The sequence below is a fragment of the Streptomyces sp. NPDC126497 genome (assembly GCF_040302425.1).
In the GTDB taxonomy this organism is placed as follows: Bacteria; Actinomycetota; Actinomycetes; order Streptomycetales; family Streptomycetaceae; genus Streptomyces.
The window spans coordinates 1-56,608 of record NZ_JBEORT010000025.1; the positions used below are offsets into that span (position 1 = coordinate 1).

The window sequence follows — 56,608 nt, forward strand, 5'->3', positions numbered from 1 at the left end:
TGGTCTCGAACGCGGCGGCGGCGGCGTCCACGGCGGCCGAGGCCTCCGCCTCGCCACCGTCGTAGAACGAGCCGACCACCGTGCCGTCGGCCGGGTTGACCGATTCCAGAACCGAGCCGGAGCCGGTCCACCGTCCGTTGATCCAGTGCTGCGCGATGGTGTTCATGGTCCGCTCCTCGTGGTCTCGCCCGGGTACCGGGCGGATTCGATGTCTCCACGAGAATCGCTCGGCCACCGTGCCGACAGCCTCCGTCAGCTGACTGACATCCGGCCGACGGCTCGCCTACGTCAGTACCGGGGCAGTGCTGAGACCCGACCGGTGGCTTTCAGTGGGCGTCAGGTCCGCTTCTGGTAGCGGCCTCGTCCGGGTCGAGTGAGGAAGCCTCGGGGTGAGGCGTCCGAGGCGGCTGCGGGTGATGCTGACGGATGCCTCGTCGGTGGGCGTGCCGAGGCGTTCGTGCAGTTCACGCGCTCGGAACTCTTGATCGGGGTGCTGGTTGAAGGTGTTCACGACGGCCTGGTGGGCGGTGTTCGTCCCGGGCGGTGCGGGTTGGCCTGAAGCCGGTGCGAGGTCGGCGACGACCTTCGGGCCGAGGCGCTCGACCAGTCCTCTGCGGCTGCAGCCGTGGGCATCGCCCCGGCCGCGCACCACCGGACAGGGCCTTCCCCTGACGCGCGGGGCGCCGAAGAAGAAACAGCGTCGGTGCGGCGGCTGATGTGACCGCGTGGCACCGGTGACCACCGTGGCCGTGTCATCGAAGCGGCGGACCGGGCCCGCTGCCGCTTCGGTCCGGTAGCCGCACCGCACGGGCCGGGTGTCATCGCCGCGGACAGGCTCCGGCAAGCCCCGTGGTCACGGGGTCGCCGGGTTTCGCGGCGACCGGGGCAGCAATGCGATCAGTGCCGTACTCAGCACGATGACCACTCCGGATCCGAAGAACGCACTCGCATACCCCGAGGTCAGCGCCTCCAGACCGGTCCCGGCCCGGTCGGTGCGGCTCGCGGCGAGGGACGACAGGACCGACAGCCCGAGTGCGCCACCCATGGTGCGCGAGGTGTTGACGAGACCTGCCACCACTCCCTCCTGTTGCGGGGGCACGCCCGTGGTGGCGAAGACGGACTGGAGGGTCATCATCACACCCGCGCCGAAGGAGAACGCGACGCCGGGACCGAGCAGGGTGATCAGGAAGGTGCCGTCGGCCTTCATGGCCGCCTGCCAGAAGAAGCCCGCCGCAGTCAGCACACCGGCGAGCGTGAGGAGCGCGCGTCCGCCGATCCAGCGCGTCATCCGGGGTGCGAGCTGGGCGGAGAGGACGACGGCGAGGGTGTGGGGCAACAGGGCGAGCCCGGTTTCCACAGCCGAGTACTTCAGCACGTTCTGCATGTACAGCGACAGGAAGAACCACATCGCGTAGAAGGCCATGCCGCTGACCATGGTGATGATGTTGGCCACGGATACCGATCGCACGCGGAAGACCCCGAGGGGGATGAGCGGTTCGGCCGCACGGCGCTCCACGGCGATGAACGCCCCCAGCGCCACGACGCCGAGGAGCAGGAATCCCAGGGCCGGTGCAGAGCCCCAGCCGTGCGACTCCGTCCGGGAGATGCCGTACGCCAGGCAGCCCGCGCCGAGCGTCGCCAGGACGGCTCCGGGAAGGTCGAGCTGGTGCCGGCCCGTCTGCCTGGTCCTGCCCTCGGCGAGCCACACCGCCGACGCCGCGATCACGATCAGCCCCAGCGGAACGTTGATCAGCAGGACCCAGCGCCAGGACAGATAGTCGGTGAGCACCCCGCCGATGACCCCGCCGGCCGCGCCGCCTCCCGTTCCCACGGCCGTCCACATCGCAATGGCACGGACGCGTCCGGTGCCTTCCGGGAAGGTCGTGGTGAGAATCGTGAGGGTGGCGGGCGACAGCACGGCCGCCCCGAGACCTTGCAGGGCGCGGGCCACGATCAGCATCCACGGCGAGGTCGCCAGCCCGCCCAGCAGACTGGCCATGGTGAAGACGCCGAGTCCGAAGACGAACACGGCCTTGCGCCCGAACAGGTCGGACGCCCGGCCGCCCAGCAACAGGAACCCGGCGAAGGCGATCACATAGGCGTTGACCACCCACTGCAGGCTTCCGGCACCGACGTCGAGACCCTCGCGGATGGACGGCAACGCGACGTTGATCACCGAGATGTCGAGGACGACGACGAACTGTCCCACGCAGGCGGCGAACACGGCGATCCACGTGGTTGTGCCGTCACGCCGCTCGCCCCGGGCGGAATCCGGTTCGGAAATCATGTGTGACATGACCCGCCATCCTGCCAGTGCCTCCGGGGCCGACGGCTGCATCCCGCCATCTCAGCGAACGGGCCGCACAGCCACGACGAGCAGATGACCGAACTCCTCGACGTCGGTCATGTCGGCCGGGTTGAACTGCTCGACCAGCTCGCCCCCGTAGTCGGCGGCCAGTCGCTGCGCGGAGCTGCTGATCCGCGCGGACAGCTCGATGAAGGTACGGCGCAGGGTGGGCTCACTGATGTCGGTCAGCTCCTCGAACCACAGCCCGGCCTGGCGCAGCAGGGGCGGGTAGTCCTCCGCCTGGACCATCGTCATCATGAACTCGCGCAGATACCGCTCGACGGCGGGCCGCCCCGCGTCGGGGATCGGCGCGCGTTCGAAGAAGTCGGTGAGCACCAGCCGCCCGCCCGGCCGCAGCACCCGGCCCACCTGGCGCAGGACGTGGGCGCGGTCGGGCATGTGGATGATGGACTCCAGGGCGATGACCGCGTCGAAGGAGTCTTCGCCGAAGGGCAGGTCCATCGCGTCGGCCCGTTCGAAACGGACCCGGTCCGCCAAGCCGCGGTCGGCGGCCAGCGCCGTGGCCCGCTCGACCTGTTTGTGGCTGATGGAGATGCCGGTGACGTCCGCCCCGGTGCGGTCGGCGATCCGCAGGGCGGGGCGTCCCGTGCCGCAGCCGAGGTCCAGCACCCGGGCGCCGGGGCGGATGCGCAGACGGTCCGTCATCAGGTCGGTCAGCCGGTCGGTCGCCTCCTCCAGCGGGACGGGACTGTCCGGGGTGTCCCAGTATCCGAAGTGCAGATTCTCGCCCAGCGTGGCACTGCCGAGGCCGGTATAGCGGTCGTAGAGACGGCCGACCTCGTCGGGGACGGGAAGGGTGGGCGGGGCGGGCTGCTGTGCCATCGGACGCCTTTCTGGGGTGCGAGAAGCCCGGGCTGTTGACGGGTTCCCGTGGTGTCAGGTGAGTTTGAGGTCCTGGTAGACGGCGTCGGCGATCCGCAGGATGCGTTCGCGGTGCCGCTCGTGCTCCACCTTGCCGTTGAGGTGGACGGCCACGGTGAGGCGGGCCTCCGGGTCGGCGAAGACGACGGCGGTCCACAGTCCGTCGTGGCCGAAGGCGCGCGGGGAGGCATGACGCGAGAAGCTTGTGTACTCAGGGCCGATCGAGCGGGATTCGAGACGGAGACCGAATCCCCAGTCGGCGTTTCCGTACCGGTCCGTCAGTCCGGTGCGATGACGGGCGGTGAGAGCAGCAACGGTCGTCGGCGCCAGGACGCGTCCGCCGGGGGCGTCCCCGGCGTCCAGCAGCATCTCGAACAGGCGGCCGAGGTCGCTGAGGGGACCTCGGGTGTTCACCCCGGGGACGCAGCGGGTGGTGGCGCCGCGCGTCGACCAGAAGTAGGTCGGTTGCGGTACGTCACCCAGGTTGGACACATGGATGAGCGGGAGCCGGTCGCCGAACTCACCATGCTCCTGGGGGGTCAGACACACCCGGGTGCGCTCCATGCCGCAGGGGCGCAGGATCTGCTGTTCGACGTAGGGGACGTAGTCGCGGCCGTCGATGGCGGGCAGCAGGCGGGCCAGCACGAACCAGGCCCACCACTGGCTGTAGTTGATGCCCGGCCGGTTCTCGGGGGACCTGAGCGGGACCTGCACGTCGAGGGCGCGCCGCAGCCGTTCCGCGTCCGGGCCCGTCACCACCCCGTGCAGCGGGTCCAGGCCCGTGGGCACCGGCCCGGTGTGGCAGAGCAACTCCATCGAGGTGATGCGGGACTTGCCCCTGGTGCCGAACTCGGGCAGGTAGTGGGCGACCGGGCGGTAGGGGTCGAAGTCCCCGGCCTCCCACAGCCGGCCGAGCGCGACCGACAGCAGCGGCTTGGCGCAGCAGTACCACAGGGGTGCGGACTGCGCGGTCATGGCGACGCCGGGCCGGGCCAGGCCGAGCCCGACGTCGGCCAGGACCCTGCCGTCCTGGGAGGCGTAGAACTGTGCTCCCGGGGTGGAGGTGCCCACCTCGCGGCGCAGCTCCCGCAGGGTGCCGGGCAAGGTGTCGGCGGCCCGGGCGAGGGCCTCACGGTCGGTCCGGGATGTGCCGGTCCCCCCCTCCTCGGTCTTCGGTTCGTCCCACGGTACGTGCCCCGGGGGTACGGCGGTGCCGGCGCGCAGGGCGGCGACATGGCCGCTGCGGTCGCGTTGCAGCGCCGCGTCGATGAAGAACAGCAGGCTGAAGTTGCCGGTGATCGTGACGTCGCCGCGTTCCAGCAGCTCCGCGCGTGGCCGCGCGGCGCCGAGCAGAAGGGTGTAGGCGGCGGTGTACGGGAGGGTGATCAGCAGCCCGGGTGGCTCTCCGGCCGCCGGGGTGACCGCGAGCCGGCCGGCCTCCAGGTCGACGCGCACGTCGACCGTGGCGTGGACGCCGGGGGGCGGGTCGGTGACCGTCAGGCGAAGGGCGACGGTGCTGCGCCGGCCGAGGTCGGGTGCGGGGCGCAGCCCGGCGGCCAGGGACAGCCAGGCGTCCGACAGATAGCCGGTGGTCGCGGTGGGCGCCGGCACGTCTACGCCTCCTCGATGTCCGTGCCGTGGGCCGACGTCGGCAGCCGCGGTGCGACTTCCTCGGCGAACCGGCGCAGGCTCTCGGTCTCCGGATAGTCGCGGAACCACAGGACGAACTCCGTCACCCCGGCGGCGGCATAGAGCCCGGCGCGTTCGAGGATCTGCTCGACCGTCCCGTACAGACTGCGCCGGGCCAGCAGGTCGGGGTGGTGGCTCCAGAACGCCACCACGTGCGGGGTGGCGAGCCAGCGGTCCCGGCTCACCCGGTCCTCGAAGACCCGGCACTCGGCCAGCAACGCATGCTGTGTCCGGGCCGGGTCCAGGCCGAGCTTCTCCCGTCGCAGCCCGAACTCCGTGACGGCGCGCGCCACTTCACCGGGCTCGCCCTGCCACTGCACCGCGGCGCACTCGCGGACCGCCGCCTCCGGCAGCAGGCCGGTGGCGTCGGGGCGGGCCGCGTCCACCCGGATCACCAGGGGCAACCGGGGCTGGACCGGGACGGGCACCGCGTGGGCGCCGGCGAGCGCGAACGTCTCACCGGTGACGCTGGTGCGGGTGCCGGACCACAGGGCCCGCAGTGCCTCGATCGTCTCGGTGAGGGCGGGCCCGGTCCCGGCCCCGTGGCGGGCGGTGCCCGCGGCGACGTGTTCCGGCAGATGCGGGGATGTCGGCAGTCCCAGGGTGAAGCGGCCGCCGGAGATGATGTCGACGCCTGCCGCCTGCTTGGCGAGCAGGAGGGCGTTGCGGTGCGGCGGAGCCGCGCTGAGCAGGCCAAGACCGAGGTCCGGGACGGTCGCCGCGAGGGCGCCGAGCGCGGTCCAGCACTCGGTCACCGGCTGCAGTTCCCGGCGCGGCAGGGTGTCCGTGCGGTCCTCAAGCCACAGCGTGTCGTATCCGCAGGTGCGGGCCAGCGCCGCGGTGTCGGCCAGGGTGCGCCAGGCGGCGGCTCCGTCGAGCCCGGCCAGTTCGAGGTTGGTGCCCTGCGGGGCGACGACGGCGAGGCGCGGACGCGGGGCTTCGATGCTCATCGGGCCGCCCCGCCGGGGACGAGCTCCAGCAGGTCCGCGGGACGCTCCAGGACGAAGTCGGGGCGCTCCGCCCGCAGGGGATCCGGTGCGGTCTCCCCCCACAGCGCCGCCGCGGTGGCCGTCCCGGCGGCCCGGCCGCTCTGGATGTCGATGACGGCGTCCCCCACCATCACGGCGTCATCGGGGCCGGCGCCGAGCCGGCGCAACACCTCGCGGACGATGTCGGGCGCGGGCTTGGGTCGCGGGACCTCGTCGCTGCCGACGACCGTGTCCAGCAGCGGAAGCAGACCCACCACCTCGAGGACGCTGCGCGCCCGTGCCCCGGACTTCCCGGTGGCGATGCCGGTGCGGATGTCGCACTCCCGCAGCCGTTTCAGCAGCAGGGGGACGTCCGAGTACACCTCGACCTCGGCGATGAGCCGGTGGCTGGCCTCGACGAAGGGCCGCTCCATCTGCGGGGGCAGGCCCATCAGGCGCATGATGTCCGGAAAGTAACGCCCTTGGTGGGTGCGGTACTCCTCGAACGGCGGCTCTCCCTCGCCCACGACCTCCCGGTAGGCGATGGCGAACGCCTGGCGCATGACCGCGAAGCTGTCGATGAGCACCCCGTCCAGATCGAAGACCACCGTGCCGAACTCACGCTGAGCCGTCATCTGCTCCCCGTTCCGTGATAGGCCTGACAGAAGCGTTCCCAGGTGCGCGGCGGATCGGGCCGCCGCGCCTCAGGTGCGGGCCACGACCTCGGCGAACACCTCGGCGAGCCGGTCCACGGTCGCGGCGTCGGCGAGCAGCACCCGGTGGTGCAGCCACACGCAGTCGCCGCCGATCTCCTCGGCCACCGGGCAGCGCTTGCCGATCTCGTCGGCGTCGCCGGAGTACGGGCCCTGCCAGTAGCCGGAGGTGCGGTAGACCGGGGGGAAGCCGACGAACGCGGGGATGCCGTGCGCGTTCAGCGCGTCCACCACGGCGGTGCGGCGCTCGGGCGTCACCCCGGGGAGCCGCACCATGGCCATGTAGTGCGACTTCACGTCACACCGGTCGTCCCGGCCCTGCGGCACCACACCGGGAATCCGTGCGAGCGCCGCCGTCAGTTGGCGCGAGCGCTGCTCGCGTACGGCGATCTGTGCCTCCAGACGTGTCAGTTGCGCCCGCAGGACAGCCGCCGAGAACTCGTTCATGCGGTAGTTGGAGCCCTGGGTGAGGTGGGCGTAGACCCGGTCGCCCGGCGGACGTCCGCAGCCGTGCCGCAGATAAGCCTGCCGGTGGCTCTCCTCGTCCGGCAGCAGCAGGGCGCCGCCCTCGCCGGCCGTCATCAGCTTGCCGTTCTGGAAGCTGAACGCCGCCATCCAGCCGAACTCGCCCATGCGGCGGCCGTGCCAGCGGGCCGCGTGCGCGTGCGCCGCGTCCTGGAGCACGGCGACTCCGGTCGCCTCGGCGAGTTTCGCCAGTGCGTCGAGATCCGCGACCTGGCCCGCCATGTGCACCGGCATGACGGCCTTGGTGCGCGGGGTGATGAGCCGTGCCGTGGCCTCGATGTCGAGGCAGTAGGTGTCCGGATGGACGTCGGCGGGCACCGGGACCGCCCCGAGCCGCTGGACGGCGAGCGAGGAGGCGATGAACGTGAAGGCGGGCACGACGACCTCGTCACCGGGGCCCACGCCGAGGACGGACAGCGCGAGTTCGAGGGCGTGCGTGCCGTTGGTGGTGGCGACGGCGTGCGGTGCCCCGTGCAGCTCGGCGAACTCGCGCTCGAAACCGTCCACTTCGCTGCCACCGTTGCGCCACCAGCCCTCCTGGTTCAGGGCGCGCAACAAACCCTCGCGTTCCTCGGCGCCGGCTTGCGGCCACGCGGGGAACGTCAGGGTGGGCTGGGCCGGATCGGATGACATAGGCGTGCCTCTCGTCGTCTCGGTCGGTGTGCGGCGCGCGGTACGGCGACGACTCCACGGGCGGCGTCCGGTCCGGCGGTGGACACGAGTCCCGGGCCGGGGGCGAGCCCGTCGTTCGCGGCGCTGAGGCGGAGCCTCTCGTGGCGTCGCGCTGACGAAGGAGTCCGGGCCGATACGACCCGGTCGAGCTGCGCTGACGGAAACGGGCAGACGGTGGAGGGGCGATCGGGGTCGCCCGGCGGTCCAAATCCTGCAAGCTCCGCCGAACGGCGTCAACACCGCGACGGAAGGGGCGAGTCCGCCACGGTCCGCACGGTAGTTTTTCTGCCACCCCCACGGCCGCCGGACCCCGGCCGGGACACCGCTGCGCACCGCACCGGGGCCGGTGTTCTCGGCCGTCGTGCCCGCGCCGGAGGAATGGCCAAATTGCATGCCTGAACCGAAATGCAAATCCCCCTATCGTGGTGCCCGCCGGGAAAGCCGACGATGCCCCGGGCACATTTCCATGCCGCCCGTTCGCGGTTCCTCCCGGGCCAGCGACTGTTCTGGACCGGCCGACAGCTCGCACCGAGGACGGTGCCCGCGCGGGCACCCCAGCCGCTCCCCTTCTGCCCGCCTTCCCTTTGCACTCCGCTCGTCCGGTTCGCGTTTCCCCGAAAGGACGCTCCGCCGTGGAAGAGATAAAGGCTCGGTTGCGCAAGGTGCTCGTGGACTCCCTGGAACTGTCCGTCGAGCCGTCCGGCATCCCCGACCACGGGCTCGTGCAGGCGCTGGGACTGGACTCGGTCAACACGATCGAGTTCCTGATCTGGGTCGAGAGCGAATTCGGGGTGGAGATCGCCGACGAGGACCTCTCGATCAAGCTGATCGACGACCTCGACCTGCTCGCCGCCTACGTCAACGACCGCATGGACCGCAGCGGCACGCCCGCCGTCTGACGAACGGAGACAGCAGACATGGCCGAGCGCGCCCTGATCATCGGGCTCGACGGAATGCCGCGCACCCTGCTGACCGAGCTCGCGGCGGAGGGGACCCTGCCCCGCATCGGCGAGCTGCTGGGCGAGGGGTACTGTGCCGAGCTGCGGGCTCCGGTGCCGGAGATCAGCTCCACCTCCTGGGCCACCTTCCTCACCGGGACCAACCCCGGCCGGCACGGCATCTTCGGCTTCACCGACCTCGTGCCCGACGGGGACTACCGGGTGCACTTCTCGAATCTGCTGCAGCTGCGCCAGCCCCCGCTGTGGGCGCTGACCGCCGCGGCGGGCGGCCGTACGGTGTGCCTCAACGTGCCAGGCACCTACCCCGCGCCGGTCGCCGACTGCGTCGTGGTCTCCGGCTTCGTGGCGCCCCGGATGGAGAACGCGGTCACCCCGGCCCGGCTGCTTCCGGTGCTGCGCGGCTTCGGCTACGAGCTGGACGTCGAGGTCGGTGATGTGGCCGAGGACCCCGAAGGGTTCCTCGGCCGGGCGGTACGGGCGCTGCGGGCCCGCACCGACGCCATGGAGCACCTGCTCACCCACGAGCCGTGGGACCTGGGGGTGGCGGTCGTCACCGAGACCGACCGGGTGCACCACTTCCTGTGGCGGGCGGTGGCCGACCCCGCCGACCCGCTGCACGGAGCCGTACGGGACTTCTACCGGCTGGTCGACTCCTGCGTCGGCCGGCTCGTCGACCTGTGCCGGGACGAGGACGAGCTGTTCCTCGTCAGCGACCACGGCTTCGGCCCCGTCGACCGGCAGTTCTACGTCAACTCCTGGCTGCGGGAGGCCGGTCATCTGGCTCCGCGGAGCGCCGCGCCCAAGCTCGCCGCCGGACTCGACGCGCGCACCGGGGCCTTCGCCCTCGACCCCGCGCGGATCTACCTGCACCGCAAGAGGAGGTTCCCGGGCGGCGGGCTCACCGACTCGGAGGCGGAGGAACTGGCCGAGGAGATCGCCGCCGAACTCACCGCCCTGCGCTTCGACGGGGAACGGGTCGGTGCCGATGTGGACGGACCCCTGCTGGTCTCCGCGGTGTACCGGTCGGAGGAGCTGTACCACGGTCCGCTGATCGGCCACGCCCCGGATCTGCTGGCGCTGCCCGCGCCGGGCGTGCAGCTGCGCGGCGGCTGGGAGGGCACGGCCCAGGTGCGCTCCGACACGCTGACCGGCACCCACACCCGCGAGAACGCGGTGTTCTACCGGCGTGGCGCCCGTGCCCCGCGGACGGCCGCCGGTGTGCCGCAGAAGCCGTTCGACATGGTGGACGTGGCGCCGACCGTGCTCGCCTCGATCGGCATCCGGCCGCTGGGGCTCGACGGCGCGGTCGTCCTCGGTGCCGGTGAGGAGGAACGGAAATGAGCCATGTGCTGTTGCTCAACGGCCCCAACCTCGGCACGCTCGGCACCCGCCAACCGGAGATCTACGGCACCACCACGCTGGCCCGGATCGAGGCCGAGGTGGCCAAGGAGATCTCCACACGCAACTGGGAGCTGGTCGCCGAACAGCGCAACAGCGAAGGGGAGTTGATCGACCTGCTCCAGCAGCACGGCGACGCGGTGGGCGCCCTGGTCAACCCCGGGGCGCTGATGATCGCCGGCTGGAGTCTGCGGGATGCGCTGGCCGACTTCGCGCCTCCTTGGATCGAGGTGCACCTGTCCAACGTCTGGGCGCGCGAGAGCTTCCGCCACATGTCCGTCACCGCCCCGCTCGCCGCGGGCGTGGTCATGGGCATGGGCGCACTCGGCTACCGCGTCGCCGCTCAGGCCCTCACCCAGCTGGTGTCCTCGGCGGGCGAGCCGGACTGACCCGCTGCGCCCCACCCCGACCCCCGTCCCCCAGAGAGGGAGGAATCGATGCCCCAGCCCGGCAGGGTGGCCGTGATCGGACTCGACTCGGCGACGCCGCAGCTCGTGTTCGACAGGTTCGCCGAGGACATGCCCGTCCTCAGTGCCTTGCGACAGCGCTCGCTGTGGGGCCCGATGCGCAGCGTCGACCCGCCCATCACCATGCCGGCCTGGTCGTGCATGATGTCCGGCCGCACGCCGGGAGAACTCGGGGTGTACGGCTTCCGCGACCGCGCCGCCCACGACTACGGGCCGCTCGCCTTCGCCACCTCGCACAGCATCAGGGCGCCACGGATCTGGGACGAGATGACGGCCGCGGGCCGGGACAGCGTGGTGCTGGGCGTGCCCGGCACCTACCCGCCGGCCCCGATCCGCGGCGCGATGGTCTCCTGCTTCCTGGCTCCCTCGACCCGCGCCGAATACACCTCGCCGCCCGATCTGCGTGACGAGTTGGAGAAGCTGACCGGCGGCTACGCGCTCGACGTGGAGAACTTCCGCTCGCCCGAGCTGGAACGGGTCTCCCAGCAGATCTTCGACATGAGCGAGCAGCGCTTCCGGGTGGCCCGGCATCTGGCCACCCGCCAGGACTGGGAGTTCCTGTCCTTCGTCGACATGGGCCCGGACCGGCTGCACCACGGCTTCTGGAAGTACTGCGACCCGGAGCACCCCCGCCACGAGCCGGGCAACCCCTACGAGAACCTGTTCCGCGACTACTACCGTGCGCTTGACCGGCACATCGGCGACTTCCTGGAGTGCCTGCCGGAGAACACCGCCGTCCTGGTGGTCTCCGATCACGGGGCGCAGCCCATGGTCGGCGGGCTGTTCATCAACGAGTGGCTGCGGCGCGAGGGGCTGCTCGTCCTGGCGAAGGAACCGGACGGGCCGACGCCGATGGCCAAGGCGCACGTCGACTGGAAACGGACCACGGCGTGGGCGGAGGGCGGTTACTACGGCCGGATCTTCCTCAACGTGGAGGGCCGCGAGCCCGAGGGCGTGGTTCCGGCGCGGGAGTACGACGACACCCTGGACCGCATCGCGAGCGCGCTGGAGCGGCTGCCCGACGACCAGGGCAACCCCATGGGCACCCGTGCCCTGCGCCCCCAGCAGCTCTACCCGGAGGTCAACGGCATCGCCCCCGACCTGCTGGTCTACGTGGGCAACCTGCGCTGGCGCGCGCTGGCCACCCTCGGCCTGGGCGAGGGGCTGTACACCACCGAGAACGACACCGGCCCCGACCACGCCAACCACGGCGACACCGGCATCTTCCTCCTCGACTCACCCGGCGTCACCCCGGGCCGGGCGGACGGGCTGTCGCTGTACGACGTGGCTCCCGCGCTACGGGAGCTGCTGGGCCTGCCGGGAGGCGGACGGCTGCCCGGGTGAGGCGGAAGGGCTCGGGCCCGTCAGGCCCGGCCCGCACGGGAGCCGGCCGGCTGCGCCACCCCTCCGGTGCGGGCCAGCAGTACGGCTCCGTGCAGGGAGGCGTCGGCGCCGTGGGCGGCGCGGCGGATCACGGGAGGGGCGACGCCGGGGCGGGTCAGCCGCCGGGTCTCCGCACGGATGCGACCGAGCAGGCCCGGTGTGCCGTGGCCGAAGCCGCCGCCTATGCGGATCTGGCGGCACTGGAGGAGTTCGCCGAGGTTGACGGCGGCGACCGCCAGCGCCGCCGCCGTCTGCCGCAGCGGGTCGGTGGCCCAGGGGCGGTCCTCGGCGAGCCCGGTGCGGAAGGCCGCCGCGTCCACCGGGGCGCCGCGCAGGGCGGCGGCTCGGGCGAGGGTCGCGGTGCCGGAGGCCACGGCCTGCAGGCAGCCGGCCCGCCCGCAGACGCAGACGGCGCCGCCGGGATCGATCACCATGTGGCCGATCTCGGCGGCGCCGCCGAACGGGCCGGTGTGCAACCGTCCGTCGAGGACGATGCCGCCGCCCACTCCGGTGCCCAGGCCCAGGTAGGCCAGGTCGGGCACGCCGGTGCGGGCGGCCTCCGCGAGGGCGGCCAGGTTTCCGTCGTCCTCGTGGAGCACGGGGATCCCCGGCAGCACCCGCCCCAGCAGCGCGTCGAGGCGCAGCCCGGCCCAGCTCGGCCGGGAGGGCCAGACGGTGATCCTGCCCTCCCGCACGGTGGCCGGCAGCGCGAGACCGGCCGCCCGTATCCCGGCGAGCCCCGCACAGCCTGCGTCGGCCGCGATCCGGGACACCGCCGAGGCGAGCGCGTCCAGATCGTCGTCGGCGCCGCCGTGCCGGGGCCAGGCGAACCTGAGCCGTGCCGGGGGCGCGGAGCCGGACCGCTCCAGGAGCAGCGCGGCCTTCGTGCCGCCGATGTCGATCCCGAGGTATGGCACCGGCCGGCTCCCGCGGTGGCGGACGGTCAGTCGGCCAGCGGTGCGAACAGGTCGACCGCGGTGCCGTCGGGGTCGAGGACGATGGCGTAACGCTGGCCCCAGACGGCGTCCCAGGGCGCGGCGTGCCCGACGTAGCCCGCGTCGACCAGCTCGGCGTACTTCGCGTCGACGGCCTGCGCGTCGGGGAACTCGAAGGCGACGGCGAACCGGTGGCTGCCGCTGGGCGCCTTCCACTCGGGGTCGTAGCTGCGGACCGTCTCCACGGTGTCCCAGGCGAGCCGCACCCCGCCGGGCAGCACGGTCTCGACGTGCGGCTGCGCGTCGGCCTCGGCGGGGATGTCCAGCCCGAGACGGCGGTAGAACGCCAGGGCCTTGGGCATGTCGTCGACGACGATTCCGAAGAGGGACAGCTGAGGGACTGCCATGAGTGGTGCTCTTTCCTTTGGAGTCGGGTTGTTCGGGTGGGCGCGGGCCGTCCCGGCGGTCAGCCGCGCTGGAGCCGCAGGCGTTCGCGCACCGCCTTCGGCAGGCCGGACGTCACGCGGTCGTAGGAGTGCTCCACCATCTCCTTGAGTTCGGGCGCCGGGACCGTGGAGTCGAGCAGGACCGTGTTCCAGTGCCTCTTGTTGACGTGGTAGCCGGGTCCCACCGCGGGGTACTGGTCACGCAGGTGCAGCGCCAGGTCGGGCTCGCACTTCAGAGTGACCTGCGCGGGCCCCTCGTCCGTGGCGTCCTGAAGGATGGCGAACACCTTGCCCTCGACCTTGAACACCGTGGCGCCGGGGCCGAAGGCCTCGTCGTCCGTGGCGTTCGGCAGCTCCAGGGCGAAGTCCGACAGTTCTTCAGGGGTCATGCCCGTCCTCTCGTCGCGGATGGGACCGGCGACGTGCCGGGAGGCACGCGACCGGCGGAGTCCGGCGCTCCGGTGGCGTCCGCCAGCCTAGGCCTTCCCTGTGGCGGTCGCGCCCAACACGCCTGCGGTCCGGGCACGATGGCCGAAAAAGTCCGGCACTGCGCCGGGGAGTGCCGCGGACCGTCACCGGGACGCCGCCACGCCCGGGCCCGCTCAGTCGGTCCGTTCCGTGGGCAGTGAGACCTGCGCCCAGATGCCGCCGTGGCTCACCACCTTGGTGAAGCGGTCGGTGAGCCGGTGGAAGAGGGCGCCCGGGGTGTCGTCGGGAGGGAAGGCGCCCGGGTCCAGTCCGCCCCACTGGTTGAGGGCCTGGACGAGGAGTGGGTCGACCGGCACCCAGACCCCGTCGACGCGGAACTCCGCCCAGCAGTGCGGGGTGGAGTACGGGGCTGCCACCAGCAGGCCGAAGGAGAACCGGGTCTCCAGGCCGCGCCGGCTGCCCTCGTGGACCAGCCAGGCCGCGGCGCCCCCGCAGTCCGACATGCGGGTGCGCCACATGAACTCGGGGTCCCAGCGCACCGCCTCGGGCAGCAGGAAGAACCCGATGTCCGCCACCTCCTGGAGCAGCTCCTTCACGTTCGGCGGGAGTTCGGGCCAGACGCGGTGGGCGGGGGTCGCCCGGAGCTCTCCGAGCCGGGCCTCCGCCGCGGGTCCCACGACCTGGCGCCTTTGGCCGTCGAGCAGGACGCCGTAGCGGCAGGGACCGGGATGGCCCGGGACCGGACAGGCGGAGACCACCTGGATGCGGTGACCCGGCATCTGGCCGAGCGCGGTCTGCCAGGCCTTGGCCCACGCGCGCATGGACCGGCTCTGCACCGAGAGCCGGCCGAGGTGCAGGGCCGCGTTGCCGAGGTCGTAGGCGTCGTAGAGCCGTTCGTCGCCCGCACCGACGTACGGTACGCCGGCGGCCGTAAGGGCGGCCAGCAGATCGGGGCGGACGCCGTGCACACGGCGGGCCTGCGCGGGCGTGACCGAAAAGCGCCGCTGACCATCGGGTACCTGGCGCAGGCGCCGCACGAGGTCCTCGATGCGTTCGGGGTCGGGGAGCCGGCGTTCGCGCGGCGCGCTGCCGACGGGCGTCACCATGGGGCAACCTCGGTCAGTCGATGTAGCCGAGGGCTTCGAGACGGCGGGCCACCTCGTCCTCCTCGTCAGGGCTGTAGGGAGCGGCGGGCGCCGGTGGCAGCCCGTGCCGCTCCAGCTCCCTCAGGAGGCGGTCCAGCGGATCCGGCTCGCCGGGCGGGACGACGATCGGCTCGGCGCCACGCGGCCCGCCGGTCACCTCGACGACGAGATCAGTGGCGTCCGGGCCGAGGGCGGCGCGCAGTTCGGCGGGCACGGCCGGGCCGGTCAGGACGGTCGCCCGGGCGCCGCGCTGCGCGACGAGGTCGGTGAGGCGCCGGGCGAGCGCCCGGCGGGCGGCGGTGTCACCGTCGGCGAATCCGATCAGGACACCGTCACGTTCGGTCATGGAGGGCAAGGCTGGTCCCTGGGGTTCAGGAGACGGCGACGCTCGGCTCGGCCGTCTCGGAGGGCTGGTACGGGGAGAACGCGGCCAGCTGCGGGACGACGTCCCGGGCGAACAGCTCCATGGAGCCGATCGCCTCGCCGCCGGTGACGTCACCGAAGACGAACTCGCCGAAGAGGGTGTTGAAGTGCCCCTCGCGGGCGGCCGCGGCGATGCGGTCGGCGACCGTGCGCGGCGAGCCGACGAAGATCAGGTTCTGGTCCATCAGGAACCGGAAGTCGTGGCAGCCGGCGAGGATGTCGGCGGTGCTCAGGCCGCTCGCCGGGGCGGGCCGGTCGGTCGAGCGGCGCACCGCGCCGTAGCGCAGGGTCTCGACGAAGGTGCGGGTCGCCTGCTCGGCCGCCCGGGCCTCGGCCTCGGCGTCCGTCTCGGCCACGTGCACGAGGCTCCAGTAGCCGATGTTCGGCACACCCGGTCGCCCTTCCTTGCGCCACCAGTCGACGTAGTGGCGGTAGACGACACCCATGGCCGCCCGCGGCACGATCATGGTCGAGCAGGTGTGTCCTCCGGTCCTCGCCAGGTAGCGCAGGGTCGCGCGGTCCGTGGTGGGGATCCACAGCGGCGGGTGGGGGCTCTGCTCGGCGCCGAACGACAGGGTGACGTCGCGCAGTCGGTGCACCGGTCCGTCGAAGTCGAAGGCGCCCTTGCTCGTGAACGCGGTGCGCAGCAGGTCGGCGCACTCCCGGGTGCGCTCCTTGCGGCCGGCGAAGTCGGCGCCGAAAGGCCTGAACGGCTGGTCGCTGACCCCGGAGGCGAGTCCCACCTCCAGTCGGCCGCCGAGCAGCTGGTCGAGGGTGGCGGCCTGCTCCACGATGTGCAGCGGGTGGTGCAGCGGCGGCACCCAGCCCATCGGCCCCACCCGGATGCGCTCGGTGCGCAACGCCGCGCCGGTGCAGAACACCGCGGGCGAGGACATCCAGCTCTCCTCCGGGGTGCAGTGGTGTTCGACGGAGAAGGCGTAGTCGAAGCCGAGCCGGTCCGCCGCCTCGACCTCCTGCCACAGTTCCTCGTACCGCTGACGGACGGTGAGGTTCTCCCGTCCCCATACATGGGTGAAGTACGCGAATTTCATGGGGTGCTCCGGGTTTCCGGGGTCGTCGGGGAAGGACCGGTGCGGCCGGCCGCCGCGTAGAGCCGGTCGACGCAGTGGGCGAGTACGCCGATCTCGGCCAGCGAGCCGCCGTCCGCCCCGGTCGTGGAGCGCGCGGGGTCGGTGAGCCGCCGGGCGAGGTCGTCGACGAGGCGTTCGTACTCGATGCCGACGGGTTCCTCGGGCAGCGGTACCTCGGTGCGTTCGCCGCGCCGCAGCACGGTCAGCGAGGAGCGCGGGACGCGGTGCGGGCTGAAGCCGAAGGTGCCGCGCAGGACGGCGACGCCCTTGGTGCCCTCGACGCTGAGGGTGGTGCTGTCCACCGCCTGGTGGGAGGCCCAGCGCGCCAGGACCGAGACGGCGACGCCGGTGTCGGTGAGCAGGAACCCGCGCGCGGTGTCCTCCACCGGGTCGCCCGCCGTGCGGGCCGGGGTGTCGCGGTCCCGGCCGCGCGGGCTCCAGTCGGCCGTGGCGTCGGTGTCCCCGAGCCAGTCGCCGGAGACGGCACCCAGAGCGGCCGTCACCCCCGGTCGGCCGAGCAGGTCGAGACCGACGTCCAGCAGATGCCATCCGAGGTCGAGCAGGGCGCCGCCGCCGGCCAGTCGGCGGTCGGTGAACCAGCCGTCGCGCTGCGGGATCCCGGACGCCCGGGTCCAGTCGAGGCCGAGGGCGCGCAGGTCGCCGAGCGAGGGCAGCAGCGCCGCGAGTGCCTGGACGTCGGCGCGGTGGCGGGCCGCGCTCCCGGCGTACACGCCCGCACCGCTCCGGGCGGCCTCGGCCAGGGACCGCGCCTCGGCGGCGGTGCGACAGACCGGTTTCTCCACGAACACCGGGACACCGCGGCCGAGCAGGGTGCGGGCGACGGGCACATGGAGGTGGTTGGGCAGGGCGACGACGGCGAGGTCCAGGGGCAGGCCGAGCAGGTCGTCCGGGCCGGTGCCGACGACGACGTCGCGTCCGGGAGGCACCAGGGCACGGGCCGCGGCGGGGTCGGCGTCCACGAGCGCCGTCACCTCGAACGCGGGGTGAGCCTCGAGCAGCGGCACCCAGACCGTGCGCGAAACCCAGCCCGCGCCGAGGACGGCCGTGCGCAGGCGCGGTGCGTCGGCCGCGCGTGACCGGGAACGTTCGGTGGCCACGGCGGAGCCGCGGGGTGCGTGGGCCGTGCCGGATATCAAAAGCGTGCACCGCCGTCCACGACGAGGGTGTTGCCGTTCACGTACGAGGCCGCCGGGGAGAGCAGGAACGAGACCGCCGCGGCGACCTCATCCGGTTCACCGAGCCGCCCGGCACCGATGAACTTCAGCACGAGGTCGCGCTCCTCGGGCGAGAAGTCCATGACCTCGGCCCGGATGGCTCCCGGCGCCACCACGTTGACCGTGATGCCGTGCTTTCCGACCTCGCCGGCGAGCGAGGCGGCCCACGGTTGCAGGGCGCCCTTGGTCGCCGCGTACGCGCTGTGCCCGGGCAGGCCGCTGGTGCCGGCCCGGGAGCCGAAGAGGACGATACGGCCGTAGCGGGCGCGCATCATCGGCTTCAGGCAGGCCTTGGCGAGGTTGACCGAGCCGGCCAGGTTGACGTCGAGCAGTCCGGCCAGGGTGTCGGCGTCGGTGGCCATGGCGAGGCGCCGGGTGCGCAGTCCGGCGGCTGCGACGAGGCCGTCGATCCGGCCGAACCGGTCGAGGGCGGCCGAGACGAGCGCGGACGGGCCACCCGGCGCCGACAGGTCGGCCCGGACGGGCACGAGCGTGCCGCCGGCCTCCTCGACCTGGGCGGCGAGCTTACCCACCCGGTCCTCGCCGCTGTGGTAGCCGGCCACCACGGTGGCGCCGAGTTCGGCAAGATGGCGGGCGCAGGCGCTGCCGATGGTCCCGGACGCTCCGGAGACCACGACGACTCGGCCGCGCTGTCCCATGGTTTCGGCGATACGGACGATGGGATCGTCCATCAGTCGGCCTCCTTGGCTAGGACGAGATGACAGGGGGAGCCTTCGAAGTGCAGGTCGCGGACGAGGTCCGCACCCGCATCGGCCAGGGCGGCGGTGAGCGCCGCGAGGGTGGGCCAGCGGGTGCCGCCGTGCGTGAGCCAGTCCAGCGCCAGTTCGGCGCCTTCGCCCGGCGCGCCGTCAGGGGTGCCGGAGGGCAGGAAGACGTCGTCGACCAGGAGCAGACCGCCGGGCTTCAGGGTCCGTAGCAGTGGCGCGAGGCGGGCGCCGCCGGCGGGGTCGTGGACGCTGTTGGCGACGACGCAGACGTCGGCGTCGCCCTGCGGCAGCTCGGGCCCGGTCGTGATCCGGCCGTCGGCGACGGCCGCGCGCACCGCTTCGCACACCGGGCCCGCAAGCCGGCCGGTCTGCCACAGGTGGCCTGTGGCCGTGGGGTCGGCGGCGAGCAGCCGCTCCAGGTAGCGGCCGGGCCCGGCGCTGACCTCCACCAGCCGGGTGCCGGGCCGCGGCCGGACCAGCCGCAGGCCGACGGCGGTGCGGGCGCGGGCGGAGGGGCCGCTCATGGCACCCTGGTAGACGCGCACCAACTCGGCGTCGTGCGGGCGCTGTTCGAACGAACGCTGGTGTACGCCCGTACGCGCCACGGCGGCCAACGCCTCCCGGCTCACCAGATCGCGGGAGAGTCGTTTCTCCAGCTCCACGAAGGCGGCGAGTTCGTCGGCGACGACGGCGGGGCCGTCGGGGGCGGGTGCGGTGGAGAGCAGACCGAGGGCCGTGGCGGTGTCCAGGAGCAGCTCCAGTGCCCGTGTGTCACAGCCGAGTTCGGTGCTGATGTCGGCGAGTTCGGCACCCTTGGCCAGGGCGCTCAGGGCGCCGAGGTCGTGGAGCGCGAAGAGCAGCTCGGACGCCTTGTAGGCGCGGGCGGCCCGCAGTGCACGCGGCGTGAGACGGTAGCGGACGGGGGCGGCGGCCTTGCCGGTGACGGTCTTCGGCAGGGCGGTGCGCAGCACGAAGGTGTCGGGGACCTTGTAGGGGGCGAGGTGCCGGGCCGCGTGGAGGCGCAGCTCCTCCTCGCCGGTCGTGTCGTCGGTCACGACGACCTCGGCGACCAGTCCGTCCTCGCCCTCGTGGGAGCGGCGTCGGGCGGCGACCCTCACGTCCTGTACGCCGCCGTGGGCGCGCAGCACCGACTCGATCTCCAGCGGCGCCACCCAGCGGGCGCCGCGCCGGACGGCGGTGCCCTCGCGGCCGAGGATGCGCCAGTGGCCCTGCTCGGGGACGGCCAGGTCGCCGGTGTCGTGCCAGTCGGGCAGCACGTCGGTGCGGATCTGGAGGATTCCGGGGCCGTCCGCGGTCACGGCGCGGGTGGTGCGGTCCAGGAGGCGGACGCCGACCCCGGGCAGGGGAGAGCCCACGCACAGCGGGGGCAGCCCGGCCGGGCCGGAAAGTACCGCGCCGAGTTCGGTGGACCCGTAGTTACGGGCGAGCCCCAGGCCATAGGCCTCGCGGAACAGCGCGTCGAGCGGGCCGTCGACCGGACCCGCGCCCGCCATGGCGATCCGCAGCCGGGGAGCCGGCGGGGCCGCTTCGGGCCCGGCGCGGCGGGCGCGCAGCCGCTGCCGGGTGGCCAGCAGCCGCGCGGTGGCGGGCACCAGGGCGACGACGGTGGCCCCGGTGGCGAGTGCGCGTGCCGTCTCGCCGAGTCCGGTGGGCGGTACGGGTCTCAGGGCGGCCCCCGTGAGCAGCGCGCCGCACATCCACCCGAGGGCGTACGCGTGCGAGAGCGGTACGGGCAGCAGCAGGACGTCCTCGGCGGTGAGGCCGACGCCGTCGCGGTAGCGGCGGGCCTCGGACAGCCAGCTCGCCTCGGGGCGCCAGACCAGTCTGGGGGCGCCCGTGGAGCCCGAGGTGGGCAGCAGGACGCCGGGTCCGCCGTCGGCGGGGGTGCCCGGGGTGCCGTCGAGCCGGGGCGGCCGGCCGGGCCCGTCGGCGGGCGTCAGCACCCGTCCGCCGCCGGCCAGCTCCAGCAGTCTGCGGACCTCGGGGTCGGGGGTGTCGGGTGCCATGGGCAGCGGCCGGGCGCCCGCGGCGAGCAGGCCGAGGAAGTGCACCACCCAGCCGGGCCCGTTGGGCAGCCGGAGCGCCACCGCCTCGCCCTCGGCACCCTGGGCCTTGAGGGCGTCGGCGACCTGCTGCGCCTCGGCCGTCAGCTCGGCCGAGGTGCGGCCGGGCAGGATCCCGGTGTCCGGGGCGAGGCGCCCGACGGCGTCCAGGAGCGTGTCCGGGGCCCGTTCGGCACCCTCAGCCATCGCTGCTCGCCAGGTAGTCGGCCTTGGCCCGCTCGATCATGCCGCGGATGCGGGGCGGGGCGTAGGTGGGGGCGGCACACAGCTCGTCGAGGGTGATCTCGTCCTCGAAGTACATGGAGAGCGTGTCCCAGGGGGTGAAGCAGCCGTGGCAGGCGCCCAGCCTCGGTTTGGGCGCCAGGAGGGCCTGGTAGAGGCCGCTGGAGCCGAGCCGGTCGAGCAGGTGCTCGGCCTCGTCGCCGAGGAGGTTGCCCATGTCGGAGAACCAGATGTTGGGGCAGGGGGTGACGACGCCGTCGCTGAAGCTGGAGACGACCAGCCGGGGCAGATGGCAGCGGAAGGTGCGCCTGCCCTCGTGGTAGAAGCTGAGCAGCCGGTCGAAGTAGGCGCGCGGCGGCAGGACCCGGCTGAACTCGTCGTGACGTTCGGCGAGTTCCTCGATATGGCCGATCTGGTCGCGGCGGACCGCGAACCTCTCGGCGTCCGGGCCGCGGACCGGGAAGGGGAAGAAGGTGGGCGCGGTGTCGAAGGCGGCGAGCCAGCCGGCGAAGTCGGACAGCTCGCCGACGCTGCGGTCGTTGAGGACGCCGTAGATCTCCACCGGCAGGCCGGAGTCGAGGATCCGGCTGACGGCTCGGACCACCTTGGTGTGCAGCGACTCCGACTGCACGCGGTAGCTGTTGCCCGGGTAGAGGTGGCTGTCCAGGGAGACCTGGAGGACGACGTTGCCCCAGGACCGCATGCGTTCGAGGTGTTCGTCGGTGACGAGCACGCCGTTGGTCTGGACGACGAGGACCTCGTACCGGGAGGACTGCTCCTGAAGGAAGTCCATGATGCCGCGGACCAGGAAGATCTCACCGCCGGTGACCTTCAGCAGCGGCAGGTCGAAGCGGTCACCGAGCCGGTCGGCGACGGTGTTGATGCGCCGGCCGAGGCCCGAGTCCGGGGAGTAGTCGTCGCGCTTGGGCGGGTCGAAGATGAGCTTGAGGGAGTGGCCCTCCTTGAGGTTGCTCTGCCCGGTCAGGCAGTAGGTGCAACTGAGGTTGCACGAGTCCTCGTTGATGACCAGGTCGTTGCCGATCAGCGGAAGCGGGGCGAGGGGCGGCATCTGGGGGTCCTTTCACGGTCGTCCGACGGGGCACGTGACTCGCGGTCGTACGCGGGGCCGGGGCACCGGGCCGGTGGACTGCTAGGGGCCGTCCGGCTCGGCGCCCAGCCAGTGGCGGTCGGCGTGCGGTGTCCCCGCCTCGGCTCCATGGGCGCGGGCCCGGGCGAGCAGGGCCCGGCGCAGCCCGTCCGGGCCGCCGAACAGAGCCTCGGCCTGGCTGGCGTAGTGCAGGGCGGCGACCAGCCAGCGCTCGACCTCGGCGTCGGTGAGGGACTGGCAGCGGGCCACGAAGCCGTGGTGGTCCCGCCTGCGCAAGGGATAGGGGAAGTCCTCGTACCAGGCGGTGCCGGGTACGGCGAGGCGCTCCACGGCGGCCCGGGAGACCACGTGGTCGACATGCCGGCCGGCGGCCAGGGGGGCGTGCACCCGGGTCCCGGGCGGGCACAGCGGACGCAGGGCGTCCCGGATCGCGCCGGGCAGATCGTCGTCGTCCGGGTGGCGCGCGGCGAAGACCCGGGGCGCCGAACGGTAACGGTACCGGCCGTCCGTGGTGCGCAGCGCGGCGTCGGTGAAGCCGAGCGAGACGTGCTCGACACCGAGTTCGCCGAGCGCGGCACGGTCCTCACGACGCCGGACCGCGGGCCGGGCGACGTACCGCCAGGCGTCGGGGTCGTCGGGCGAGGGCGTGCCGGGGGACGGGAGGCGGCGGCGCAGCAAGGGGTGGGCGTCGTGCCGCCGGGCACCGGGCGGGGCGAGGGCGTCGGCGGCGGGGTGGTAGGGGACGGCGCGGGCGGCATCCCGCTCCGCGCCGTGCGCGTCGAGTGCGCCGGGGACCGCGGTGCCGCGCGGGTCGGGGTCGTCGGCGGCCGCGGCTCGGCGGTGCGGCAGGGAGTGGGCCTGCCGCCGAGTCCGGTACGTGTCGGTCGGACCGGGTGCCGGGGAATCCGCTTCCGGGGCCGGAAGGCGCACGGGGTGAGCGGCGTGCCGCCCGGCGCCGGGGGCGGCGGAGCGGCGCGCGCCGGCGGCGTCCGGTGCCGCCTCCTCCGACACGGACCCGGATGCCGGCGCGGAGCCGGTTGCCGGCGCGACCGCAGGACCGGCCTCCGGCTCCGGCCCGTCGAAGATCGTGACCACCGTGACCGGGACCCCCTGCGCGACCCAGTGGGCGAGCCGGCCGCCGAGAGACCACACCGCGTCGTCCGGGTGCGGGGAGACCACCAGCTGGGCGCGGGCCTCGCGCTGCGCGCTCATCGGGTGCCGGTCGGCCGGGCCCCGGCCGCCTCGGCCCGGACCGCGGCCACATAGCGCTCCGGGGTGCCGTCGGGGCCGAGCAGGGCGGTCAGGGCGCGTACCCCGGGCAGGGGGTGCAGCACCGCGAACCGCTCCATGTTCCGCCCGTGCTGGTGCCAGCGGTCCGGCCGGGCGTGGCTGAGATGGATGCCGTACGCCTCGGGCACCAGGGCGCGCCGCAGCCCCGCGGCGTGCAGCCGCACCCCGAACTCGATGTCCTCACAGCCCCAGTCGCGCCCGAACCCCTCGTCGAAGCCGCCCGCGGAGTGCCACGCCTCTTTCTCCACAGCCGAGTTGGCGCCGACGAAGCCGAGCCAGGCGGCGACGTCCGGCAGGGTTCCCGCGTCCATCGCCTCGACGGCGCGCTCCAGGGCGTTCGCCATCGTGCGGCGCAGGGGATCCGGGCCGCGGGCGTCCGGAGCGGATCCGGTCAGCTCGGCGGCGGTCCGCTGGATCTCGGGCCAGGGCGCGTCCGCCAGCGCTGTCAGCAGCCGTGCCGCCGTGGGGAGTTCGCGCATCCGGCCGTGCAGGAAGACCCCGGGCCGGGCGGCGTCGGCGTACGCCCGCAGGAAACGGGGGCCGATGACGACGTCGGCGTCGAGGAAGACCAACCAGGCGGCCTCGGCCACGCCGGCACCGGTGTTGCGGACGGCCGCCCGCCCTCGTCCGGGGCCGGGCACCACGCGCAGCGGCAGCCGGTCGCGAGCCTCGGCGAGGACCTCGACGAGTGCCGGACGCCCCTCGGGTGCGTTGTCGTCGACCACGATCACCTCGTGGGCGGGTGCGTCGGTCTGGGCTGCGAGACAGGCGAGCGTGAGGCGCAGCCGCTGGTGGTCGCCCCGGGTGGGGACCACCACCGACAGGGTGAGCGGAGCGGATGGCAGGTGCGGGGACATGCATCGGCCTTTCCGTGGACAGGGGAACCAGCACTGCCCGGCACATCCCGGCGCGCTCCGGAGCGCGGGAAACCAGGCGGGTGCGCCGCGGAAATCGACGTGAACGACAGAGGAAGACGCGGGATGACGCCGGACCGTCCGCGAAGAGCCCGCCTGGGAAGGTTCCATCGACGAAGCTGGGGAAGTCAACCGGGCATGCTGAATTTCGGAAAGGCCACCTGCCCGGAAAGCACGCGCGGACACCAAAGCGATCACTCCGGGCGATTCGTTTTGGCCATAACCGCAGGAGATCCGATCCGTGTCCAGCACATCCGGAAGGAGCTGTTCATGTGCGTCGTCGGTCTCCCCGAACCGAACGGCGGAACAGGAACGGAACGGCGTCCGATCCTCGGTTTTCGGTCAAGGTGCCCCTGACAAAGGTCTTTCGCAGGATGCCGGTCTGCTTCAGTGTTACGGTCAGGTCCGATCACCGGCGACACCGCTGGAGGCAATCACGTGCCACCCTCGCCGCTCGCCCTCGTCATCGGAATCGACGGGGGCACGTTCGATCTCATCGACCCCTTGGTGGAGCGGGGACTGCTCCCGAACATCGGAAGTCTCCTGACCGCCTCGGCCAGCAGCAGGACCACCTGCACCTGGCCGGCCCACACCGCTCCCGGCTGGTCCACCTTCGTCAGCGCGGCGGACCCCGGCAACCACGGCATCTACCAGTTCTACGACACCCAGGACCCCGGCTACGGCGCCCGGATCACCCAGGCCGGCGATCTGGGGCGGTCCTCGGCATGGGACTGGCTCGCGGCACAGTCGTACACGCTCGGGCTCGTCAACATCCCGATGTCCCACCCGCCGGCCGACCTGCCCGGTTACCAGATCACCTGGCCCCTGGAGCGCACTCTGCGGCACTGCCGCCCCGACTCGCTGCTGCGCGAACTCGCCACGGCCCGGGCGCACTTCCAGTCCGACCTCGCCACGATGTTCCGCGGGGACATGGGCTACCTGGATCAGGCCGAGCGCAATGTCGAGGCCCGGATCCGGTCCGTGCGGCATCTGATGACCACCCGGCCCACGGACGTCGTCATGGTCGTCCTGACCGAAGCCGACCGGGTCGGGCACCACTACTGGCACTACGAGGACACGGGGCACCCCCGGCATCAGGACGCCCCGGCGGACAGTGGCTGGGAGCGGGCCCTCACCCGGATCTACCAGGCGTTGGACACCGCGGTGGGCGAGCTGCTGACGCTGGTGGACGAGGACACCGTGGTGACGCTCGTCTCCGACCACGGTCTGGGCCGGGGCCGGTACGCGTTCTCCGTGCACCAGGTGCTCGAGGAGGCGGGACTGCTCGCCACCGAGCCCGGCGAGGGGCCCGCTGAGGGCACCGCAAGCTGGTTCGCCGACGGCGGGCGGCGGGTGGACTTCTCCCGGACGGCCGTCTACATGCCGGTCCCCGGCTCCTACGGCCTCAACCTCAATCTCAAGGCGCGGCAGCACCGGGGCACCGTTGCGCCCCGGGACCGGGACCGGGTCACCGCGGAGGTGACCGACCTGCTCGGCACGCTGAAGGGCCCCACCGGCGACCCGGTCTTCCGGGCGGTCCTGCCCCGGCAGGAGGCCTATCCGGGCGGCAACGTCGAGCTCGCGCCCGATCTGCTGCTGGTCCCGGCGGACGAGTCCGTGCTGCCGGTCACCTCGCTGACCGGCACGCTGTGGACTCCCAGCGCCCAGAGCGGACTCCACCGGCACGAGGGCATCTGGGCGCAGCGCTCACCCCGCGTCCGCCCGGGCCGGCTGCCCGGCACGATCCCGCTGACCGACGCCATGCCCACGCTGCTGACGGACCTCGGGGCCGCCTGGCCGCAGGACGTCGACGGCCGCCCGCGCACCGAGGTGTTCACCGGTGACGTGCCGGTCCCCCCGACGGACCGGCGCCTGGCCCTGCGCAACGCCGCGCCGTCCGCGCCCGGCCCGGCGGACGCGACGCAGGACGCGGGCGAGGACGACTACACCAGCAGCCGGCTGCGCGAGATGGGCTACCTGTAAGCGATCACCGACACGAAGGGATGCGCGACATGGAACCAGAGGAGACGAAGGCCCGGCTGCGCAAGGTGCTCGTCGACTCCCTCGAACTGTCCCTCGAGCCGTCCGAGGTCCCTGACAAAGGGCTCGTCCAGGCGCTGGGACTGGATTCGGTCAACACCATCGAGTTCCTGATCTGGGTGGAGAGCGAGTTCGGGGTGGAGATCGCCGACGAGGACCTCTCGATCAAGCTGATCGACGACCTCGACCTGCTCGCCGAGTACGTCAACAGCCGGGTGCAGAAGGGCGAGCCCGCCAACGAGCCGGCCTGAGCGCCCGGACCCCCGCCTCCTGGGAGAGTCGATGATTCAGGACGTCACCCTCGAAACGCGTAGTCCCCGACGGAAACCGGGGGAGTTCGAGCTCTCGCTGGACCCCCGTGTCACCGATCCCGCCTCGTTCAAGGTCAGCTTCCTCATCCTGCTGGACGGCGATCTCGTGATGTCGCCGGAGCACCTCGGCGTCGCCTACATGGCCAGCGTGCTGCGGCACGTCGGCTTCACCGCCGAGATCCGGGAGGTGGAGCACGGCGACGAGCACCATGCGGCGGCCGTCGCCCATCTGCGGGAGTACCGGCCGGACCTGGTGTGCTTCACTCTGATGAGCCTCAACGTGACCAGCTGCGTCAGCCTGTGCCGGCAGCTGCGCGAGGCGCTGCCGGACACCCCGATCGCCTGCGGCGGCCCGGCCGGTACGTTCGCGGGCCAGGACGTGCTGCGCAACAACCCGTACGCGGACATCGTCGCCGTCGGCGAGGGCGAGCCCACGATCCTCGACCTCGCCCAGCGGCTCTACCTCAAGGAGCCGCTGACCGACTGCCCCGGCATCTGCTACCGGGACGAGGAGGGCGGCATCCACCAGAACCCGGCCCGGCCCCTCATCCACGACCTGGAGGTGCTGCCGTTCCCGGCCCGGGACCAGCTCAGCCAGCACGGCGACAAACTGGAGTACGTACGGGTCAGCACCAGCCGCGGTTGCGTCGCCAACTGCGCCTTCTGCTCGGCGCCCCATCTGAAGAACCGGGTGCAGGCCGGCAAGGCGTGGCGCGGACGCGGACCCGAGCAGATCGTCGAAGAGGTCGCGCAGATCGTCGAGCGGCACAACTTCCGTACCTTCGACTTCGTGGACTCCACCTTCGAGGACCCCGACGGCGGCCGGGTCGGCAAGAAGCGGGTCGCCGCCATTGCCCAGGGCATCCTCGACCGCGGGCTGGACATCTACTACAACGTCTGCATGCGGGCCGAGAACTGGCACGACACCCCCGAGGACCACGCGCTGCTCGACCTGCTCACCGCCTCCGGCCTGGAGAAGGTGAACGTCGGCATCGAGGCGGGCACCGCCGAGGAACTCCTGCTGTGGGAGAAGCGCGCCACGGTCGAGGACAACGTCACCATCATCCGGATGCTGCGCGAGCACGGCATCTACCTGGCGATGGGCTTCATCCCGTTCCATCCGTACGCGACCGTCGACACCCTGACGGCCAACGCCCGGTTCCTGCGGGACAACGCCGGGCACAACCTGCGCCGGATGACGGAACGGCTGGAGATCTACCCGGGTACGGCGATCGTGAGCCGCCTCCAGTCCGACGACCTGCTCGACCACAGCTACCACGACAGCCTCGACCCGTACGGCTACTCCTTCGCGGACGAGAAGGTCGGGCTGCTGGCCAGGCATTTCGCGCGGCTCTACAACAACGAGGACTACCACCGGCGCGGAGTCATCACCGAGCAGTCCGCGGTGTTCGAGTTCGAGACCTACAACGTGGTCCTGCAGACCTTCATCTCCCGGCTGCAGCGTCGCTTCCGCACGCTGCCCGGCGTCGAGGAGGTGATGGAGGAGTTCAAGGAGCAGGTGCACGCCATCCGCCAGGAGATGGGGCAGTTCAACTACGCCTTCTTCATGGCGAACCTCGAAGCGGTGCTGAACGACTCGCTGGACGCCGACAAGCAGGAGCGCCAGGTCGTGGAGGTCGAACAGTACTTCCGTGACCGGCTCGACCAACTGCGCTCGGGACAGCTGCGCGTGGGCAAGCGGCTCACCCGGCTCGGGGCGCGGGTGACCGAGATCAGCTCCACGCTGCCACCGGTGCGTCCGGGCGGCCTGCCGCGCACGTACACCGGCGAGGGCACCGGTGCCACGTGGTGAAGGGGCCCAGCAGGGCGAGGTCGCGGTCTGCAGCCTGAGCAGCCGGGAGCTGGTGGAGCCCCTCTCCGCGCTGCCGGGCGTGTCACTGGCCGGCACGCTGATGACGGCCAACCTCGGGATCGAGGAGCTGCTGCGCACCCTCGCGCGCCGGCCCGCGGTCCGGGGGCTGGTCGTCTGCGGCCGTGACTCGCCGCGCTTCCTCGCCGGACAGAGCCTGCTGGCCCTCTTCCGGGACGGGGTCGACCTCGAGCGCCGCAGCATCATCGGGGCGGCGGGCTATCTGCCACTGCTGCGTTCCGTCCCCCTGCACGAGGTGGAGCGGCTGCGCGCCCGGGTGGAGGTCGTGGACGCCCGCGGGGAGTGCGATCCGCTGGTGGTCGGCGAGATCGTGCAGAAGCTGCGGGCCCGCCTGCGCGCCGCTCCGCGGCCGGTTCCGGACGGCCGGACGGCTCCGGGAGACGGCCCGTGCGGCCCGGTGCCGGGCTTCCGCCGGCTGCGGACCGGCGGCAGGCGCGTGGGGCTCAGCCAGGTGCTGGACGGGTTCGTGGTGATCAGCCTGGACCGGCGGGCCCGGCGGATCGTCCTGCGGCACTACGACAACGACCTGACGCCCCGACACGAGATGACCGGTGTCCGGGCGGAGTCCATGCTGCTGGGGCTGCTGCGCGCCGGGGTGATCACCGACCCGGCCCATGCCGGCTACCTCGGCAGCGAACTGACCAAGGCCGAGACCGCACTGCGCCTCGGTCTTCCCTACGTCCAGGACCTGCCGCTGCGCGCACCGGGCCGCCCCGGGAACGCCATGCTGCCGGTGTACGAGCGCGAGGAGCCCCAGCCGTGACCGACGCATCGCCCGACCTGCCGAGCATGACGGAGTTCCTGACCGCTGTCGTGACGGGACTCGGGCTGGAGGGTACCGACCTCGCCCCGGACGTCCCGCTGGGCACCCAGGTCTCCGTGGAGTCCGTCCGCATGATCGAACTGGCCATCCTCCTGGAGGAGGAACTCGGCCTGGACCTCCCGCCCGACCTGGACCTGCGCAAGTGCAGCCCCCAGGAGCTCTACGGGGTCCTGACGGGATGACAGCCGAAACACCCGGCCCGTGAGCGGCGCGGCTTCCGCCGGGTGCCTCGCGGCGCCCGGCGGAGCGCTCACGCCGGCCAGATACGCAGTTCCTCCTTGATGAGCCGGGCCGTGACCGGCAGGCCCCGGCCCGGGGTCCAGGCGTCCGGGCCGAGGAGGCGGGCGGTGAAGCCGTCCGCGGACAGCCGGTGCCAGGCGCCCACGGCACCCGGGTCGGTCAGCAGCAGGGTGACCGGACACGGCAGCGGGTCGCCGGGGAGCGCCGTCGCGTCCTGGGGACCATGGGCCGGCCCCGGGCAGAACAGCAGCCGGGCCGGTGGTGTTCCCGCCGCCCGCACCGCCCGCACCACGGCGGCTGGGAGGGTGGCACACCCGGGGCCCCCGTCCGCTACGGCGAGCAGCGCCCAGGGCAGACCCTCGGCCGTCCCGGACGTGGGCGGCAACGGCTCCTGGGGGGCGGCCCACAGCACCGCGGTCTCCGGCCGCAGTGCCTCCCGCAGCGCCGGCCCGAGGACGCCCGCCGGGTCCAGTACCACCAGCCGCAGCACCGGATCCGGGCCCGGTGCCTGGAGGAACCGGCCGACGTCCATGGCCGCCGTGCTCATTCGAGACCGTCCGCGAGTCCGAGGGCGAAGTAGTTCTCGAAGCCCAGCAGCCGCCGCATCCGGGCGTCGCTGCGCTCGACGACCTCCGGCCTCAGCCCGGCGAAGAAGTTCTGCTGCTGCCGGACATAGCCGCGGCAGTAGTAGTTCAGGATGCCGTGCCGGGGCCGGTCGGTGACGTTCGCGCCGGTCTGGTGCCACAGCCGTCCGTCGAAGATCATGACGCTGCCGGCCGGGGCGCAGACGGGGATCGTCTTCACGTCCCCCTCGCCGCGGTCGTAGTCCGGCTGCCGGCCGAGCCGATGACTGCCCGGGACCAGCCGCGTGGCGCCGTTGTCCTCGGTGAAGTCGTCCAGCATCCACATGCTGTTGGCGACGAGCGCGTACGGCGGCCAGGGCGGCCGCGCGAACGTCTGGTCCGCGTGGACGTGCATGGCGGCGCCGCCGGGGCCCGCGATGTTCGCATGGGTGCTGGACAGCAGGAAGTTGAAGCCCAGCACCTCCTCCATAAGATCCAGAACGAGGGGTTCGCGAACGCTGCGCTCGAATTCCTCCCCCTTGTTGAGCAGACTGAACACCCGCTGGTTTCCGCCGTCGTAGAGAAAGGCGCTGCCGTCTTCCCGTTCCTTTTTCGCGACGTCGAGGAGGCGTTTCCTGAGTTGTTTGAACTCCCGCTCGGAAATCGGGCACTCAAGGAGGCAGTAGCCGTATTCCTGAAGATCCTCCACAGCCTTCAGCTTATTGGTCGTCAGGGTGGCAGACATACGACCGAATTTAGCAGGAGGCCGGGGTTCGCGAAAGAGACGGAAGCGGATTTCAGGACAGCAGGACCTCGGCGAGCCGGTCCACCTGCGTGAGCCGTGCCGCGGTCGGATGGAAGATCACCTCGTCGAATCCCGCGGCGGCCAGCCGGTCCACCTGTTCGCGAATGCCTTCCGGTGTGCACGGGGTTTTCGCGACAAAGGACTCGGCCTCGTCCCCGAGCACCCCGAAATACTGCCGGACGAACGCGGCGGCCTCCTCGGCCACGTCCCCGCCGAGCCAGAACCGGGACAGCGCGACGAGCCGGGGCCGCCCGGTGCGGCCCGCACGGTCCCAGGCGGCGCGGACCTTCTCGGCCCAGGGCGCCACCCGCTCCGGCTCCAGACCGGGCGCGGTCCAGCCATCGGCCCAGCGCACCGTCCGCCGTACGGCGGCCCGGCTCACGCCGCCGACCAGCAGCGGCGGTACCGGGCCCGGCAGGTCACCGGTGTCGCCCTTCGCCCGGAGCCGGGCCAGTTCGGCGAGCTGGGCGTCGAAGACCGCGGCCCGGCTCGCGAAGTCCCGCCCGGCCGCCTGGAAGTCGTCGGCGCGCACCCCGGGCCCGAGGCCGAGCGTGACCCGGTCCCCGGCGAGGGAGGCGACGGTGGCGGCCTCCTTGGCGAGCACCGCGGCGGTGGTCAGCGGGGCCACGAGAATGTTGGTGGACAGCGCGATGCGCGAGGTGACGGCGGCCGCCGCGGCCAGCACGGCGAGCGGCTCGTGGCCGGGATAGCACAGCCGGTGGGTCGCGGCGGCGGACGAGAAGCCGCACTCCTCGGCCCGCACCGCCCACCGGGTCTGCAACGCCCCGGAGGCGCCGGGGACCGTGTTGGGGAACGCGATGCCGATCTTCATGGGGTGCTCCACGGACGGGACACGGCAGGCGGCCGGTCGGAACCGAGCAGGTGGTAGGGGGTCGGGGAGAGGCCGGGCGGTCCGTCGGTGCTGTCGACGACGACCTGGCGGCGGCGGTACGCGTCGAGTTCGTTGGTCACCCGGTCCCAGGCGGTCCCGGCCGGGCCGCTCCCCTCAGGGGGAAGATCGAGGTCGACCAGCCGGTAGTCGTTCACCCACACCCGTTCGGCGTGCAGGGCCTCGGCGACCGTGCGCGCGTGCCCGGCGTCCGCCGACCAGACGCCGGCGCTCAGCCCGTACCTGGAGGCGTTGGCGACACGGACGGCGTCGGCGTCGTCGCGGGCCCGCAGGACGGCCAGCACCGGGCCGAAGATCTCCTCCTGGGCGACGGCGTCCCCGGGCGACACGTCCGCGAGCACGGTCGGCAGGAAGTAGGCGCCCGGGTCGAGCCCTTCGGGCAGTTCCCCGGGCTCGGGCATCCGGCCCCCGCACACCAGCCGCGCGCCCTCCGCGAGACCGCGCTCGGTGAAGTGCCGGGCGGTGCGGGCCTGGTTACGGGAGACGAGCGGCCCCAGGTCGGTGTCCGGGTCGAGCGGGTTGCCGAGGCGCAGGGCCCCGGCCCGTTCCCGAACCCGGTCGACGAACTCGTCGTACACGTCGGTGTGCACCACGGCCCGGGAACCGGCCATGCACACCTGCCCGTTGTGCAGGAAGATGCTCCAGGCCACGCCGGCGGCCGCCCGGTCGAGGTCGGCGTCGGCGAGCACCACGTTCGGGGACTTTCCGCCGAGGTCCAGCCGGGTGTTCACGCCGGTGGCGGCGGCCCCGCTGCGCACGCTCTCTCCCACGGCGTCCGAGCCGGTGAACGCCACCAGGTCGACGCCGGGGGCCCGGACGAGGCTGTCCCCGGTGGTGCCGCCGGGGCCGGTGACCATGTTGACGACGCCGGGGGGCAGGCCGCACTCGTGCATCAGCCGGACCAGTTCCAGGGCGGTGAGCGAGGTGAACGACGCCGGTTTGACCACGCAGGTGTTGCCCGCCGCGATGGCCGGGGCGATGCGCCAGGCCGCCAGCAGCAGCGGCAGGTTCCAGGGCACGATCGCGGCGACCACGCCGAGCGGCTGCCAGCGCAGGTAGTGCGGCGACCGGTCCCCGGCGGTGCCGGGCCGGCCGAGCCGTGCGGGCAGCCGCTCGGCCCACCAGGCGCTCCAGGAGAACGCGGCGCGCGCTCCGGGGACGTCGGCGCCGAGGGCCTTGCGCAGGGTGGTTCCGTTGTCGCGGACCTCCAGCTCGGCGAGACGGCCGGACTCCGCGGAGAGCCGCTCGGCGACCCGGCGAAGCACCGCGGCGCGTTCGCCGGGCGTCATCCGGGGCCAGGGACCCTGGTCGAAGGCGCGGCGGGCCGCCGCCACCGCCGTCTCGACGTCCTGCGGGCCGCAGCGCGGCACGTCGGCGAGGTGGCGGCGGGTGGCCGGCTCGAACGTGCGGAAGGTCGTGCCGTCCTGGGCCGGGGCCGGACCGCCGTCCACGTACCTCGGGAAGTGCTCTGCCATCTGCCTCCTCCTCGTCGGGCTGGTCCCACTCGTCCGGTGCGGTCAGGGTGCCGCCAGGTCGCACCGCCGGCCCCGCCCGGCGGTCGGTCCGCTCTCCAGCAGTTCGCCGACGGTCACCTGGCGGACCGTCAGTGGGCCGGGACGCGTGCCACGCGCCTGGCCCCCCGCGCCACGGTGGGGGGGGGCAACACCGCACAGCCCCCACACCCCCCACCGCCGCCGGCCCGGCCCCCGCACGGCCGCCGGGCCCGGACGCGCCGGCTGGACGGAGGCCCGCATGCCCTCCCGCAGCCGACCGCCCCAGGCCTTGACGCAGGCCTCCTTGCGCACCCACAGCCGGAAGAACAGGTCCCAGGCCTCGTGCCCGGACAGGGCCGCGACGGCGGCGGCCTCGTCGGCGGGGAAGTACCGGGCGGCGATCCGCGCGGCGGCGACCTGCCGTACCCGTTCGACGTCGGTGCCGACCGGTCCGCCCCAGGTCACCGCCAGCAGGGTCAGGCCCGCCGTGTGCGAGAGGTTGAAGGCCAGGCCCGAGCCCCGCCCGGCGCCGGCCACCTCGGGCTTGCCGTTGTCCTGCCGGGTGAACCGCAGGTCCTCGGGTGCCTCGCCCGTCAGGGTGCCCAGGCACCGGCGCAGCACGGCCCGGCTGAGGGCGAACGCGTGCTGGTCCGTCCGGGACCTCAGCCGGGCCATGCGCTCCCGGTCGGCCGCGGGCAGCAGCAGCCGCGCGGCGCGCACCACCCGGTCCGGGGCCCGGGTGGAGACGCACCACAGCAGCACGGGCACGGCCTGCGGGCTCACGGCGCCGTGTCGAGCCGTACGGGGAGGGCCGCGACCCCGAGCGGCAGCAGCTGGGAGGTGTGCGCCACCTCGTCGGGCGCCACCGCCAGCCCGATGCGGGGGTGGGCGGCGAGCAACCTGCCGATTCCGGCGTTGTGTTGGACCATGACCAGGTCGGTGGCAGGGCACCGGTGGGGTCCGGCGCCGAAGGCGAGGGTGGGCGTCTGCGGCCGCTCGACGTCGAGTTCGCCGGGCCGGTCGACCACGCGCGGGTCCCGGCAGGCGGCCGAGACCAGGGGCAGTACCGCGGCGCCGGCCGGGATGCGCACCCCGGAGAGCTCGACGTCCTCGGTGGCCATCCGCAGCAAGCCGTCGTTGCTGGACGGGTAGAACCGCAGCAGCTCGGCCACGGCGCCCGGGATCAGCTCCGGCCGCCGCACCAGCCGGTCCCGGACGCCGGGGTCGGCCAGCACGCCGTACAGATGGCGGGCGAGCAGGTCGCGCACCCCGATGAAGCCGGAGATGACCAGCCCGTGGAGCAGGAGCACCCGCTCCTCGTCGGTGAGTTTCCCGCCCTCGGCGTCCGGGTCGTCCAGCCCCAGCAGGACTCCGGCGATGTCGTCGCCGTCACGCGCCCGGCGCTCCTGAAGGAGGCTGTCGAACGCCTTCGCCAGCCGGGTCCGGCAGGCCTCCTGCTCCGGTCCGTCGGCGCCACCGGACATCAGCAGGGTCTCGACGTCGCCGGTGATCTCCCGCCACCCGTCGCCGTCGAACCCCAGCAGCTCGCAGACGACCCGGCCGGCGAACGGTGCGGTGTAGGAGTCCACCAGGTCGACGGGCTCCGGGACGTCCCCGAGGGACGCGGCCAGATGCGCGGCGATCTCCTCGATGCGGCCCCGCCACCGGGCCGTGCGCTCGGCGGAGAAGGCCGCGGCGACCGGGGTGCGGAAGACGGTGTGCCGGGGCGGGTCGAGGTCCACGATCCCGGTGCCCTGGCCCCGCCCGAGGCCGGTGCCCGGCAGGGCCGCGGCCCGGGCCCGGCTGAACACCGGGCCGGTCAGGACGGCTCGCACGTCGGCGTCCCGGGTGACGAGCCAGATGGCGCTGCCGTCGGCGAGCCGGACCCGGGAGACCGGCTCCTCGGCGAGCAGCCGTGCGTACTGCGGTGGAACGGTGCCGCCGGGGCCCGCGGGATAGGGGAACACCTCGCCCACGGTGGCGCTCACCGGGCCGCCCCCAGCGGATAGGCGGGTGTGGCGCGCCGTACCGACGGCTCCACCGGCTCGAAGGGGAAGTCCTGGGCGAGCACCTGGTTGTCCAGCTGGTGTTCCACCACGATGGTGCCGGCGCCGTAGTCCTCCGCGATCTGCTCGACGTCCTCCGCCGTGACCAGCCCGTCCGGCCGGCCCAGCAGCTCGGCCACGCCCCGGGCGGGCGCGAGCAGTTCGAGGGCGAATCCGCGAGCCAGGTGCTGGCGGTGGGTGTGCGCGGCGACGATGAGGAAGTCGGGGTCGTTGTCGCAGACGAAGTGGCAGATGGCGCGGGCCTGAAGGAAGCGGCGGGGCCGCTCGGTGTAGCGCCGGCTGGAGACCAGCACCGGTCCCCGGGCGCCCTCGCGGCGGCCGAAGGCGACCAGGCCCCGGTCGACGTACGGCGTCTGCTCGGTGACGTAGGTGAGCAACGCATCCGTCTCGAACCGCTCGGTGTCCGGCACCCCCGCCCAGGCGCGGACCCGGCGGGCGAGTTCGTAGCCGAGGTGCCAGGCGTTGTCGAGGCGGCCCGGGGCGAAGAAGGTCTCGCGGACGTCTGCGCACACCTCACGGAGTTCGGCGACGGCCGGATCGGCCGGGCGGCCGGCCGGCGCCGTCCCCGCGACCTCACGGGCGCGTTCGAGCCAGGCGAGCTGGTCCGTGACGCGCTCGGGGCGCACGCCGTTGAGGAAGTCGAAGGCGTGCGGCTCGGGCAGCTCCCGCACCACCCGCCGGATGGCGTCGGCGTGGGGTCCGGCCTCCGTGTAGGGGTCCAGACCGAGCCGGGCCGCGGCGCGGCAGAAGGCGGCCTCGTCCTCACCGGTGCCGCGCAGCGCGGTCCATTCCCGCTGGAGCGGGGTGTCGTCGACGCCCCGCTCGGTCAGCCGGGTGACGACGGCGTCCACGAAGCCGCGCAGGGTCTCGGCGAGTGCCTCGGAACCGACGACGAGGTTGCCGCGGGCGAGATAGCGGGGACCGGGCCGGGGGTCGGGACCGCCGTCCGGCATCCACACGATCCGGGTCTGCCGTCCCTCGGGCACGAACAGCACGTCAGGCCAGCGGAATCCGTCGCAGGCGGCCCGCATGACGTGCCGCCGCGACCGCTGCCACCAGGAGCCGCGCTGGTCGCCGACGCCGTTCTTGTAGGCGAAGCGGAGCTGGGAGATCTGGGTGCCGGGGCGGGCGTCGGCCGTCAGCGACCACCAGTTGAAGGCGATCCACTCGGCCAGGGGGTACAGCGAGCCGGTCGTGTACGGCCGCACCGTGCCCGTCGCCGGGTCCTCCACGGTGGTCAGCGGGGTGTGGGTGCCGATGCTCATCTCCACATCGGCCCAGGTCACGGCCCTCTCGTCACGGACGTCCGTGGGCGGGTCCTGCCATTTCCAGACGAGCGAGAACTCGGGAAGCGTGCTCATGCGAGTCCCTCCGGCCATTCGCTCGGGTGCAGGGTGTAGCCGGTGTAGCGGCCCGGATCCGCGCCGGCCAGCCGGAACTCCTGGACGACGTCGTCGGTGCGGTACCAGGCGTACCGTGGGAAGTCGCGCTCCCAGGGGCCGCCCAGCGCCCCCTCGGTGAGCGCGGCGCGCAGCAGTTCCTCCTGGGTGCGGCCGGCCGGTACCGCCGAGGGCAGGGTGTCGGCCGAGCGTGGCTCCCACGCCTCATAGGCCGCCCGGCGGGCCAGCGCCTCCCGGTCGACTCCGGCCGGGGGTTCGGTCACGGTCCGGCGCCGTTCGCGCCGCCGTTCGGGTGGTCGTATGTCGCGCATGCGCGGACCTCCAGGGGAAGGGGACGAAACGGACGGGAGGACGGACGGCCGACCGTAGGCTCGTCGGATGTTCAGGCGGAGGTGCCCAGCGGGCGGCCCGGCCAGTCGGCCGGGACCGGGCGGCCGTGGAGGGTGGCCAGGGTGGCCGGGATGTCGACCGGGGCGGCGGGGGTGTCGTCGGTGTGCGCGGGGACGAAGCCGGGGCCGAGCCCGGCCCAGTAGGACTCCCTGCGGTGCCAGCCGCTCTGCCAGGTCCGGTGGACATGGCCGGCCCACTGCGGGTCGCCGAGCGGGAGGTAGCGCCAGTCGGCGGGTTCCAGGATCAGGTCGGGCGCCCCCGCGGTCGCCGTTCCGCGGTACACCTCCTCGCGGGTGTGCACGGCGGCGAAGTACGGCCGCCCGGTGCGGGGGTTGACCGTGTCCAGCAGCAGGCCGCGCACCTCGTCGCGGACCTGCTCGTACTCGCCCTGGCCGACCGTGCCGTGTTTGTACCGGTCGCGGACGTTGATGTTGATGCCGTGGGTGCCCTGGACGGCCTCGAAGGCGCGGGTGCCGGACCAGTCGATGCGGCCTTCCGCGCCGGTGGCGAGGAGACCGGCCTCGGCCAGGTGGTCGTTGATCGAGCAGTAGGCGCGCAGCGGTCCGAAGCCGATCTCGGAGAAGGCCAGCACGTCGGTGTGGTCGCCGGCGGCGGCGAGGGCGTCCTGGATCACCTGGTCGCACGTCCGGTACGCGGCGAACACCGCGCTGTCCCGCTCGTGTTCGGGACCGAGTTCCAGCTCCTGCCAGTAGATGTGCGACGTGCGGTCGATGCTGGTCAGGTTGACGATGACGACGTCGGACTCGGGCAACAGCGCGAGGGCGGCCCTGCCGCGCTGTCGGTCGGCCTCCAGCAGCTGGGGCAGCAGGTGCTCGCGTGGCTGGCCGGTCCAGAAGATGGAGACGTCGTGCACGGGCCGGATGCCCTGCTTCGCCAGCCGGCGCTGCAGCTCGCGCGGGTGGCAGGCGTGCAGGGTGGCGTACATCGGATAGCTGATCAGCGCGCCGTCCATCGGCTCGACGGGATGGGTGCCGAAGACGCCGATACTGGCGAACCTGAGCCCGGCGAACGCCTGGTGGTGCCAGAGCAGTGGGTGGCGGCGGTCCTTGGAGCCGAGGACCTGCGGGGAGTACTCGGGGTCGTGGCAGGTCCAGTACGAGAAGAAGCCGTGGTCGGCGGCCCGCCTGCCGGTGAGCACGCTGAGCAGGCCGGGAGGTTCGTAGGGGGTGCCTTCGGCGGAGAGGGGGCCGTGCGCGCCCTCGCGGCGCAGCCGGGCGAAGCCGGGAAGAGCACCCGCCTCGCACCAGCGGTCCAGCAGGGCGGGGGCCGCGCCCTCCGTGATGATCACTATCGTTCGATGCTGCTTCGTCACCCAGCACTCCCTCGTCCAGACGTACAGGGGGTCGCCGCTTGCGGAGTGGGAACGGTCATGAGCTGCGCTTCGGGCACCCGGCGGGGCCAAGGGACGGGTCGTGCCGCACGTCCAGGTGCCATGCCGACAACACTGCACGGTACATGCGGATCCGGGTGGCGTATGCCCCGCCGAATGATGATGGCCGAAAGGAGCACCCCCTGCCGCTGAGGGAGGGCCGCGACCGGGCGGCGGCGGCCCCGGGGCGGCCCGCGACCGGCTGCTGGTGAGGGGTGTTTCAGTCAACTACGGGTGGCGGAGGGGACGCCTCCTTGACAGTGCTCGACGCCGGTTGACTACAGTGCGGCTGTCCGTTCGCTTTCCCGATTTCCCGTTGACCGCCGTTCTCGCGGAGCGTCCCTCTCGCCGTCCGCAGGCTGTCCGGTACGTCGCTCACGCCTGTGGCGTTCTCAGCCGGGCCGGTGCATGCGTCGCGGACCGGTGGCACGTGCGTCACCTTTTCGACGCGGGGCCGGACCGTCCGGCCGCCCATGGCGACTCCCCGGCTCGGGCGTCAGCCGTCGCATGTCCCGATCGATGTCCCTCACACCGGAAAGGACACGATATGACCGTGTTGGGCTTGGGTGGATCCGGGCACGACTGGGCCTCCTGCGCCACAGACGGCAGCCGGCTCGTCGCGGTGGACGAGGAACGGCTCATGCGCAGCAAGTACGGCCTGGGCACGGACCTGCTGGCGGGCGTCAGCCGGCAGGCGTGCCTGGGACAACTGGGCACCACCGCGGCCGAGGTGGAGCACGTGGTCGCCTGCGAGCTGGTACCCCGGCCCTTCTACCACTCCTTCCGGCGACGGGTCACGGTGATCAACCATCACCTGGCCCACGCCTACAGCGCGTTCGGCGCCTCCGGCATGTCCCGGGCCGCGGTGCTGGTGTGCGACAACTCCGGCAGCCTCACCGTCGGCGACAAGTCGGGGACCACCGCCCGGGAGGCGGAGACCATCAGCTCCTTCGTCGCCGACGAGCAGGGCATACGGCTGCTCGACCGGGTCAGCGGGGCGCACGTGGTGGACGCAGGTTCGGAGAGCGCCTACTACCAGCCCGGCGAGACCGACAACTCGCTCGGGCATCTGTACCGCACGGCGAGCCTCGCCATCGGGCTCGCCTACACCGGACCGAAGACCCGCTTCCCGGTCAGCGAGGACGGCAAGACCATGGGCCTCGCGCCGTACGGCGACGAGCGGTTCGTGGACGACCTGGCGGAGCTGGTCACCCTGCTGCCCGCAGGCGGCGTCAGCATCTCCGCGAGCAAGGTCTCGCATCTGCTGGGGCGGCTGGCGCAGGACGCCGACTTCGACACCCGGGCGGCCATCGCGCGCGCCGCCCAGGAGGTGCTGGAGCGGGCCCTGGTGCACTGCGCCCGCGCGCTGCACGAGCGGACCGGGCTGACCGATCTGTGCATCGCGGGCGGCGTCGGCCTCAACAGCGTCGCCAACGGGCGGATCCTGAAGGAGACACCGTTCGAGCGGATCTTCGTCGTGCCCGCCGCCGGAGACAACGGCATCAGCCTCGGCTGCGCCTACTACGGGCTGCACGAGTTGGAGGGCGTGCCGATGGCGGAGCTGCCCGCCCTGAGGAACGCCTACCTGGGTCCCGAGTACCCGCGCTCCCGGGTCCGCGAGGCCGTCGCCGCCTCGGGGCTGCCCGCCCGCACCCCGGAGGACCTCCCCGGTGAGGTCGCCGCGCTGCTGGCCGAGGGCCGGATCGTGGGCTGGTGGGACGGGCGCAGCGAGTTCGGTCCGCGGGCGCTCGGGCACCGCAGCATCTTCGCCGCCCCGTTCCCGGCGTCCGTGCGCGACCACCTCAACGAGAACGTCAAGTTCCGCGAGTGGTTCCGGCCGTACGCGCCGGTCATCCGCGCCGAGCGCAGCGGGGAGTTCTTCGACCTCGGGCAGCCCTCGCCGTACATGCTGATCGTCACGAAGGTCACCCGTCCCGACGCCATCCCGGCGGCGGCGCATGTGGACGGCACGGCCCGGCACCAGACGCTGGAGGAGCACCAGAACCCCGCGGTGTACCGGCTGCTGGGCGAGTTCGAGCGGCTGACCGGCTGCCCGGTGCTGCTCAACACCTCCTTCAACGTGGCGGGCCAGCCCATCGTGGAGACCCCTCAGGAGGCCGTCGAGGCCTTCGCGGCCATGAACCTCGACCATCTCGTCGTTGGCGACCAGTTGGTGAGCAAGGCCTGAACGGAGGGGCTGCGGCCATGACCGTACTGGTCGTCGGGGGCGGGCCCACGGGACTGGCGACCGCGCTCTTCCTGGCCCGCGCCGGGGTCGCGGTGCGGCTCGTGGAACGCCGGCCCCACACCTCCACCCTGCCCCGAGCCACCCATGTCACGCGGCGGACCATGGAGTTGCTGCGCGAGGCCGGACTCCAGGAGGCGATGACGGCGGCCGGGTTCGAGGTGGTCGCCGGCGACGATCCGCGCGTGCTCACCGAGCCGCACCGGGTGCTGCCCCGCACGGTGATCGGCGTCCCCTCGCTGTCCGGTCTCGACGCCGCCGAGGTGCTGGAGACCGGGGAGGAGGAACTCGCCGTGCCGGGGCCGTGTCCCCCGTTCTGGTGCGGACAGCACCGCACGGAACCGCTGCTGCGCGAGGCCGCCGTGCGGGCGGGCGCGGACGTCCGGTTCGGGCAGGAGCTGAGCGGGCTGTCGGTGCACGACGACGGCGTGGTGGCGCGGATCCGCCGCGCGGACGGCCGTACGGAGACCGTGACCGCGCGGTATCTGGTCGCCGCGGACGGCGCGCACGGATGGATACCCGAGGCCGCCGGCATCGCGCGCGGCGGCCTGGGCACGATCGCGCGCCGCACCAGCATCCTGTTCCGGGCCGACCTCACCCCGCTGCTGAAGGGCCGCCGGTTCTTCATGAGCATGATCGATAACCCGGGGTTCACCGGCGCGGTCATGCAACTCGACGCGGACCACCGGTGGGCGGCGGCCGTGGAGAGCGAGGCTGTCGGCGGCCTGGGCCGGAAGCCCGACCCCGGGCGCTGCCTGGAGCTGGTGCGGGCCGCGCTCGGGACCGACGACATCCCGGTGGAGCTGACTGCGACCTTCCACTGGCGGGCCCGGCACCGGATCGCGGAGCGCTTCTCCGAGGGGCCCGTCTTCCTCGTCGGCGACGCGGCCCATCTGCATCCGCCCGCCGGCGGCTACGGCTCCAACGCGGGCATCCAGGACGCGCACAACCTGGCCTGGAAACTCGCCGCGGTGCTGCACGGCTGGGCCGGTCCCGCGCTGCTCGACAGCTACGACGCCGAACGCCGCCCGGTCGGCATCGCGACCGCCGAACAGGCCCTGCTGCTCGACGGCGTCCCGGGCGAGCGGCTCGGCGCCGAGGTGCGCGATCCGCGCACCATCATCATGGGCTACCGCTACCGTTCGGCCGCGGTGATCGGCGGTGCGACCGGGCCCGGCGACCCCTTTCCCGCCACCTTCGAGCTCTCCGGCGCGCCCGGCACCCGGCTGCCGCACCTGCCGCTCACCCCGGGGCCGGACGGCGGCCCCGGGCAGGGCTCCGTCCTCGATCTGTGCGCGCCGGCCGCCGGCGGCCCCCGGCTGCTCCTGCTCTGCGGCGACGACGGCTGGCGGCAGACGGCGGCCGAGGTCGCCCGGGAGCTGACGGTCCCGGTCACCGCCCGGGCCCTGCGACCCCCGGCGCCCCTCGCCCAGGTCTGCGGCACCGGCCCTGGCGGCGCCCTGCTGGTGCGGCCGGACGGCTTCGTGGCCTGGCGCTGCACCGCCGCCGCGCCCCCGACCGGGGCCCGGCGGCACCATCTGCTGGCCACGGCCGTACGGAGGATCCTCCGCCCGGTCGCGGCCCGCACCGGCACCCATCCCCTGACGTTGCGGAGTGGCCGATGAAGCATCCAAGCCCCTACTGCACCTGCTGGCCCGGTGGGACCGTGTGGCTCACCGGGCTGCCGAGTGCCGGCAAGTCGACCATCGCCGGTGAGCTGGCCCGCCGGCTGACGCCTCAGGGCCGCAGGGTGGAGGTCCTCGACGGCGACGAGAACCGGGCCCTGCTCACCGCCGATCTGGGGTTCAGCCGGGAGGACCGGTTCGCCAACGTCCAGCGCGTCGGCCTGATCGCGGAGATCCTGGCCCGCAACGGCATCCTCGCACTGGTGCCGGTGATCGCCCCCTACGCCGACGCCCGGGAGGCCGTGCGCAAGCGCCACGAGCAGTCCGGCACCCCTTATCTGGAGATCCATGTCGCCACCCCGGTCCAGGTGTGCGCCGAGCGGGACGTGAAGGGGCTGTACGCGCGCCGGGCGGCGGGCGACCTGGTCGGGCTGACCGGCGTGGACGACCCGTACGAGGCACCCCGCTCACCCGACCTCGCCGTCCCGGCCCATCGGCAGCGCCCGGAGGAGTCGGCCGCTCTGCTGCTCGGCCTGCTGAGGGAGCGGGGGCTCGCGTGAACCACACGGCCCTACTGGAGTCGGAGGCCGTCCACATCATCCGGGAGGCGGTCGGCGAGTGCGAGCGGCCGGTGCTGCTGTTCTCCGGCGGCAAGGACTCCGCCGTCGTGCTGCATCTCGCGCTGAAGGCCTTCGCCCCCGCGCCGCTGCCGTTCCCTCTGCTGCACGTGGACACCGGTCACAACTTCCCCGAGGTGATCGCCTACCGCGACCGGACGGTGGCCCGGTACGGGCTGCGGCTGCACGTGGCCTCGGTGCAGGAGAGCATCGACAGCGGGGAGCTGGCGGAACGCCCCGACGGCAGCCGCAACGCCCTGCAGAGCCCGTGCCTGCTGCGCGCCATCGAGGCCCACCGCTTCGACGCGGTGTTCGGCGGCGCCCGGCGCGACGAGGAGAAGTCCCGTGCGAAGGAACGGGTGTTCAGTCTGCGCGACGAGCTGGGCGGCTGGGATCCGCGGCGGCAGCGTCCCGAGCTGTGGGAGCTGTACAACAGCCGGCACACCCGGGGCGAGCACGTCCGGGTGTTCCCGCTGTCCAACTGGACGGAGCTGGACGTCTGGCAGTACATCGGCCGGGAGCGCATCGAGCTGCCGGAGATCTACTTCGCCCACCGCCGCGAGGTGTTCCGGCGCGACGGCATGTGGCTCACCGCCGGCGGCTGGGGCGGGCCCGGGCGCGGTGAGCGCGTGGAGAAACGGCAGGTTCGCTACCGCACGGTCGGCGACATGTCCTGCACCGGGGCCGTCGACTCCGCAGCGACCACGGTGGCGGAGGTCGTCCGGGAGATCATGGCCTCCCCGCTGACCGAACGCGGTGCCTCCCGCGCCGACGACAGGGTCTCCGAGGCCGCCATGGAGGACCGCAAGCGGGAGGGGTACTTCTAGCCGTGCCGATCACTACGGTTCCCGCTGACGCGGCGCTTCCCCCCACGGACACCGCGCTGCTGCGGTTCGCCCTCGCCGGCAGCGTGGACGACGGCAAGTCCACCCTCGCCGGGCGCCTGTTGTACGACTCCGCGAGCGTCCTCGCCGACCAGCTCGCGGCGATCGGCCGGGCCACCATCGGGGCCCGCCCGGACCTCGCGCTGCTCACCGACGGGCTACGGGCCGAGCGTGAGCAGGGCATCACCATCGACGTGGCGCACCGCTACTTCGCCACGCCCCGGCGCCGGTTCGTCATGGCCGACACCCCGGGGCACGCGCAGTACACCCGCAACACGGTCACCGGCGCGTCCACCGCCGACCTCATGGTGATCCTCGTCGACGTCCGCAACGGCGTCGTCGAGCAGACCCGCCGGCATGCCGCCGTGGCCGCGCTGCTGCGGATCCCGCACGTCGTCCTCGCCGTCAACAAGATGGACCTGGTCGGCTACGGGGAAGCCGAGTTCACCGCGGTCTCGAGGGAGTTCACCGAGACGGCGTGCGGGCTGGGCATCCCCGAGACGACCGCGATCCCGATGTCGGCCCTCCTCGGTGACCAGGTCGTCACCCCTTCCGAGCGGCTGTCCTGGTACGGCGGCCCCACGTTGCTGCACCACCTGGAGACCGTGCCGCCGGCCCGCGAACCGGCCGGGGCGGCTGCCCGGTTCCCGGTCCAGTACGTCATCCGGCCGCGCACCGCGCAACACCCCGACTACCGGGGCTACGCGGGCCGGATCGCCGCGGGCACGTTCCGCGTCGGCGACCGGGTGACCGTCCTGCCCTCGGGGTCGGCCACCACCGTCAGCGGCATCGACGCCCTGGGGGTACCGGTGGAGCGGGCCTCGGCGCCGCAGTCGGTCACGCTGCTGCTCGCCGACAGCGTCGACGTGGCGCGTGGCGACCTGATCGTGCCCGCCGGGCAGGAGCCGCCGCTCACCCGCACCGTCGAGGCCACCGTCTGCCATCTGCACGAACGCCCGCTGCGCCGGGGCGACCGGGTCCTGGTCAAGCACACCACGAGAACCGTACGAGCCCTGGTCGCCGACATCCCCGCTCGGCTCGGCCCGAGCCTGCTGGACGAGGAGCCGGCACCGGACCGGCTCGACGCGGGCGGCATCGGGCGCGTGGTGCTGCACACGGCCGAACCCCTCGCTCAGGACGCCTACCGGGATTCCCGGCGCACTGGCTCATTACTGATCATCGACCCGACCGACGGCAGTACGCTCGCCGCCTGCATGGCGGGCCCCGGGCCGGTGTACCGCACGGGTGCCGCCCGCGCCCGCACAGCGTCGGACGACGAGGAAGAGGAATGCCAGTGAGCGAGTTGAACCCGGCGAACAAGACGACTCCGTCCCAGGAGAGCCTCCGGCAGCTCACCGAGGACGTCAGGGGCCCCGTGTTCCTGCCGGGCGAGCCCGGCTACGCCGAGCACATCGACGGCTTCGACCGGGCGGTCGAGCACCGGCCCGCGCTGGTCGTGGCCGTGGCGAACGCCGACGACGTGGTCACCTCGGTCCGCTTCGCCCGCGACCACGGGCTCGGCGTCGCCGTCCAGGCCACCGGGCACGGTGCCTGCCTGCCCGCCGACGAGCACTCGGTGTACCTGTCCACCCGCGCCATGAACGGCGTCCGGGTGAACCCCGAGCGGCGCACCGCACGGCTCGAGGCCGGTGTGCTGTGGCAGGACGTCATCCCGCTCGCCGCCGAGCACGGGCTCGCCCCGCTGAACGGCTCGGCGCCGTTCGTCGGTGCCGTCTCCTACGTGCTGGGCGGCGGCATCGGCGTCCTCTCCCGGCGCTACGGCTACGCCGCCGACCACGTCCGGCGCATCGAGGTGGTCACCGCCGACGGCGAACTCCGCGTCGCGGACCAGGACGAGAACCCGGACCTGTTCTGGGCGCTGCTCGGCGGCAAGGGCAACTTCGGTGTGGTGACCGCGATCGAGGTCGAGCTGATGGAGGTCGCCCGGCTGTACGGCGGCGGCCTGTGGTACCCGGCCGAGTCGGTGCGGGACGCGCTGCACCTGTACCGCACCTGGGTCACCGAGATGCCGGAGGAGATGGCCTCCTCCTTCTTCATGCTGGACTGGCCGGACGCGGACGGCGTGCCCGAGGAGCTGCGCGGACGCTTCGCCCTGCACCTGCGGCTGAGCTACGCCGGCGACCCGGCGGAGGGGGAGCGTCTGATCCGGCCGCTGCGCGAGGTGGCGCCGATCCTGCTGGACACGGTCACCGACATCCCGTACACGCAGGTCGGCACCATCCACAACGACCCGCCGGTCTCGGGCGCCTACCACATCAACAACTTCCAGCTCGGCACGCTGGACGAGGACACGGTCGAGGCGATCCTGGGGCTGGTCGGACCCGGCACGAAGAGCGCGGTCAGCCTGGAGGTGCGCAACCTCGGCGGCGCCCTGGCCCGCCCCCCGCGGGTGCCCAACGCGGTCGCGCACTTCCCCGAGGCGCGCTTCCAGGTGTACTCGGCCGGGGTCCTCGGCATCGGCGAGGACGAGGCGGTGTACGAGGGCCACGACCGGGTCGTGGCGACGCTCGCGCCGTGGGCGACCGGCACCCGCATGCTCAACTTCATGGCGGGCATCGCCCACACCGACCCCGCCGACGTGCGGGAGGCGTACACGGACGAGGCGTACGAGCGTCTGGTCGAGCTGAAGACGGCCTGGGACCCGGGCAACATGTTCCGCTTCAACCACAACATCCCGCCGAGGGCGGCCGGGAACTAGACCCGGCCCTCCCGCCGCCCCGCGCGCCCCGCTCTGCCCAGCCGAACACACCGACGAGCGATTGCGGAGATTGCCATGACCGAGCACGTCAAGACCGTGGACCAGAGCGTCAACCGGCAGATGGTCGAGCTGCTGCAAGGGGCGTGGCGGGCGCGGGCCGTCCATGTCGCCGCCGAAGTGGGCATCCCCGACCTGCTGGCCCAGGGCGAGCGCACGGTGGCCGACCTGGCCGAGCGCACCGGCACGCACGCACCGACCCTGGGCCGGCTGCTGCGGGCGCTGAGCACGTTCGGGGTGTTCCGGCGGCTGCCGGACGGGCAGACCTACGGCCAGACGCCGCTGTCGGCCGTGCTGGTCACCGAGCCGGGCAGTCCGGAGTCGACCGACGCCCGGTTCATGGCGGCGAACTGGCACTGGGCCGCGTGGGGCGACCTGCTGCACACGGTGCGCACCGGCGAGTCGTCCTTCGAGAAGGCGAACGGGATCTCCTTCTGGGAGCTGACCAAGAGCGACCCCGACGCCAAGCAGCGGTTCAACGCGGCGATGAGCGCGGTCTCGGAGGCGGAGAGCGCCGGCATAGCCCGCGCCTACGACTTTCCGGCCGGCGCTCACGTGGTCGACGTCGCCGGCGGGCTCGGCAGTCTGCTGGCGGCGGTCCTCACCGAGCACCCGACGGTCCGCGGCACCGTCCTGGAGCGTCCGGAGATCGTGCCGCTGGCCGAGGAACTCCTGGCGAAGGCGGGCGTCGACGGACGGTACGAGACGGTCGCCGGAGACTTCTTCGAGGAGATACCGGCAGGCGCGGACGTCTACACGATCAAGCGCGCGCTGCACGACTGGGACGACGACACCATCGTGCGCATCCTGGCCCGGATCCGGGAGTCCATGCGCCCCGGCGTACCGTTGCTGATCATGGAGAGCATGGTGGACGAGACCTCCGACCAGGAGGCGCTGTTCCGCGGGCTGCTGCTGACGGTGCTGGTCGGCGGCCAGGACCGGCCCGAGTCGGACTACCGGGAACTGGCCGAGCGAGCGGGTCTCACGGTGCGGCGCAGCATCCCGGTCGGCGGCGACCTGCGTATTTTGGAGACGGTCCGGGCCTGAGCGCCCGAGCGGCCGGCGCCCCGTACGGACCACCCGGTTCCGCAGGGGCGCCCCCCGTTCAGCGGTGGGCCGCCTTTCGTGCGGTCCCGCGGGGGCCAGGCCGCCGGCGCCGCGCCGTGTCGGCGAGGAGCCGCCGCACGGCGTGGTTGTCGGCGGGGTTGAGGTCGCTGCCGGGCGGCACGATCTCGTCGATCCGGTCGAGGATCTCGTCGTCCAGGACCGTCCCGGCACCGGCGAGCAGGCCGTTGAGCTGGTCCACGGTCCGGGGTCCGATGATCACCGAGGTCACGGCCGGGTGGGCCTGGACGAAGCCCAGGGCGAGACGGGTGAGCGGCATCCCGGCCTCCGCCGCCAGCGCGCGCAGCCGGCTCACCGCCCGTGCCTTGGCCGCGTTCGCCGGTACGGTGGGGTCGAACCGCTGCGGTTCCAGAACCGTACGGCCCTTCCCGGGTGTGGCGTCGCGGTCCGACAGCCAGCCCGCGCTCAGCGGGCCCCAGGCGAGGACGCCCATGCCGTGCCGCTGTGCGGTCGGCAGGACGTGCATCTCCACGCTCCGGCTGAGGATGGAGTACGCGGGCTGTTCGGAGCGGAAGTGGACGTGGCCGCGGCGCTCGGCGGTCCAGCGGGCCTCGACAAGCTGGTCGGCGGGGAAGTTGGAGGTGCCGATCGCCCGGACCTTCCCCGCCCGCACCAGGTCCGACAGCGCGGAGAGCGTCTCGTCGATGTCGGTGTCGGGGTCGACTCCGTGCACCTGGTAGAGGTCGATGTGGTCGGTGCCGAGCCGGCGCAGGCTCTCCTCGACGGCCCGCATGATCCAACGCCGGGAGTTCCCGCGGTGGTTGGGGTCCGGTCCCATGGGGCCGTGGAACTTGGTGGCGAGGACGACATCGTCGCGGCGGCCCTTGAGCGCCTCGCCGACGATCTCCTCGGTGCCGCCCTCGCCGTAGATGTCGGCGGTGTCCACCAGGTTGATCCCCGCGTCCAGGGCCATGCCGATGACCGTGCGCGCCTCCTGCCGGTCGGGGTTGCCCCAGGAACCGAACATCATGGTGCCCAGGGCCAGTTCGCTGACCGAGATCCCGGTGTCGCCGAGGATGCGTCGTTCCATGCGTCTTCCGTCCTCCGGTCGTCTCGACTGCTGATCAGGGCATGCCCCGCTACGGCCGCCCGGTGCGAGGCATGCCGGCGAGCGTGCGGGCCACCTCGGCCTCCGGTATGTCCTGCACCAGTTCCACACCGCCCGGCCCGTCGAGCACGAGGCTCAGGCCGCGCGTCGCCTTCTTGTCGAGCCGCATCAGCGGGATCAGGGCCGCGGGGTCGACGTCCGCGGGCAGGGCGCAGGGCAGTCCGTAGGCGCGTACGACCTCCTCGTGCTCCGCGACCCGGTCGGGCCCGATCCGTCCGAGGGCACCGGCGAGGCGCCCCGCGAACACGGTGCCGATCGCCACGCACTCACCGTGCCGCAGGGCGTAGTCGGTGGCGCGCTCCAGCGCATGGCCGAGGGTGTGCCCGTAGTTGAGCGTGTGCCGCAGGCCCGCGTCCCGTTCGTCCGCGGCCACCACGGAGGCCTTCAGACGTACGCTCGCGGCGATCTGCTCGGCGAGCGGCAGCCCGCGCAGGTCGCCGGCACCGATGAAGTGGCAGCGGGCGATCTCGCCGTAGCCGTTGCGCCACTCGCGCTCGGGCAGGGTGCGCAGATAGTCGGTGTCGCAGAGGACCGCGGCGGGCTGCCAGTAGGCGCCGACGAGGTTCTTGCCCTGTGCGAGGTTCACCGCCGTCTTGCCGCCGACGCTCGCGTCGACCTGGGCGAGCAGGGTGGTGGGCAGATGGATCACGGGAACGCCGCGGTGGTACAGGGCGGCCGCGAGACCCACGGTGTCGGTGGTGGTACCGCCGCCGCAGGAGACCACCGCATCGGTCCGGGTGAGCCCGAAATCGGCGAACGCGCCGCACAGCCGTTCCACCGTGGCCAGTGTCTTGTTGTCCTCGCCGTCGGGCAGCGGCAGCCGCAGCGCCGGAACACCCGGATCGGGCGCCTCGTCCACGGGCCGGGCAGTGACGACGGCGGCCCGGCGTGCCCCGAGGCCCCGGACGAGCGGGGCGAGCAGGCCGCGGGCTCCGGGGCCGATGTGCACGGAGTAGGAGCGCGCTCCCAGCGGTACGTCGATGCGCTGCACGTCAGCAGCGTGCCGTGTACGCGTCATGCGCTCTTTATACGCGTCCCGTCCGCCCCGCGCGAGGGCGCCTTCCGGCACCGTCGGCCCGTCTCAGAGGATGCCGGTCCGCCCCGCCGCCCAGTGGACCTGGGTCTTCACCGCGTAACGCGGCCAGGCCCGCTCACCGCACAGATGGCGCACCACGGCCCGGCAGGTCGTCGCCTCACCCGCGACGTAGGCGATGCCCGGCTCGGGCGGCAGCCGCAGCCGCCGTACGGCCTCCAGAAGCACCCGCGACCCCACGGCGGAGGCGCGGCCCCGGTGCACCCAGGGAAGACCGCGCGGACCGTGCGGTGCGGAGAACTCGCCGTCCGGCCCGGTCGTCTCGAGGACCCCGCAGGCCGCCGCTCCCGCGGGCAGCGCCGCCAGCATGGTCAGCAGCGGTACGGCGCCGGTCTCCTCGCCGATGAAGACGTGGTAGCGGGCCCGTGGCTCCAGCGTGATCCGGTTGCGCGGCACCCCCAGACGGGTCCGGTCCTCCGTCACCGCGGAGAACGCCCACCGGCTGCCCGGGCCCCCCGGCCGGTGCCGTGCGATCCGCAGCGTCAGCGTGGCGCGCGACGGACTGTGCCTCCACACGGAGTACGTCCGCAGCCGCGGTACGCCGTCCACGTCCGGTACCTCCAGCGGCAGGTGAGCGCCCGGTTTGCTGCGCAGGACCGCGAGCGTGGGCCCTGTGAGAGTCAGCTCCCGCATGGCCGGGGTGACGTCGCGCACCTCGGCGACCCTCACATCCAGCATCCGGGTGTCGTGGAACCGCCGCCCCTGCCCCGCGCCGTGCCGGGGCACGTCAGACAGACTCACCCGTTCCGCCCTCCTTGGCTCCCTCGACCGGTCGGACCCCTGCCGCCGTTCAGTATGCCGCCCGTGCACGAGGCCCCGTTGATCCCTGGGTGGCCCACGGTTAGGGTTCCCGGGATTCGGGACGCACCGGGGCCTGGCCAAGGATGTCGGAGGGTTCGGCATGACATCGGAACACCAGCTCATCACCGGCAGTACCCGATTGTTCGCCGTGATCGGAGATCCGGTCGAGCAGGTGCAGGCACCCTCGATGATGAACGCGCTGTTCGCCCGGCTCGGCGTCGATGCGGTGCTGGTGCCGGCGCACGCCACACCAGCACGACTCGCCGCCGTGGTCCGGGGACTGCAGAGCACCGGAAATGTCGACGGACTGCTCATCACCGTGCCGCACAAGAAGGCCGTCCTGGACCTGGCCGACGAGGTGAGTCCCACGGCGGTGCTCAGCGACGGCGCGAATGCGATGCGCCGGGCCCCGGACGGCCGGTGGCAAGCCGACAACTTCGACGGCGAGGGCTTCGTGCGGGGGTTGCGCGCGGCCGGGCACGAACCGGCGGGCCGGCGCGTCTGGCTCGTCGGCGCGGGCGGGGCGGGCAGCGCCATCGCCGTCTCCCTGCTGTCGGCCGGTGCCGAACTGACGATCACCGACCTGGACGAGCACCGGGCGCGCACGCTTGCCGAGCGGCTGTCACCGCGCTTCCGGGGACGTGTGCACAGCACCGCGGGCCCCGTGGCGGCGGATCTGGCGGTGAACGCGACCCCGCTGGGGATGCGCCCCGAGGATCCCCTGCCCTTCGATCCCGCGCTCCTCGCCGGCAGCACGGTGGTGGTCGACATCGTCATGAAGCCCCGGCGCACCGCACTGCTGCGAACAGCGGAGAGGCACGGCCTCGAGGTGCACTACGGTGCCGCGATGCTGGCCCACCAGCTCGATCTGTACCTGGACTTCTTCGGCCTCGGCGGACCGCCTTCCTGACCGGGGCACGGGGGCGCGGCGACGGACTCCGGCCTCGGACGACCTGGCCACCGACCTGCCCACAGGCAGAAATCGCCGCCGGGAAGGCGGAAAGAGCTCTCGACAAGCCGGTGTACCACCGAAGCCGTTTCCCTGAGCGAGGGTCCGTCGCACGATCGGGTGACATTCGAACCGGCTTACGCCAGGGGGAAGTTCGACGACGAAGGCGGTTCCGGAGTCTCGCACCGGTTCCGAGGGCCGGGCAGGACCACCGGGACCGCCCTTCGGGACCGGCGGCGGTCGCGTCCGGGCACGGCTCAGCGTTCCGTCTCCCGGTGCAGTCTCCACGCCTCCTCGCGCAGGTCCGCGTCGAGGAGCAGATCCGCGGCCGTGCAGGCCAGCGCGCCGGTGACGGCGACGAGGACGTCGCGGGCCCGCGGGGAGGCGGCTGCCGCGGCGAACTCGGGGGTGTGGTCGGACCCGTCGTCCAGGACGGCGACGAAGGGGTGGATGGCGGGCACGCGCGCACTGACGTTGCCGATGTCCGACGATCCCAGGTGGACGCCCGGCACGGGCGGCGTCAACTCGATCCCCGCCCCGGACAGGTGCTCGGCGAACCTCCCGGACAGCGGGCCGCTGTCACGGAAGTGCTCGTAGCGGAGCGTGGCCCGTTCCACCTCGACCCCGGTGCCCGTGGCGTGGGCGACGCCCTCGGCGCCGGCGCGCAGCTGCCCGATCAGGTCCTCCAACGCCTCGTTCGTCGCCGCGCGCAGGCCGAACAGCCCCTCCGCGCGCTCCGGGACGATGTTGGTGGCCTTGCCCCCGTCGGTGACGATCCCCTGGATGTGGGAGGCTTCCGGCAGCCGCCTGCCCAGGGCGGTCAGGACGTTGAAGAGTTCGATCAGCGCCAGGAGGGCGTCGACGCCCTCGGTCGGGTTGCCGGTGGGGTGCGCGGCGCGGCCGTGGAAGGCCACCCGGTACTGCACCTGCGCGGTCAGCGGCGCCCGCGTCCAGTCGTACACGCCCGGGTGGAACATCAGCGCGGCGTCGACGTCGTCGAACACGCCGGCCTCCACCTCCAGGACCTTTCCGCCCCCGCCCTCCTCGGCCGGCGTCCCGACGGCCATGACGCGTCCGGCCGAGCCGTCCAGGACCGCGTTCAGCGCGAGCGCCGCCCCCAGACCGGCGGCCGCGATGAGATTGTGCCCGCAGGCGTGGCCGAGGCCCGGCAGGGCGTCGTACTCCAGCAGCAGTGCCACGGCGGGGCGGCCGTGACCCGAGCGGGCGGTGAATGCGGTGGGCATCCCGGCCGTCCCGCGCCCGACCTCGAAACCCTCCCGCTCCAGCGCGTCCGTCAGCAGCGCCGCGGCCCGGTGCTCGGAGAAGGCCTGTTCGGGATGGGCGTGCAGCTCGAGCGCGATCCCCCACAACGGATCCGCCCGCTTCGCGACCTCCCCGCGCAGCCTGTCGTGGACGCCGGCGTTCACGTCGTCGCCGGAAGGCGTGGTGGCCACCTGGTCTCCTCGGATCGGGGCGCGGTCGTCGGTCCTCGCTTCGCACACCACCGGGTTCCATCGGCCGGGCGTCGCGACACCTCCGGGTTTCAACCGGTGCGCCGGTGCAACACGTTCGGTGCGCTCCCGGACGACGCGGAGCGACGTCGCCGTGCCGGGAGCGGCCGGGGGCGGGACGACCGCTGGGAGGAACGATGGATCACTCGCGGGTACCCGTGCTGGAGGCGCTCGAGGAGTTCCGGCGGCGCGGGGACGTGGCCTTCGGCCCGCCGGGGCACAAGCAGGGCCGAGGCGTGGACCCGCGGGTGGCGGAGGTCGTCGGGCTCGACGTGTTCCGGTCGGACGTCCTGTCCCTCAACGGCCTGGACGACCGCCGCCAGTCCCAGGGGGTGCTCGACCAGGCCCAAGAGCTGATGGCCGACGCGGTGGGGGCCGAGCAGGCGTTCTTCTCCACCTGCGGCAGTTCCCTGTCGGTCAAGACCGCCATGCTGGCCGTGGCCGGTCCCGGCGAGAAGCTGCTGCTGTCCCGCAACGCGCACAAGTCGGTGATCGCGGCCGTCGTCGTCAACGGTGTGGAGCCGATCTGGGTGCACCCGAAGTTCGACGCCGAACGGCACCTCGCGCACCCGCCGGAGCCCGAGGACGTCCGGCGCCGCCTCCGGGAGCACCCGGACGCCAAGGGCATGCTGCTGATCACCCCCACCGACTGGGGCACCTGCGCGGACGTGGCGGGCGTGGCCCGGGTCTGCCACGAGTTCGACGTCCCGCTGATCGTCGACGAGGCGTGGGGGGCCCACCTCCCGTTCCATCCCGGGCTGCCGGCCTGGGGCATGGACGCCGAGGCCGACCTGGTGGTCACCAGCGTCCACAAGATGGGCGGGGCCGTCGAGCAGAGCTCCGTCTTCCACCTCCAGTACGACCGGGTGTCGCCGGAGGCCCTCAAACAGCGGGAGGACCTGCTCGGCACCACCAGCGCCTCGTCCCTGGTCTACGCGACCCTCGACGGCTGGCGCCGCCAGATGGTCCAGCACGGGCGCGAACTCCTGGACGTCGCGCTGCGCCGTGCGGAGCGCATCCGGTCGGCCGTCGGCGACCTGCCCGGCCTGCGGCCCATGGGAGGGGAGGTCGTCGAGGAGGGGTTCGCCGCCGCGTTCGACCCGCTGAAGATCGTGATCGACGTACGGGAACTGGGCGTCAGCGGCATGCAGGCGGCCGAGTGGCTGCGGGCGAACCGGCATGTCGACGTCGGCGGCTCGGACACCTGCCGGATCAGCGCGTCCATCACGCACGCCGACGACGACCAGACCGAGAAGGTCCTGCTGGACGCCCTGCGCGCGCTCGTCGAGGGCGCCGACTCCATCGAGAGGCGGCCTCCGGTGCGCCTGCCCGAACCCCCGGCCCTGGAACTGGAGCAGGCGATGCTGCCGCGGGAGGCGTTCTTCGCCCCGGTGGAGCACGTGCCCGCCGAACGGGCCGCGGGACGGATCGCCGCGGAGACGATCAGCCCCTACCCGCCGGGGGTGCCCGCCGTCGCACCCGGTGAGGTCATCACCGACGAGGTGCTGGACTACCTGCGCAGCGGGGTCGAACACGGGGTCCTGATCCCGGACGCGGCCGACCCCTCGGTCACGACGCTCCGGGTGGTGGCGCGGCACTGACGACGACCGGCAGGACATGCTCGAACGACCGGCCCCGTGATCCCGCGGGAAAGCCCGTGTCCCGGACGGAACGCCCGTGAGGCGGTCCGGCCGGGGCCCGCGGGTCCGGGGCCCACCGGGTGAGGAACAGGAGGGTCGCATGCGTCTGCACCACAGCCGTCCCACGGATCCGGGATACCGCCGTCTGCGGCACGGGCGCGGCTTCCGGTACCTCGACGCCTGCGGGGACCCGCTGCGCGACCCCGCGGAGCTGGACCGGATCCGGGCGTTGGCCGTACCGCCGGCCTGGCGCGACGTGTGGATCTGCACCCGGGCCAACGGACATCTGCAGGCAGTGGGCACCGACGCCGCCGGACGCCGTCAGTACCTGTACCACCCGCAGTTCCGCGCCGAGCAGGAGCAGGCCAAGCACGAGCACGTGCTCGACGTCGCCGAGGTCCTCCCGGCGGTGCGGAAGACCGTCGAGGAACACCTCGAGGACCGGGGACTGACCCGGCAGCGCGTCCTGGCCACGGCCGTACGCCTGCTCGACCTCGGTTTCTTCCGCATCGGCAGCGACCGTTACACCGAACTCAACAACAGCTACGGCCTGACGACGCTGCTCGCCGGGCACTCCCGCTGCCGGGCCGGTGCGGTCCTGTTCACCTACACCGGCAAGCACGGCAGGGAGATCGTCCGGACGGTCGCGGATCCCGCCGCCTGCCGCAGCCTCAAGGCGCTGAGGCGGCGGCGGAGCGGTGACGACCGGCTCCTGGCCTACTGGGAGGGACGCCGTTGGCACGAGGTGAGCGGTGACGACGTCAACCTGTACCTCAAGGAGCTGGCCGGCCTCGAGATCACCGCGAAGGACTTCCGCACCTGGCACGCCACGGTCATGGCCGCCGTGGCACTGGCCGTCTCCCGGTCCGTCGCGCGCAGCGAGACCGCCCGGCGCCGGGCCGTCGCCCGGGCGGTGCGCGAGGTGGCCGGGTACCTCGGCAACACGCCCGCGGTCTGCCGCGCCTCCTACATCAACCCACGGGTGATCGAGCTGTACGAGGAGGGCGTGACGATCGCCTCCGTGCTGCCCCGCCTCGGCGACGGGGGCGCGCACGGCATCCCCGCGACCCAGGGACCCGCTGAACGGGCGGTGCTCCGCATGCTCCGCGAAGGGCGCCCGCCCGAGGCCGGAGGGACCTCACGGGGCGGGACGCCCGTTCAGGGCTGACGCCCGCCCGGCGCCTCCTCGCAGGTGATCTCGTCCCGCGGGGTGTAGTGCGTGCGGAACGGCTCCCGTCGTACCTCCCGGCCGTCGTCGCGGAAGACCCGCTCGACGGTGACGTCGAAGCCCTCGAGCGGGGCCTGCGGCACGCACTGCTCGTCGGTGCTCACCCTCTTCGCCGGCTGCCGCACTTGGGTGCGCGGCCCCGTGACCGACGTGACCTCGTCGTACTTCTTCGTGCCGAGGAAGCTGACGGTCAGCGAGGTGTCGGTGGACTCGGCCTGGATGTACACGGCCTTGCCGGAGTCGTTGGTGAACCTCAGATCCAGGCTGCCCCAGGCGACCGTGGCCTCCCGGCCTTCGGGATAGCGCTCGATGTAGAAGGAGTGGGCGCCGTGCTCGACCGGCTTGACCCCGGCGAAGAACATCGCGTTGAAGACGGTCGTGGCCACGGCGGAGACGCCCCCGCCCGGCGCCTTCCGGTACTGGTCGTCGTAGATCATGATGCCGTCGACGAAGCCGTTGGCCTCGGTGCGCTCGCCGACGGTCCGGTTGAAGCTCCAGGTCTCGCCCGGCATGACGACGGAGCCGTCGATGAGTTCCACGGCCCGGCCGACGTTCGTCGTGCGGTAGGCGGCCGGTTCGAAGTGGACGGTGAAGGAGGACATCTTCTCCGTCAGTCCCAGACGTGCCGCGT

51 protein-coding genes (1 of these 51 cut by a window edge) are annotated in these 56,608 nt (G+C 73.0%); 19 read left to right on the forward strand and 32 right to left on the reverse strand.

The window, feature by feature from the left end:
* Positions 1 to 853 precede the first annotated feature (853 nt).
* From ABTY20_RS14035 to ABTY20_RS14060, 6 genes are all read right to left on the reverse strand, one after another.
* Complete coding sequence (locus tag ABTY20_RS14035; RefSeq protein WP_351997240.1) at positions 854 to 2,296, reverse strand: MFS transporter; 1,443 nt, start codon at positions 2,294 to 2,296, stop codon at positions 854 to 856.
* Between the two features lie 51 nt (positions 2,297 to 2,347).
* Positions 2,348 to 3,190 carry an SAM-dependent methyltransferase gene (locus ABTY20_RS14040; RefSeq protein ID WP_351997241.1) on the reverse strand — a complete coding sequence of 281 codons (843 nt, stop codon included), beginning with the start codon at positions 3,188 to 3,190 and terminating at the stop codon, positions 2,348 to 2,350.
* A 54-nt stretch (positions 3,191 to 3,244) separates the two neighbouring features.
* On the reverse strand, positions 3,245 to 4,840 hold the full coding sequence (locus tag ABTY20_RS14045) for a serine hydrolase domain-containing protein (protein WP_351997242.1): 1,596 nt from the start codon (positions 4,838 to 4,840) through the stop codon (positions 3,245 to 3,247).
* A 2-nt stretch (positions 4,841 to 4,842) separates the two neighbouring features.
* Positions 4,843 to 5,868: an LLM class flavin-dependent oxidoreductase gene (locus ABTY20_RS14050; RefSeq protein ID WP_351997243.1), complete on the reverse strand. Its 1,026-nt coding sequence runs from the start codon at positions 5,866 to 5,868 to the stop codon at positions 4,843 to 4,845.
* Positions 5,865 to 6,521: an HAD-IA family hydrolase gene (locus ABTY20_RS14055; protein WP_351997244.1), complete on the reverse strand. Its 657-nt coding sequence runs from the start codon at positions 6,519 to 6,521 to the stop codon at positions 5,865 to 5,867. Before ABTY20_RS14055 ends, ABTY20_RS14050 begins: the two co-directional genes overlap by 4 nt.
* Before the next feature lie 69 nt (positions 6,522 to 6,590).
* On the reverse strand, positions 6,591 to 7,757 hold the full coding sequence (locus tag ABTY20_RS14060; protein WP_351997245.1) for an aminotransferase class I/II-fold pyridoxal phosphate-dependent enzyme: 1,167 nt from the start codon (positions 7,755 to 7,757) through the stop codon (positions 6,591 to 6,593).
* A gap of 671 nt (positions 7,758 to 8,428) precedes the next feature.
* Here ABTY20_RS14060 and ABTY20_RS14065 point away from each other — a divergent pair.
* From ABTY20_RS14065 to ABTY20_RS14080, 4 genes are read left to right on the forward strand one after another with little or no spacing between them, the layout of a single operon-like run.
* A complete protein-coding gene (locus tag ABTY20_RS14065) occupies positions 8,429 to 8,695 on the forward strand; it encodes a phosphopantetheine-binding protein (RefSeq protein ID WP_351997246.1) in 267 nt (88 codons plus the stop codon).
* Positions 8,696 to 8,713: 18 nt separating this feature from the next.
* Entirely contained in the window at positions 8,714 to 10,096 is a 1,383-nt protein-coding gene (locus tag ABTY20_RS14070; protein WP_351997247.1) for an alkaline phosphatase family protein, read from the forward strand.
* On the forward strand, positions 10,093 to 10,542 hold the full coding sequence (locus ABTY20_RS14075; protein WP_351997248.1) for a type II 3-dehydroquinate dehydratase: 450 nt from the start codon (positions 10,093 to 10,095) through the stop codon (positions 10,540 to 10,542). Before ABTY20_RS14070 ends, ABTY20_RS14075 begins: the two co-directional genes overlap by 4 nt.
* A 48-nt stretch (positions 10,543 to 10,590) precedes the next feature.
* Positions 10,591 to 11,964, forward strand: a complete 1,374-nt coding sequence (locus ABTY20_RS14080) for an alkaline phosphatase family protein (protein ID WP_351997249.1) — start codon at positions 10,591 to 10,593, stop codon at positions 11,962 to 11,964.
* A 20-nt stretch (positions 11,965 to 11,984) separates the two neighbouring features.
* On the opposite strand, the gene ABTY20_RS14085 is transcribed toward ABTY20_RS14080, so the two are convergent.
* The 12 genes from ABTY20_RS14085 to ABTY20_RS14140 form a co-directional block, all read right to left on the reverse strand.
* A complete protein-coding gene (locus ABTY20_RS14085) occupies positions 11,985 to 12,920 on the reverse strand; it encodes an ROK family protein (RefSeq protein WP_351997250.1) in 936 nt (311 codons plus the stop codon).
* Between the two features lie 26 nt (positions 12,921 to 12,946).
* Positions 12,947 to 13,345, reverse strand: a complete 399-nt coding sequence (locus ABTY20_RS14090) for a VOC family protein (protein ID WP_351997251.1) — start codon at positions 13,343 to 13,345, stop codon at positions 12,947 to 12,949.
* A 59-nt stretch (positions 13,346 to 13,404) separates the two neighbouring features.
* Entirely contained in the window at positions 13,405 to 13,773 is a 369-nt protein-coding gene (locus ABTY20_RS14095) for an MmcQ/YjbR family DNA-binding protein (RefSeq protein WP_351997252.1), read from the reverse strand.
* 213 nt (positions 13,774 to 13,986) lie between these two features.
* The gene (locus tag ABTY20_RS14100; protein WP_351997253.1) at positions 13,987 to 14,919 is read right to left on the reverse strand and encodes a transglutaminase-like domain-containing protein; all 933 of its coding nucleotides are present in this window, start codon (positions 14,917 to 14,919) and stop codon (positions 13,987 to 13,989) included.
* A gap of 13 nt (positions 14,920 to 14,932) precedes the next feature.
* A complete protein-coding gene (locus ABTY20_RS14105; protein ID WP_351997254.1) occupies positions 14,933 to 15,304 on the reverse strand; it encodes a hypothetical protein in 372 nt (123 codons plus the stop codon).
* Positions 15,305 to 15,329: 25 nt separating this feature from the next.
* Complete coding sequence (locus ABTY20_RS14110; protein ID WP_351997255.1) at positions 15,330 to 16,433, reverse strand: LLM class flavin-dependent oxidoreductase; 1,104 nt, start codon at positions 16,431 to 16,433, stop codon at positions 15,330 to 15,332.
* Positions 16,430 to 17,590 carry a Gfo/Idh/MocA family protein gene (locus tag ABTY20_RS14115; RefSeq protein ID WP_351997256.1) on the reverse strand — a complete coding sequence of 387 codons (1,161 nt, stop codon included), beginning with the start codon at positions 17,588 to 17,590 and terminating at the stop codon, positions 16,430 to 16,432. Before ABTY20_RS14115 ends, ABTY20_RS14110 begins: the two co-directional genes overlap by 4 nt.
* A gap of 35 nt (positions 17,591 to 17,625) precedes the next feature.
* A complete protein-coding gene (locus tag ABTY20_RS14120; RefSeq protein WP_351997257.1) occupies positions 17,626 to 18,399 on the reverse strand; it encodes an SDR family NAD(P)-dependent oxidoreductase in 774 nt (257 codons plus the stop codon).
* On the reverse strand, positions 18,399 to 20,705 hold the full coding sequence (locus ABTY20_RS14125) for an AMP-binding protein (protein WP_351997258.1): 2,307 nt from the start codon (positions 20,703 to 20,705) through the stop codon (positions 18,399 to 18,401). The genes ABTY20_RS14120 and ABTY20_RS14125 overlap by 1 nt, the downstream gene beginning before the upstream one ends.
* Positions 20,698 to 21,810 (reverse strand): radical SAM protein, encoded by a 1,113-nt coding sequence (locus ABTY20_RS14130; protein ID WP_351997259.1) that lies wholly within the window; start codon positions 21,808 to 21,810, stop codon positions 20,698 to 20,700. Before ABTY20_RS14130 ends, ABTY20_RS14125 begins: the two co-directional genes overlap by 8 nt.
* An 81-nt stretch (positions 21,811 to 21,891) precedes the next feature.
* Entirely contained in the window at positions 21,892 to 23,061 is a 1,170-nt protein-coding gene (locus ABTY20_RS14135) for a PIG-L family deacetylase (protein ID WP_351997260.1), read from the reverse strand.
* Entirely contained in the window at positions 23,058 to 23,996 is a 939-nt protein-coding gene (locus ABTY20_RS14140) for a glycosyltransferase family 2 protein (protein ID WP_351997261.1), read from the reverse strand. Before ABTY20_RS14140 ends, ABTY20_RS14135 begins: the two co-directional genes overlap by 4 nt.
* A gap of 495 nt (positions 23,997 to 24,491) precedes the next feature.
* Here ABTY20_RS14140 and ABTY20_RS14145 point away from each other — a divergent pair, with 495 nt between their 5' ends.
* From ABTY20_RS14145 to ABTY20_RS14165, 5 genes are read left to right on the forward strand one after another with little or no spacing between them, the layout of a single operon-like run.
* A complete protein-coding gene (locus ABTY20_RS14145; RefSeq protein WP_351997262.1) occupies positions 24,492 to 26,036 on the forward strand; it encodes an alkaline phosphatase family protein in 1,545 nt (514 codons plus the stop codon).
* Between the two features lie 29 nt (positions 26,037 to 26,065).
* A complete protein-coding gene (locus ABTY20_RS14150; protein WP_351997263.1) occupies positions 26,066 to 26,344 on the forward strand; it encodes an acyl carrier protein in 279 nt (92 codons plus the stop codon).
* Between the two features lie 31 nt (positions 26,345 to 26,375).
* On the forward strand, positions 26,376 to 28,217 hold the full coding sequence (locus ABTY20_RS14155) for a B12-binding domain-containing radical SAM protein (RefSeq protein WP_351997264.1): 1,842 nt from the start codon (positions 26,376 to 26,378) through the stop codon (positions 28,215 to 28,217).
* Positions 28,204 to 29,058: a DUF4346 domain-containing protein gene (locus ABTY20_RS14160; protein ID WP_351997265.1), complete on the forward strand. Its 855-nt coding sequence runs from the start codon at positions 28,204 to 28,206 to the stop codon at positions 29,056 to 29,058. The genes ABTY20_RS14155 and ABTY20_RS14160 overlap by 14 nt, the downstream gene beginning before the upstream one ends.
* A complete protein-coding gene (locus tag ABTY20_RS14165; RefSeq protein ID WP_351997266.1) occupies positions 29,055 to 29,300 on the forward strand; it encodes a phosphopantetheine-binding protein in 246 nt (81 codons plus the stop codon). The genes ABTY20_RS14160 and ABTY20_RS14165 overlap by 4 nt, the downstream gene beginning before the upstream one ends.
* A 68-nt stretch (positions 29,301 to 29,368) precedes the next feature.
* Here the strand turns inward: ABTY20_RS14165 and ABTY20_RS14170 are convergent, their stop codons facing one another.
* The 9 genes from ABTY20_RS14170 to ABTY20_RS14210 form a co-directional block, all read right to left on the reverse strand.
* Entirely contained in the window at positions 29,369 to 29,905 is a 537-nt protein-coding gene (locus ABTY20_RS14170) for a hypothetical protein (protein ID WP_351997267.1), read from the reverse strand.
* On the reverse strand, positions 29,902 to 30,666 hold the full coding sequence (locus tag ABTY20_RS14175) for a phytanoyl-CoA dioxygenase family protein (RefSeq protein WP_351997268.1): 765 nt from the start codon (positions 30,664 to 30,666) through the stop codon (positions 29,902 to 29,904). The genes ABTY20_RS14170 and ABTY20_RS14175 overlap by 4 nt, the downstream gene beginning before the upstream one ends.
* 52 nt (positions 30,667 to 30,718) lie before the next feature.
* On the reverse strand, positions 30,719 to 31,558 hold the full coding sequence (locus tag ABTY20_RS14180) for an LLM class flavin-dependent oxidoreductase (protein WP_351997269.1): 840 nt from the start codon (positions 31,556 to 31,558) through the stop codon (positions 30,719 to 30,721).
* Complete coding sequence (locus ABTY20_RS14185) at positions 31,555 to 33,111, reverse strand: aldehyde dehydrogenase family protein (RefSeq protein WP_351997270.1); 1,557 nt, start codon at positions 33,109 to 33,111, stop codon at positions 31,555 to 31,557. Before ABTY20_RS14185 ends, ABTY20_RS14180 begins: the two co-directional genes overlap by 4 nt.
* Before the next feature lie 42 nt (positions 33,112 to 33,153).
* Positions 33,154 to 33,912 (reverse strand): 4'-phosphopantetheinyl transferase family protein, encoded by a 759-nt coding sequence (locus ABTY20_RS14190; protein WP_351997271.1) that lies wholly within the window; start codon positions 33,910 to 33,912, stop codon positions 33,154 to 33,156.
* Positions 33,909 to 35,117 carry a cytochrome P450 gene (locus tag ABTY20_RS14195; protein ID WP_351997272.1) on the reverse strand — a complete coding sequence of 403 codons (1,209 nt, stop codon included), beginning with the start codon at positions 35,115 to 35,117 and terminating at the stop codon, positions 33,909 to 33,911. Before ABTY20_RS14195 ends, ABTY20_RS14190 begins: the two co-directional genes overlap by 4 nt.
* On the reverse strand, positions 35,114 to 36,556 hold the full coding sequence (locus tag ABTY20_RS14200; RefSeq protein WP_351997273.1) for a hypothetical protein: 1,443 nt from the start codon (positions 36,554 to 36,556) through the stop codon (positions 35,114 to 35,116). The genes ABTY20_RS14195 and ABTY20_RS14200 overlap by 4 nt, the downstream gene beginning before the upstream one ends.
* Positions 36,553 to 36,906: a hypothetical protein gene (locus tag ABTY20_RS14205; protein WP_351997274.1), complete on the reverse strand. Its 354-nt coding sequence runs from the start codon at positions 36,904 to 36,906 to the stop codon at positions 36,553 to 36,555. Before ABTY20_RS14205 ends, ABTY20_RS14200 begins: the two co-directional genes overlap by 4 nt.
* A gap of 71 nt (positions 36,907 to 36,977) precedes the next feature.
* A complete protein-coding gene (locus ABTY20_RS14210) occupies positions 36,978 to 38,318 on the reverse strand; it encodes an alkaline phosphatase family protein (protein ID WP_351997275.1) in 1,341 nt (446 codons plus the stop codon).
* Positions 38,319 to 38,922: 604 nt separating this feature from the next.
* Between ABTY20_RS14210 and ABTY20_RS14215 the strand changes: the two genes are divergently transcribed.
* The 7 genes from ABTY20_RS14215 to ABTY20_RS14245 all read left to right on the forward strand — a co-directional run bounded on the left by ABTY20_RS14215 (position 38,923) and on the right by ABTY20_RS14245 (position 47,569).
* Positions 38,923 to 40,563 (forward strand): carbamoyltransferase family protein, encoded by a 1,641-nt coding sequence (locus ABTY20_RS14215; RefSeq protein WP_351997276.1) that lies wholly within the window; start codon positions 38,923 to 38,925, stop codon positions 40,561 to 40,563.
* A gap of 17 nt (positions 40,564 to 40,580) precedes the next feature.
* Positions 40,581 to 42,245: an FAD-dependent oxidoreductase gene (locus tag ABTY20_RS14220; protein WP_351997277.1), complete on the forward strand. Its 1,665-nt coding sequence runs from the start codon at positions 40,581 to 40,583 to the stop codon at positions 42,243 to 42,245.
* A complete protein-coding gene (gene cysC / locus ABTY20_RS14225; RefSeq protein ID WP_351997278.1) occupies positions 42,242 to 42,805 on the forward strand; it encodes an adenylyl-sulfate kinase in 564 nt (187 codons plus the stop codon). The genes ABTY20_RS14220 and cysC overlap by 4 nt, the downstream gene beginning before the upstream one ends.
* Positions 42,802 to 43,689: a sulfate adenylyltransferase subunit CysD gene (gene cysD, locus ABTY20_RS14230; protein ID WP_351997279.1), complete on the forward strand. Its 888-nt coding sequence runs from the start codon at positions 42,802 to 42,804 to the stop codon at positions 43,687 to 43,689. Before cysC ends, cysD begins: the two co-directional genes overlap by 4 nt.
* A gap of 8 nt (positions 43,690 to 43,697) precedes the next feature.
* Entirely contained in the window at positions 43,698 to 45,044 is a 1,347-nt protein-coding gene (locus ABTY20_RS14235) for a sulfate adenylyltransferase subunit 1 (protein WP_502991808.1), read from the forward strand.
* A complete protein-coding gene (locus ABTY20_RS14240; protein WP_351997281.1) occupies positions 45,041 to 46,465 on the forward strand; it encodes an FAD-binding oxidoreductase in 1,425 nt (474 codons plus the stop codon). Before ABTY20_RS14235 ends, ABTY20_RS14240 begins: the two co-directional genes overlap by 4 nt.
* Before the next feature lie 75 nt (positions 46,466 to 46,540).
* A complete protein-coding gene (locus ABTY20_RS14245) occupies positions 46,541 to 47,569 on the forward strand; it encodes a methyltransferase (protein ID WP_351997282.1) in 1,029 nt (342 codons plus the stop codon).
* A 58-nt stretch (positions 47,570 to 47,627) separates the two neighbouring features.
* Here the strand turns inward: ABTY20_RS14245 and ABTY20_RS14250 are convergent, their stop codons facing one another.
* The 3 genes from ABTY20_RS14250 to ABTY20_RS14260 all read right to left on the reverse strand — a co-directional run bounded on the left by ABTY20_RS14250 (position 47,628) and on the right by ABTY20_RS14260 (position 50,589).
* Complete coding sequence (locus ABTY20_RS14250; RefSeq protein ID WP_351997283.1) at positions 47,628 to 48,677, reverse strand: aldo/keto reductase; 1,050 nt, start codon at positions 48,675 to 48,677, stop codon at positions 47,628 to 47,630.
* Between the two features lie 49 nt (positions 48,678 to 48,726).
* Entirely contained in the window at positions 48,727 to 49,773 is a 1,047-nt protein-coding gene (locus tag ABTY20_RS14255) for a 3-dehydroquinate synthase family protein (RefSeq protein ID WP_351997284.1), read from the reverse strand.
* A 63-nt stretch (positions 49,774 to 49,836) separates the two neighbouring features.
* Positions 49,837 to 50,589 carry a siderophore-interacting protein gene (locus tag ABTY20_RS14260; RefSeq protein ID WP_351997285.1) on the reverse strand — a complete coding sequence of 251 codons (753 nt, stop codon included), beginning with the start codon at positions 50,587 to 50,589 and terminating at the stop codon, positions 49,837 to 49,839.
* Positions 50,590 to 50,749: 160 nt separating this feature from the next.
* On the opposite strand from ABTY20_RS14260, the gene ABTY20_RS14265 reads away from it, so the two are divergent.
* The gene (locus ABTY20_RS14265; protein ID WP_351997286.1) at positions 50,750 to 51,559 is read left to right on the forward strand and encodes a shikimate dehydrogenase family protein; all 810 of its coding nucleotides are present in this window, start codon (positions 50,750 to 50,752) and stop codon (positions 51,557 to 51,559) included.
* A 296-nt stretch (positions 51,560 to 51,855) separates the two neighbouring features.
* Here ABTY20_RS14265 and ABTY20_RS14270 read toward each other — a convergent pair whose 3' ends face one another.
* Entirely contained in the window at positions 51,856 to 53,052 is a 1,197-nt protein-coding gene (locus tag ABTY20_RS14270) for an amidohydrolase (RefSeq protein ID WP_351997287.1), read from the reverse strand.
* Positions 53,053 to 53,246: 194 nt separating this feature from the next.
* Here ABTY20_RS14270 and ABTY20_RS14275 point away from each other — a divergent pair, with 194 nt between their 5' ends.
* Both ABTY20_RS14275 and ABTY20_RS14280 read left to right on the forward strand, forming a co-directional pair.
* Positions 53,247 to 54,710, forward strand: a complete 1,464-nt coding sequence (locus ABTY20_RS14275; RefSeq protein ID WP_351997288.1) for an aminotransferase class I/II-fold pyridoxal phosphate-dependent enzyme — start codon at positions 53,247 to 53,249, stop codon at positions 54,708 to 54,710.
* Positions 54,711 to 54,849: 139 nt separating this feature from the next.
* Complete coding sequence (locus tag ABTY20_RS14280) at positions 54,850 to 55,917, forward strand: DNA topoisomerase IB (protein WP_351997289.1); 1,068 nt, start codon at positions 54,850 to 54,852, stop codon at positions 55,915 to 55,917.
* Here ABTY20_RS14280 and ABTY20_RS14285 read toward each other — a convergent pair.
* Positions 55,908 to 56,608: the final stretch of a VanW family protein gene (locus ABTY20_RS14285; RefSeq protein WP_351997290.1), read on the reverse strand. The gene runs 1,024 nt beyond the window's last position; 701 of the gene's 1,725 nt are visible here — the last part of the coding sequence; its start codon lies beyond the right edge, outside the window; the stop codon is at positions 55,908 to 55,910. The two genes, ABTY20_RS14280 and ABTY20_RS14285, sit on opposite strands and share 10 nt — an antisense overlap.

Bases quoted from the DNA above. Each gene is read 5' to 3' on its own strand.
- ABTY20_RS14130 (WP_351997259.1), bottom strand. From the start codon at position 21,810: ATGCCGCCCCTCGCCCCGCTTCCGCTGATCGGCAACGACCTGGTCATC.
- ABTY20_RS14080 (WP_351997249.1), top strand. From the start codon at position 10,591: ATGCCCCAGCCCGGCAGGGTGGCCGTGATCGGACTCGACTCGGCGACG.
- ABTY20_RS14135 (WP_351997260.1), bottom strand. From the start codon at position 23,061: ATGAGCGCGCAGCGCGAGGCCCGCGCCCAGCTGGTGGTCTCCCCGCAC.
- ABTY20_RS14245 (WP_351997282.1), top strand. From the start codon at position 46,541: ATGACCGAGCACGTCAAGACCGTGGACCAGAGCGTCAACCGGCAGATG.
- ABTY20_RS14175 (WP_351997268.1), bottom strand. From the start codon at position 30,666: ATGTCTGCCACCCTGACGACCAATAAGCTGAAGGCTGTGGAGGATCTT.
- ABTY20_RS14200 (WP_351997273.1), bottom strand. From the start codon at position 36,556: ATGAGCACGCTTCCCGAGTTCTCGCTCGTCTGGAAATGGCAGGACCCG.
- ABTY20_RS14255 (WP_351997284.1), bottom strand. From the start codon at position 49,773: ATGACGCGTACACGGCACGCTGCTGACGTGCAGCGCATCGACGTACCG.
- ABTY20_RS14120 (WP_351997257.1), bottom strand. From the start codon at position 18,399: ATGGACGATCCCATCGTCCGTATCGCCGAAACCATGGGACAGCGCGGC.
- ABTY20_RS14050 (WP_351997243.1), bottom strand. From the start codon at position 5,868: ATGAGCATCGAAGCCCCGCGTCCGCGCCTCGCCGTCGTCGCCCCGCAG.
- ABTY20_RS14215 (WP_351997276.1), top strand. From the start codon at position 38,923: ATGACCGTGTTGGGCTTGGGTGGATCCGGGCACGACTGGGCCTCCTGC.
- ABTY20_RS14070 (WP_351997247.1), top strand. From the start codon at position 8,714: ATGGCCGAGCGCGCCCTGATCATCGGGCTCGACGGAATGCCGCGCACC.
- ABTY20_RS14100 (WP_351997253.1), bottom strand. From the start codon at position 14,919: ATGGTGACGCCCGTCGGCAGCGCGCCGCGCGAACGCCGGCTCCCCGAC.
- ABTY20_RS14035 (WP_351997240.1), bottom strand. From the start codon at position 2,296: ATGTCACACATGATTTCCGAACCGGATTCCGCCCGGGGCGAGCGGCGT.
- ABTY20_RS14205 (WP_351997274.1), bottom strand. From the start codon at position 36,906: ATGCGCGACATACGACCACCCGAACGGCGGCGCGAACGGCGCCGGACC.
- ABTY20_RS14185 (WP_351997270.1), bottom strand. From the start codon at position 33,111: ATGGCAGAGCACTTCCCGAGGTACGTGGACGGCGGTCCGGCCCCGGCC.
- ABTY20_RS14075 (WP_351997248.1), top strand. From the start codon at position 10,093: ATGAGCCATGTGCTGTTGCTCAACGGCCCCAACCTCGGCACGCTCGGC.
- ABTY20_RS14125 (WP_351997258.1), bottom strand. From the start codon at position 20,705: ATGGCTGAGGGTGCCGAACGGGCCCCGGACACGCTCCTGGACGCCGTC.
- ABTY20_RS14105 (WP_351997254.1), bottom strand. From the start codon at position 15,304: ATGACCGAACGTGACGGTGTCCTGATCGGATTCGCCGACGGTGACACC.
- ABTY20_RS14265 (WP_351997286.1), top strand. From the start codon at position 50,750: ATGACATCGGAACACCAGCTCATCACCGGCAGTACCCGATTGTTCGCC.
- ABTY20_RS14040 (WP_351997241.1), bottom strand. From the start codon at position 3,190: ATGGCACAGCAGCCCGCCCCGCCCACCCTTCCCGTCCCCGACGAGGTC.
- cysC (WP_351997278.1), top strand. From the start codon at position 42,242: ATGAAGCATCCAAGCCCCTACTGCACCTGCTGGCCCGGTGGGACCGTG.
- ABTY20_RS14095 (WP_351997252.1), bottom strand. From the start codon at position 13,773: ATGACCCCTGAAGAACTGTCGGACTTCGCCCTGGAGCTGCCGAACGCC.
- ABTY20_RS14060 (WP_351997245.1), bottom strand. From the start codon at position 7,757: ATGTCATCCGATCCGGCCCAGCCCACCCTGACGTTCCCCGCGTGGCCG.
- ABTY20_RS14150 (WP_351997263.1), top strand. From the start codon at position 26,066: ATGGAACCAGAGGAGACGAAGGCCCGGCTGCGCAAGGTGCTCGTCGAC.
- ABTY20_RS14110 (WP_351997255.1), bottom strand. From the start codon at position 16,433: ATGAAATTCGCGTACTTCACCCATGTATGGGGACGGGAGAACCTCACC.
- ABTY20_RS14155 (WP_351997264.1), top strand. From the start codon at position 26,376: ATGATTCAGGACGTCACCCTCGAAACGCGTAGTCCCCGACGGAAACCG.
- ABTY20_RS14180 (WP_351997269.1), bottom strand. From the start codon at position 31,558: ATGAAGATCGGCATCGCGTTCCCCAACACGGTCCCCGGCGCCTCCGGG.
- ABTY20_RS14090 (WP_351997251.1), bottom strand. From the start codon at position 13,345: ATGGCAGTCCCTCAGCTGTCCCTCTTCGGAATCGTCGTCGACGACATG.
- ABTY20_RS14220 (WP_351997277.1), top strand. From the start codon at position 40,581: ATGACCGTACTGGTCGTCGGGGGCGGGCCCACGGGACTGGCGACCGCG.
- ABTY20_RS14250 (WP_351997283.1), bottom strand. From the start codon at position 48,677: ATGGAACGACGCATCCTCGGCGACACCGGGATCTCGGTCAGCGAACTG.
- ABTY20_RS14280 (WP_351997289.1), top strand. From the start codon at position 54,850: ATGCGTCTGCACCACAGCCGTCCCACGGATCCGGGATACCGCCGTCTG.
- ABTY20_RS14055 (WP_351997244.1), bottom strand. From the start codon at position 6,521: ATGACGGCTCAGCGTGAGTTCGGCACGGTGGTCTTCGATCTGGACGGG.
- ABTY20_RS14140 (WP_351997261.1), bottom strand. From the start codon at position 23,996: ATGTCCCCGCACCTGCCATCCGCTCCGCTCACCCTGTCGGTGGTGGTC.
- ABTY20_RS14275 (WP_351997288.1), top strand. From the start codon at position 53,247: ATGGATCACTCGCGGGTACCCGTGCTGGAGGCGCTCGAGGAGTTCCGG.
- ABTY20_RS14170 (WP_351997267.1), bottom strand. From the start codon at position 29,905: ATGAGCACGGCGGCCATGGACGTCGGCCGGTTCCTCCAGGCACCGGGC.